This is a genomic window from Actinomadura sp. GTD37 (genome assembly GCF_041951365.1).
In the GTDB taxonomy this organism is placed as follows: domain Bacteria; phylum Actinomycetota; class Actinomycetes; order Streptosporangiales; family Streptosporangiaceae; genus Spirillospora.
Genome location: NZ_JBGNUS010000003.1, coordinates 456344 through 512053, shown reverse-complemented (window position 1 = coordinate 512053; position 55710 = coordinate 456344). Strand labels below are relative to the sequence as shown.

General features: G+C 72.6%; 56 protein-coding genes (2 of these 56 only partly in view). 27 read left to right on the top strand and 29 right to left on the bottom strand.

Annotated features, from left to right (window positions below; translation table 11 throughout):
- Positions 1-416: the 5' end (the start) of a DUF3375 domain-containing protein gene (locus tag ACA511_RS20765; protein WP_375026085.1), read on the bottom strand. The gene continues 1138 nt to the left of window position 1, outside the view; 416 of the gene's 1554 nt are visible here — the first part of the coding sequence; the start codon lies at positions 414-416; the stop codon falls past the left edge of the window.
- A gap of 90 nt (positions 417-506) precedes the next feature.
- On the opposite strand from ACA511_RS20765, the gene ACA511_RS20760 reads away from it, so the two are divergent.
- A complete protein-coding gene (locus ACA511_RS20760; RefSeq protein WP_375026084.1) occupies positions 507-1922 on the top strand; it encodes a dihydrolipoyl dehydrogenase family protein in 1416 nt (471 codons plus the stop codon).
- Positions 1923-1952: 30 nt separating this feature from the next.
- Here ACA511_RS20760 and ACA511_RS20755 read toward each other — a convergent pair whose 3' ends face one another.
- The 3 genes from ACA511_RS20755 to ACA511_RS20745 all read right to left on the bottom strand — a co-directional run bounded on the left by ACA511_RS20755 (position 1953) and on the right by ACA511_RS20745 (position 7064).
- Positions 1953-2675: a spermidine synthase gene (locus ACA511_RS20755; RefSeq protein ID WP_375026083.1), complete on the bottom strand. Its 723-nt coding sequence runs from the start codon at positions 2673-2675 to the stop codon at positions 1953-1955.
- Positions 2676-2782: 107 nt separating this feature from the next.
- A complete protein-coding gene (locus tag ACA511_RS20750) occupies positions 2783-4015 on the bottom strand; it encodes a TolB family protein (protein WP_375026082.1) in 1233 nt (410 codons plus the stop codon).
- A 382-nt stretch (positions 4016-4397) separates the two neighbouring features.
- Positions 4398-7064, bottom strand: a complete 2667-nt coding sequence (locus tag ACA511_RS20745; RefSeq protein WP_375026081.1) for an AAA family ATPase — start codon at positions 7062-7064, stop codon at positions 4398-4400.
- Between the two features lie 227 nt (positions 7065-7291).
- Between ACA511_RS20745 and ACA511_RS20740 the strand changes: the two genes are divergently transcribed.
- From ACA511_RS20740 to ACA511_RS20725, 4 genes are all read left to right on the top strand, one after another.
- A complete protein-coding gene (locus ACA511_RS20740) occupies positions 7292-7702 on the top strand; it encodes a Dabb family protein (protein WP_375026080.1) in 411 nt (136 codons plus the stop codon).
- A gap of 165 nt (positions 7703-7867) precedes the next feature.
- Complete coding sequence (locus ACA511_RS20735; protein ID WP_375026079.1) at positions 7868-8764, top strand: lytic polysaccharide monooxygenase; 897 nt, start codon at positions 7868-7870, stop codon at positions 8762-8764.
- Positions 8765-9140: 376 nt separating this feature from the next.
- Complete coding sequence (locus tag ACA511_RS20730; RefSeq protein WP_375026078.1) at positions 9141-9497, top strand: VOC family protein; 357 nt, start codon at positions 9141-9143, stop codon at positions 9495-9497.
- Between the two features lie 50 nt (positions 9498-9547).
- A complete protein-coding gene (locus ACA511_RS20725; RefSeq protein WP_375026077.1) occupies positions 9548-10171 on the top strand; it encodes a glyoxalase in 624 nt (207 codons plus the stop codon).
- Positions 10172-10177: 6 nt separating this feature from the next.
- Here ACA511_RS20725 and ACA511_RS20720 read toward each other — a convergent pair whose 3' ends face one another.
- Complete coding sequence (locus ACA511_RS20720) at positions 10178-11137, bottom strand: alpha/beta hydrolase (protein WP_375026076.1); 960 nt, start codon at positions 11135-11137, stop codon at positions 10178-10180.
- Positions 11134-12792 (bottom strand): class I SAM-dependent methyltransferase, encoded by a 1659-nt coding sequence (locus ACA511_RS20715; protein ID WP_375026075.1) that lies wholly within the window; start codon positions 12790-12792, stop codon positions 11134-11136. Before ACA511_RS20715 ends, ACA511_RS20720 begins: the two co-directional genes overlap by 4 nt.
- A 285-nt stretch (positions 12793-13077) precedes the next feature.
- On the opposite strand from ACA511_RS20715, the gene ACA511_RS20710 reads away from it, so the two are divergent.
- From ACA511_RS20710 to ACA511_RS20700, 3 genes are all read left to right on the top strand, one after another.
- Positions 13078-13965 carry an alpha/beta hydrolase gene (locus ACA511_RS20710; RefSeq protein ID WP_375026074.1) on the top strand — a complete coding sequence of 296 codons (888 nt, stop codon included), beginning with the start codon at positions 13078-13080 and terminating at the stop codon, positions 13963-13965.
- 271 nt (positions 13966-14236) lie between these two features.
- A complete protein-coding gene (locus tag ACA511_RS20705) occupies positions 14237-14971 on the top strand; it encodes a GntR family transcriptional regulator (RefSeq protein ID WP_375026293.1) in 735 nt (244 codons plus the stop codon).
- Between the two features lie 213 nt (positions 14972-15184).
- Positions 15185-16381, top strand: coding sequence for a hypothetical protein (locus ACA511_RS20700; protein ID WP_375026072.1), 1197 nt, complete (start codon positions 15185-15187; stop codon positions 16379-16381).
- 114 nt (positions 16382-16495) lie between these two features.
- Here the strand turns inward: ACA511_RS20700 and ACA511_RS20695 are convergent, their stop codons facing one another.
- Positions 16496-16780: a hypothetical protein gene (locus ACA511_RS20695; protein WP_375026070.1), complete on the bottom strand. Its 285-nt coding sequence runs from the start codon at positions 16778-16780 to the stop codon at positions 16496-16498.
- Between the two features lie 263 nt (positions 16781-17043).
- Here ACA511_RS20695 and ACA511_RS20690 point away from each other — a divergent pair, with 263 nt between their 5' ends.
- Complete coding sequence (locus ACA511_RS20690; protein WP_375026068.1) at positions 17044-17481, top strand: STAS domain-containing protein; 438 nt, start codon at positions 17044-17046, stop codon at positions 17479-17481.
- A 62-nt stretch (positions 17482-17543) separates the two neighbouring features.
- Entirely contained in the window at positions 17544-18152 is a 609-nt protein-coding gene (locus tag ACA511_RS20685; RefSeq protein WP_375026067.1) for a hypothetical protein, read from the top strand.
- 87 nt (positions 18153-18239) lie between these two features.
- Here ACA511_RS20685 and ACA511_RS20680 read toward each other — a convergent pair whose 3' ends face one another.
- The 4 genes from ACA511_RS20680 to ACA511_RS20665 all read right to left on the bottom strand — a co-directional run bounded on the left by ACA511_RS20680 (position 18240) and on the right by ACA511_RS20665 (position 22575).
- Positions 18240-18917 carry a TetR/AcrR family transcriptional regulator gene (locus ACA511_RS20680; RefSeq protein WP_375026066.1) on the bottom strand — a complete coding sequence of 226 codons (678 nt, stop codon included), beginning with the start codon at positions 18915-18917 and terminating at the stop codon, positions 18240-18242.
- Positions 18918-18921: 4 nt separating this feature from the next.
- Complete coding sequence (locus tag ACA511_RS20675; RefSeq protein WP_375026065.1) at positions 18922-20055, bottom strand: hypothetical protein; 1134 nt, start codon at positions 20053-20055, stop codon at positions 18922-18924.
- Between the two features lie 15 nt (positions 20056-20070).
- Positions 20071-21594, bottom strand: a complete 1524-nt coding sequence (locus tag ACA511_RS20670) for an FAD-dependent oxidoreductase (RefSeq protein ID WP_375026064.1) — start codon at positions 21592-21594, stop codon at positions 20071-20073.
- 87 nt (positions 21595-21681) lie between these two features.
- A complete protein-coding gene (locus tag ACA511_RS20665) occupies positions 21682-22575 on the bottom strand; it encodes a LysR substrate-binding domain-containing protein (RefSeq protein ID WP_375026063.1) in 894 nt (297 codons plus the stop codon).
- Positions 22576-22647: 72 nt separating this feature from the next.
- Here ACA511_RS20665 and ACA511_RS20660 point away from each other — a divergent pair, with 72 nt between their 5' ends.
- The 6 genes from ACA511_RS20660 to ACA511_RS20635 all read left to right on the top strand — a co-directional run bounded on the left by ACA511_RS20660 (position 22648) and on the right by ACA511_RS20635 (position 28161).
- Positions 22648-23829 carry a thiolase family protein gene (locus ACA511_RS20660; RefSeq protein ID WP_375026061.1) on the top strand — a complete coding sequence of 394 codons (1182 nt, stop codon included), beginning with the start codon at positions 22648-22650 and terminating at the stop codon, positions 23827-23829.
- Positions 23826-24521: a 3-oxoacid CoA-transferase subunit A gene (locus ACA511_RS20655; RefSeq protein WP_375026060.1), complete on the top strand. Its 696-nt coding sequence runs from the start codon at positions 23826-23828 to the stop codon at positions 24519-24521. Before ACA511_RS20660 ends, ACA511_RS20655 begins: the two co-directional genes overlap by 4 nt.
- Positions 24522-24523: 2 nt before the next feature.
- The gene (locus ACA511_RS20650) at positions 24524-25156 is read left to right on the top strand and encodes a 3-oxoacid CoA-transferase subunit B (protein ID WP_375026059.1); all 633 of its coding nucleotides are present in this window, start codon (positions 24524-24526) and stop codon (positions 25154-25156) included.
- A gap of 243 nt (positions 25157-25399) precedes the next feature.
- A complete protein-coding gene (locus ACA511_RS20645) occupies positions 25400-26248 on the top strand; it encodes a peptidoglycan-binding protein (RefSeq protein WP_375026058.1) in 849 nt (282 codons plus the stop codon).
- Positions 26249-26292: 44 nt separating this feature from the next.
- Positions 26293-27180 carry a peptidase inhibitor family I36 protein gene (locus tag ACA511_RS20640; protein WP_375026056.1) on the top strand — a complete coding sequence of 296 codons (888 nt, stop codon included), beginning with the start codon at positions 26293-26295 and terminating at the stop codon, positions 27178-27180.
- 36 nt (positions 27181-27216) lie between these two features.
- Complete coding sequence (locus tag ACA511_RS20635; RefSeq protein ID WP_375026055.1) at positions 27217-28161, top strand: SpoIID/LytB domain-containing protein; 945 nt, start codon at positions 27217-27219, stop codon at positions 28159-28161.
- Between the two features lie 45 nt (positions 28162-28206).
- On the opposite strand, the gene ACA511_RS20630 is transcribed toward ACA511_RS20635, so the two are convergent.
- Positions 28207-29175, bottom strand: coding sequence for an NBR1-Ig-like domain-containing protein (locus tag ACA511_RS20630; protein ID WP_375026292.1), 969 nt, complete (start codon positions 29173-29175; stop codon positions 28207-28209).
- 376 nt (positions 29176-29551) lie between these two features.
- Here ACA511_RS20630 and ACA511_RS20625 point away from each other — a divergent pair, with 376 nt between their 5' ends.
- Positions 29552-29734, top strand: coding sequence for a GMC oxidoreductase (locus ACA511_RS20625; RefSeq protein ID WP_375026054.1), 183 nt, complete (start codon positions 29552-29554; stop codon positions 29732-29734).
- 420 nt (positions 29735-30154) lie between these two features.
- Here the strand turns inward: ACA511_RS20625 and ACA511_RS20620 are convergent, their stop codons facing one another.
- Both ACA511_RS20620 and ACA511_RS20615 read right to left on the bottom strand, forming a co-directional pair.
- The gene (locus ACA511_RS20620) at positions 30155-31246 is read right to left on the bottom strand and encodes a winged helix DNA-binding domain-containing protein (RefSeq protein ID WP_375026053.1); all 1092 of its coding nucleotides are present in this window, start codon (positions 31244-31246) and stop codon (positions 30155-30157) included.
- A gap of 199 nt (positions 31247-31445) precedes the next feature.
- Complete coding sequence (locus ACA511_RS20615; protein WP_375026052.1) at positions 31446-32129, bottom strand: TetR/AcrR family transcriptional regulator; 684 nt, start codon at positions 32127-32129, stop codon at positions 31446-31448.
- 171 nt (positions 32130-32300) lie between these two features.
- Between ACA511_RS20615 and ACA511_RS20610 the strand changes: the two genes are divergently transcribed.
- Entirely contained in the window at positions 32301-33542 is a 1242-nt protein-coding gene (locus ACA511_RS20610) for an oxygenase MpaB family protein (protein ID WP_375026050.1), read from the top strand.
- A gap of 137 nt (positions 33543-33679) precedes the next feature.
- The gene (locus ACA511_RS20605) at positions 33680-35770 is read left to right on the top strand and encodes an N-acetylmuramoyl-L-alanine amidase (RefSeq protein WP_375026048.1); all 2091 of its coding nucleotides are present in this window, start codon (positions 33680-33682) and stop codon (positions 35768-35770) included.
- Positions 35771-35849: 79 nt separating this feature from the next.
- Here ACA511_RS20605 and ACA511_RS20600 read toward each other — a convergent pair whose 3' ends face one another.
- From ACA511_RS20600 to ACA511_RS20570, 7 genes are read right to left on the bottom strand one after another with little or no spacing between them, the layout of a single operon-like run.
- Complete coding sequence (locus ACA511_RS20600; protein ID WP_375026047.1) at positions 35850-37172, bottom strand: FAD-dependent oxidoreductase; 1323 nt, start codon at positions 37170-37172, stop codon at positions 35850-35852.
- On the bottom strand, positions 37169-37972 hold the full coding sequence (locus ACA511_RS20595; RefSeq protein ID WP_375026046.1) for an aspartate/glutamate racemase family protein: 804 nt from the start codon (positions 37970-37972) through the stop codon (positions 37169-37171). Before ACA511_RS20595 ends, ACA511_RS20600 begins: the two co-directional genes overlap by 4 nt.
- 2 nt (positions 37973-37974) lie before the next feature.
- The gene (locus ACA511_RS20590) at positions 37975-39423 is read right to left on the bottom strand and encodes an FAD-dependent oxidoreductase (protein WP_375026045.1); all 1449 of its coding nucleotides are present in this window, start codon (positions 39421-39423) and stop codon (positions 37975-37977) included.
- The gene (locus ACA511_RS20585) at positions 39420-40022 is read right to left on the bottom strand and encodes a cysteine hydrolase family protein (RefSeq protein ID WP_375026044.1); all 603 of its coding nucleotides are present in this window, start codon (positions 40020-40022) and stop codon (positions 39420-39422) included. Before ACA511_RS20585 ends, ACA511_RS20590 begins: the two co-directional genes overlap by 4 nt.
- A gap of 26 nt (positions 40023-40048) precedes the next feature.
- The gene (locus ACA511_RS20580; protein ID WP_375026043.1) at positions 40049-40819 is read right to left on the bottom strand and encodes an SDR family NAD(P)-dependent oxidoreductase; all 771 of its coding nucleotides are present in this window, start codon (positions 40817-40819) and stop codon (positions 40049-40051) included.
- Positions 40813-42219: an FAD-dependent oxidoreductase gene (locus tag ACA511_RS20575; RefSeq protein WP_375026042.1), complete on the bottom strand. Its 1407-nt coding sequence runs from the start codon at positions 42217-42219 to the stop codon at positions 40813-40815. The genes ACA511_RS20580 and ACA511_RS20575 overlap by 7 nt, the downstream gene beginning before the upstream one ends.
- Positions 42216-43199: an oxaloacetate decarboxylase gene (locus tag ACA511_RS20570; protein WP_375026041.1), complete on the bottom strand. Its 984-nt coding sequence runs from the start codon at positions 43197-43199 to the stop codon at positions 42216-42218. Before ACA511_RS20570 ends, ACA511_RS20575 begins: the two co-directional genes overlap by 4 nt.
- 202 nt (positions 43200-43401) lie before the next feature.
- Here ACA511_RS20570 and ACA511_RS20565 point away from each other — a divergent pair, with 202 nt between their 5' ends.
- Genes ACA511_RS20565 through ACA511_RS20540 form a run of 6 tightly spaced genes read left to right on the top strand, consistent with a single transcriptional unit; the run spans position 43402 to position 49220 of the window.
- Complete coding sequence (locus tag ACA511_RS20565) at positions 43402-44577, top strand: hypothetical protein (RefSeq protein ID WP_375026040.1); 1176 nt, start codon at positions 43402-43404, stop codon at positions 44575-44577.
- Positions 44574-45497 carry a VOC family protein gene (locus ACA511_RS20560; RefSeq protein WP_375026039.1) on the top strand — a complete coding sequence of 308 codons (924 nt, stop codon included), beginning with the start codon at positions 44574-44576 and terminating at the stop codon, positions 45495-45497. The genes ACA511_RS20565 and ACA511_RS20560 overlap by 4 nt, the downstream gene beginning before the upstream one ends.
- A complete protein-coding gene (locus tag ACA511_RS20555) occupies positions 45494-46342 on the top strand; it encodes an alpha/beta fold hydrolase (RefSeq protein WP_375026038.1) in 849 nt (282 codons plus the stop codon). The genes ACA511_RS20560 and ACA511_RS20555 overlap by 4 nt, the downstream gene beginning before the upstream one ends.
- Positions 46343-46345: 3 nt before the next feature.
- Positions 46346-47521, top strand: a complete 1176-nt coding sequence (locus tag ACA511_RS20550; protein WP_375026037.1) for an acyl-CoA dehydrogenase family protein — start codon at positions 46346-46348, stop codon at positions 47519-47521.
- The gene (locus ACA511_RS20545) at positions 47518-48369 is read left to right on the top strand and encodes an alpha/beta fold hydrolase (RefSeq protein ID WP_375026036.1); all 852 of its coding nucleotides are present in this window, start codon (positions 47518-47520) and stop codon (positions 48367-48369) included. The genes ACA511_RS20550 and ACA511_RS20545 overlap by 4 nt, the downstream gene beginning before the upstream one ends.
- A gap of 8 nt (positions 48370-48377) precedes the next feature.
- The gene (locus ACA511_RS20540) at positions 48378-49220 is read left to right on the top strand and encodes a fumarylacetoacetate hydrolase family protein (RefSeq protein ID WP_375026035.1); all 843 of its coding nucleotides are present in this window, start codon (positions 48378-48380) and stop codon (positions 49218-49220) included.
- 39 nt (positions 49221-49259) lie between these two features.
- On the opposite strand, the gene ACA511_RS20535 is transcribed toward ACA511_RS20540, so the two are convergent.
- A complete protein-coding gene (locus ACA511_RS20535) occupies positions 49260-49523 on the bottom strand; it encodes a hypothetical protein (RefSeq protein ID WP_375026033.1) in 264 nt (87 codons plus the stop codon).
- Positions 49524-49832: 309 nt separating this feature from the next.
- Between ACA511_RS20535 and ACA511_RS20530 the strand changes: the two genes are divergently transcribed.
- Positions 49833-50483: a DUF5753 domain-containing protein gene (locus ACA511_RS20530; RefSeq protein ID WP_375026032.1), complete on the top strand. Its 651-nt coding sequence runs from the start codon at positions 49833-49835 to the stop codon at positions 50481-50483.
- A complete protein-coding gene (locus tag ACA511_RS20525) occupies positions 50480-50740 on the top strand; it encodes a DUF397 domain-containing protein (protein WP_375026031.1) in 261 nt (86 codons plus the stop codon). The genes ACA511_RS20530 and ACA511_RS20525 overlap by 4 nt, the downstream gene beginning before the upstream one ends.
- 70 nt (positions 50741-50810) lie before the next feature.
- Here ACA511_RS20525 and ACA511_RS20520 read toward each other — a convergent pair whose 3' ends face one another.
- The 7 genes from ACA511_RS20520 to ACA511_RS20490 all read right to left on the bottom strand — a co-directional run.
- Positions 50811-50978 carry a hypothetical protein gene (locus tag ACA511_RS20520; RefSeq protein WP_375026030.1) on the bottom strand — a complete coding sequence of 56 codons (168 nt, stop codon included), beginning with the start codon at positions 50976-50978 and terminating at the stop codon, positions 50811-50813.
- An 88-nt stretch (positions 50979-51066) separates the two neighbouring features.
- Positions 51067-51660 (bottom strand): DUF6879 family protein, encoded by a 594-nt coding sequence (locus ACA511_RS20515; protein ID WP_375026029.1) that lies wholly within the window; start codon positions 51658-51660, stop codon positions 51067-51069.
- Positions 51660-51971, bottom strand: coding sequence for a hypothetical protein (locus tag ACA511_RS20510; RefSeq protein WP_375026028.1), 312 nt, complete (start codon positions 51969-51971; stop codon positions 51660-51662). Before ACA511_RS20510 ends, ACA511_RS20515 begins: the two co-directional genes overlap by 1 nt.
- Positions 51972-52078: 107 nt before the next feature.
- Positions 52079-52807, bottom strand: coding sequence for an ABC transporter ATP-binding protein (locus tag ACA511_RS20505; protein WP_375026027.1), 729 nt, complete (start codon positions 52805-52807; stop codon positions 52079-52081).
- 11 nt (positions 52808-52818) lie between these two features.
- Positions 52819-54510: an ATP-binding cassette domain-containing protein gene (locus tag ACA511_RS20500; protein ID WP_375026026.1), complete on the bottom strand. Its 1692-nt coding sequence runs from the start codon at positions 54508-54510 to the stop codon at positions 52819-52821.
- A gap of 4 nt (positions 54511-54514) precedes the next feature.
- A complete protein-coding gene (locus ACA511_RS20495; RefSeq protein ID WP_375026025.1) occupies positions 54515-55429 on the bottom strand; it encodes a branched-chain amino acid ABC transporter permease in 915 nt (304 codons plus the stop codon).
- Between the two features lie 62 nt (positions 55430-55491).
- Positions 55492-55710, bottom strand: the 3' end of a protein-coding gene (locus ACA511_RS20490; protein WP_375026024.1) for an ABC transporter substrate-binding protein. Its footprint extends 1101 nt past the window's final position; the window shows 219 of its 1320 coding nt (coding positions 1102-1320); its start codon lies off the right edge, out of view — the gene reads right to left on this strand; it ends in the stop codon at positions 55492-55494.

Sequence of the window (55710 nt, the reverse complement as noted above, 5' to 3'; positions counted from 1 at the left end):
TCCAGCAGCGTCCGGACCCGCGACTCCGACACCCTGGTCCGCGCCCCGCCGACCCGTCCGGCCACTTCGAGCGCGCCGACGCCGTGCGCGGACAGCCGGTACACCTCGACGTCGTCGGAGACCTGCCGCACCAGCCAGCCCGCGTGCACCCACTGCCTGCACAGGTCACGGGCGTTCCCGGCGGGCAGGGGCTGGCCGTCCTCGTCCCCGTAGCCCGCGGCCCGCAACTGGTCGAGGGCGTCGGCGATCTCCGCGTGGGCGTCCGCCACCGCCACCGTCGGCCGCTCCGGCGTGAACATCACCGCCAGCACCGTCACCACGAACGGCGCGTAGGTCCGGTGGAGCAGATCGAGCATCGGGTTCTGGAACGCCCGGAGCGCACCCTGATATGCGCCTTCCACACCTCGTGTACCCATCGCCGACAAGAGTACGACCTGTGGCTCGGCGCCATGCGGCCTCCGGGAGGATGGGAGGGACAGGACTGCGCGGTCGGAGGGGCGGACGTGATGGACGAGTTCGATGTCGTGGTGCTCGGTGCGGGGCCGGCCGGGGAGAACCTGGCGGAGCGGGCGCACGCCGGCGGGCTCAGCGTGGCCGTCGTGGAGAGCGAGCTGGTCGGCGGCGAATGCTCGTACTGGGCGTGCATGCCCAGCAAGGCGCTGCTGCGCCCGGCCGCCGCGCTCGCGGACGCGCGGCGCCTGCCCGGCGCCCGCGAGGCGGCCGGCGGGCGGCTGGACGCGGCGGCGGTCCTCGCCCGCCGGGACGAGTTCACCTCGCACTGGAAGGACGACGGCCAGGTCGACTGGCTGAACGCGGCGGGGCTCGTCCTGGTGCGCGGCCACGGGCGGCTGGACGGCGTCAGGCGCGTCGCGGTGCGGACCCCGGACGGCGGACGGCGGGTGCTGACCGCCCGGCACGCCGTGGCGGTGTGCACCGGCACCCGCGCGGCGCTGCCCGAGGTGCCGGGGCTGGCCGGGGCCCGCCCCTGGACCAGCCGGGAGGCGACGGCGTCGGCGCAGGTGCCGCCGCGTCTCGCCGTCGTCGGCGGCGGCGTGGTGGCGTGCGAGATGGCCACGGCCTGGCGGGCGCTCGGCAGCGAGGTGGTGCAGCTGGTGCGCGGATCGCGCCTGCTCCCGCGCATGGAGCCGTTCGCGGGAGAGTCGGTGGCCGAGGGGCTGCGCGCGGCCGGGGTCGACCTGCGGTTCGGCTCGTCCGTCACCGGTGTCCGCCGCGACGGACCGGTGACGCTCACCTTGGACGGCGGCGGAACGGTGACCGCCGACGAGGTCCTGTACGCCACCGGACGGACGCCCGCCACGACCGACCTCGGCCTGGAGACGGTCGGGCTGGCCGCGGGCCGTCCGATCGAGACCGACTCCACCGGGCTGGCGACCGGGGTGCCCGGCGAGTGGCTCTACGCGGCCGGGGACGTCAACGGACGCGCGCTGCTGACCCACCAGGGCAAGTACCAGGCACGGATCTTCGGCGCGGTGATCGCGGACCGCGCCGCCGGACGGCCGCTCGACACCGCCGACTGGGGACGCAGCGTGGCGACCGCGGACGAACGGGCCGTGCCGCAGGTCGTCTTCACCGACCCCGAGGCGGCGGCCGTCGGCCTCACCCTGGAGCAGGCGACCGAGCGGGGGCACCGGGTCCGGGCGGTCGACTACGACCTGGGCAGAGTGGCCGGAGCCGCCTTGTACGCCGACGGCTACCAGGGCCGCGCCCGCGCGGTCGTCGACCTGGACCGCGAGACGCTCCTCGGCGTCACCTTCGTCGGGGCGGGCGTGGCCGAGCTGCTCCACTCGGCCACGATCGCGGTCGCCGCCGAGGTCCCCCTCTCCCGCCTGTGGCACGCCGTCCCCGCCTACCCCACCATCAGCGAGGTCTGGCTCCGCCTCCTGGAGACCTACCGCGGATGACGTCCGGGACCGTCCCGGTCGCGCGCCGCCTCAGCGGACGGAGGTGCGTGCGACGTAGACGGTGTTGGCCGAGACGCCCCCCTGGATCGGGTTGGGGAACTCCACGACGTGCGTCGCCACCTCGGCGAAGGTCTCGCCGAGAACAGCGGTGAAGGCGTCGTCGGGCGCCTCGTTCGACCAGAGCGCGAAGACCCCGCCCAGGTGGATCCGCGCGGCCAGCCGGCGCAGCGGCTCGGGCCGGTAGAAGGACGCGTGCCCGGGGTCGAGGACGTGGCTGGGCGAATGGTCGATGTCGAGGAGGACCGCGTGGAACCGGCGGCCCGGCGTCTCCGGGTCGAGACCGTCCGGCGACGAGGCCGAGGCGAAGAAGTCGCCGTGCACCAGCCGGCACCGGTCGTCGGTCGTCAGCCGCTCGCCCAGCGGCACCAGGTGCGCCCGGTGCCATTCGATGACCTCGCCGAGCGTCTCCACCACGACGAGCGAACGGACCCGGGGGTCGTCCAGGGCGGCGTGCGCGGTGTAGCCGAGCCCGAGCCCTCCGACGGCGACGTCCAGTGCGTCCCCCTGCGCCGCGGCCAGGCCGAGCCGGGTGAGTTCGGTCTCGCCCGCGGTCCACAGGCTCGACATCAGGAAGTCGTCGTCGAGTTTGATCTCGTAGACCTGGATGCCGAGGGCGGGGTCGCGGCGCCGTCTCAGGCTGAGAACGCCTATGGGCGTCGAACGCCAGTCAAGCTCTTCGAACAATGCGCCCATGGGGTTCAGTTCCTCGCGATCCGGCGGGTCGTGGACGGCCGGTGGCCTTCGTCACCGCCTGGATTCATCGCGTCCATCCGGAGTGCGGACCACGCGGACTAGGCCGGTCAGCCCCGGCGCTCGGAGATATCCTCCCGCAGGGGAAGGGTAGCGTCTCCACCGGGCGCCTGACCGTTCACCGCGCCACGGCCCGACCGCTCGGACGCCTCCCCCGGAGTTCTCACCGGCATCGACGCCGGCCTCCGACCTTCCCTCCAGGGCCTCGCCGTGGACGCGGCCGATCCGAACAGGACGGTGCGCCCGTCGCCGCTGATCCCCAGCGCCTCGCTGCGGCCGTCGCCCTGCTCGCCCGTCGCGGAGACGGACACCCGCGTCGTCGCCCGCGTCCGCAGGTCCGTGAGGAAGACGTCGATCGTGTCGTTCGTGTCCTCGCCCGAGGCCAGGTTCGTCGCGCGCGACTCGTAGGCGACGAGCCGCCCGTCCGCGCTGATCGAGGGCCACGCGCTGTCGCCGTTGCCCGGGGCGCCCTGGGCGTCGGCGCTGACCTGCCTGGTCGTGCCGCGCCGCAGGTCCCGGCGGTACACATGGGACGTCCACTCGTCGGACGCGGCGCCGAAGGCGACGTAGCGGCCGTTCGCGCTGATCGAAGGCGCGCCGCTGCCCAGCGCGAACTGGCCGCCGGAGACGGGGACGCTCACCCGCGTGGTCGTCTTGGCCCTCCGGTCCCGGACGAACACGTCGGAGGCTTCGTTGGTGTCGTCCGGGACGACGTTCGACGCCTCCGAGGTGAACGCGACGTAGCGGCCGTCCGCGCTGACCGACGGCTCACCGCTCTGGCCCCAGAGCGGCTCACCGGCGGTGCTCAGGCTGGCCGCCTCGGTGGTTCCCGCAGCCACATCGCGCAGGAAGACGTTGAAGAAGCCGTTGTCGATCCCCGGCGCGAGGTTCACCGAGGCGGACCTGAACGCCACGTACCGGCCGTCCGCGCTCACCGATGGCGAGAAGGCCGCGGAGTTTCCCTGGTCCTCGTCGCTGTCGACGTGCAGGTTGGTGGTGACGCCGGTCCACCGGTCCTTCAGGAAGACGTCGAGCGTTCCGTTGCCGTCGCCGTCCACCAGGTTGGACGCCTCCGAGGTGAACGCGACGTAGCGGCCGTTCGCGCTGATCGAGGGTTCGTAGCTCTTCCCGTTGCCCTCCGCGCCCGCGCCGGAGACGCTGACCCTCTCGGTCTTCCGCGTCCTGCGGTCGTGCAGGAAGACGTCCGGCACGCCGTTGGTGTCGCCGGGGACGAGGTCGGTGGCCGCGGAAGTGAACACGACGTAGCGGCCATTGCCGCTCACCGCGCCGCCCCACTTGGTCCAATCGGCATTCAGCCCGCTTTCACCGTTCCCCTCGGTGCCGGTGCTGCTGACGCTTACCCGGCCGGGCGAGGCTCCGAGGTGCGCCGATGCCCCTGCCTCGGCATCGGCGGCCTGCGCCGACGCGACTTGCATCGTCATGCCTACGGCCACCATGGGCAGAATAATGCGGACGCTGAATCCACGTCGCGGCATGTATCCGTCTCCTCACAGCGGGGGGGTGAACAATGCTCTCCAACTTATTGACGCACGTGGATGCCGAATGGATTACAGCCCAGTCGAAACCGTCATTCGCCCCGGCACCCCGCCGTTGCGCCGTTGCGCCGGCTATTCGCGCGAAAGGCGTTCAGTTCGAGGGCTCGTCCTACCGGTGGCTTCTCAGGGCGGGGACGTCGCGGAGCTGGCGGCGGGACGTGATGCCGAGCTTGCGGAAGATGTTGCGGAGGTGGGCGTCGACGGTGCGGGGGCTGATGAACAGGCGTGTGGCGACCTCCTTGGAGGTGGCGCCGTCCGCGACCAGCTGGGCGATGTGGGTCTCCTGCCTGGTCAGTTCGTCGGCGGCGCCGCGGGCATGGGGGCGGACCTGCTCGCCGGTGGCGCGGAGCTCCTTCGCCGCGCGGCCGGCGAACGACTCCATGCCCATCCCGGAGAAGCGCTCGTGGGCGGCGCGCAGATGCTCGCGGGCGGCGCGGCGCCGGCCCTCGCGGCGCAGCCACTCGCCGTACAGCAGGTGCGCCCTGGCCAGGGACGGGGCGACGGCCCCGGACGCGAGGTGCTCGACGGCCGAAAGGTAGTCGTCCTCCGAGCCGGTGACGAGGGCCCGCGCGTAGGCGGCGACGCCCAGGGCCCAGGGGGTGCCGCTGCTGTGGGCGCGTTCGGTGAGGGAGGCGAGCGCCGCCTTCGCGGCGTCGTCCAGGCCGCAGCGGACCGCGGCCTCGACCAGTTCGGGCAGGGCGAACGCGGCGACCACCAGGTCGCCGTGGCGGGTCGCCTCCGCGGCGGCGGCCAGTGCCACGGGGTAGTCGGCGAGCGCGTTGCCGAGCACGGCCGTCGCCCAGTCGGCGTTGGCGATCGTCTGGCCGGTGCCGCTCTCGGCCGCCTTCGCGGTGAACGACGCGATCACCGCGCGCGCCTCGGCCGGGTGGCCGCGCAGGGCGGCGAGGTGCAGCTGGGGGTAGGCCAGCGGCGGCACGCCGACGGCGTCGGCGACCGCCTCCTCCTCGGCGATGGCGGCGGTGGCGGCGCGGAAGTCGCCGCGGTGCACCGCGTTCGCCGCCGCCATGCCGAGACCGAGGCGCTGCGCGATGAGCGAGCCCGACTCGCGCGCGGAGGCGAGCACCCAGCCGGTGATCTCGTCGTGCGCGGCGACGTCCCAGAACTCGACGGCCAGCATCCCGGCGAGCGCCGGCCGCGCGCTCCACACCGGGTGCGCGGCGAGCACCTCGCGGACGGGGCCCGCGGCGGCGCGGTGGCCCTCGGTCGTCAGCAGCACCAGGGCGTCCAGCAGGTCCGGCGGCCCCGGGACGCGCGGCGCGGTGCGCGCCGCCTCGACCACCAGGTCCATCACGCCGCTCGCCCGCCCGACGACCAGGGCCATCTCGACCGCGTCGAGGACGCAGTCGCGCGCGCGGCGCGGGTCGGACGCGGCGAGCCGCCCGGCCGCGCGGAGCATGAACGCCGGGCCGTCTCCGTCGCAGTGCCGCACGAAGGCGATCTGCCCGCGCAGCAGCTCCACGCGCGCCCTCGTGGTGTGGTCGTCGGCGACGACCCTGGTGAGCAGGTCGGACGCCGTGTCGACGGCGCCGGCGTCGAGGTGGGCCCGCGCCGCGGCGAGGGTCCGCTCGGTGCGCCGCGCGGGGTCGAGCGACAGCGCCGCGGCGCGTTCGAGGAACGCGCCGGCCGCCGCCGCGCCGCCGCGGGCCTTCGCCCGGCCGGCGGAGCGGTCCAGCTCGTCGGCGACCTCCTCGTCCGGGCCGGTGCCCGCCTGGGCGCGGTGCCAGACCCGCCGGTCGGGGTCGGCCACCGGGTCGGTGGCCGCGGCGAGCGCCCGGTGCGCGGCGTGGCGGTCCGCAGCGCGGGCCGCCTGGTAGACCGCCGAGCGGGCCAGCGGGTGGCAGAACCGCACGCGGGGGCCCAGCTCCGCCAGCCCGGACGCCTCGGCGAGCCCGCCGACCTCCGCGGCGATGCCGAACCGCCGGGCGGCGGCCCACAGGAGCGCGGGATCGCCGGTCGGGTCGGCGCTCGCCACGGTCAGCAGCAGCCGCGCCTCGGCCGGCAGGGCGGCGAGCCGGTCCTGGAAGCTGCGCTCGACGCGGCCCGGCGCCGAGGACGTGTCGGGGAGCGCGAAGCCGCCCGCGCCCGGGAGTTCCAGCAGGGCCAGCGGGTTTCCCCTGGCCTCGGCCAGCACCCGCCCGCGCACGGTCTCGTCCAGGGCGGCGCGCGTGTCGGCCAGCAGCCGGCGCGCGTCGTCGTCGGCCAGCCCCGCCACGTCGAGGGAGGGCAGCGTGTCGAGCCCGTGCCGCGCGGCCAGCACGAGCGCGATCGGCTCGGCCGCGATCCGGCGGGCGAGGAAGGCCAGCACCCGCGCGGAGGCGTCGTCGAGCCGGTGCGCGTCGTCGACGAGGCAGAGCAGGGGGCGCTCGCCCGCCGACGCGGCCAGCAGCTCCAGGGTCGCCAGGCCGACGCGGAACACCTCCGGGGTGCCGCCGGCGAGCCCGAACGCCGTGTCCAGCGCCGCGCGGTGCGGCTCCGGCAGGCCGCCGCGTCCGCCCAGCGCGGGAACGCACAGCTGGTGCAGGGCCGCGAACGGCAGCTCGGACTCGAACTCGGACCCGGACGCCTCGATGACCTGGAAGCCGTCCGCCGCGCGCCGCACCCGGTCGAGCAGGGCGCTCTTGCCGATGCCCGCCTCGCCGCGCAGGACGAGCGCCTCGCCCCTGCCCGCCCGCGCCGCCGCGAGCACCCCGTCCAGCCTGCGGATCTCGGCCGTCCTGCCGACCAGCGCCCGCGCCATCGGAACCGGTGCCTCCACGCGGCCAACGCTACGGGATCGCCTAGTCCGCCATCCCGCGATCTAGGCGACCGTCACCGACGCGAGCGGCGCCCCGCCGGTGCGAGCGTGGACGCGGTCCCGGACGAGGTCCTGACCGGCCATGACGACGAAGAGCGGGACACCTGGACCGGGTCCGCGGGAGCGGCGGGCGCCATCGCCGCCGCGCTCCTGGTCCGGCCGTCACATCGAGCAAGGGAAGAGAACCGATGATCTACCACACCGTCCGCATGACCCTCCGGCCCGGCATGCCGTCCGACAAGGTCGAGGAGGCCCTGGAGAGCCTGCGCAACCAGGGCCGGGTCATCCCCTCGGTCGTCTCGTACGTGGTCGGGCCCGACATCGGGGGCGAGTACGAGTGGGGCGCCACCTACGTCATCGAGGACCTCGACGGCTACTGGACGTACCTCAAGCACCCCGCCCACCGCCACACCGACGAGATCGGCCTCCCGCTGGTCGACAAGTTCGTCTCCTTCGACGTCACCGACGACGCGGACCCGCGGATCGCCGAGAAGATCGCCGCGCTGCACCAGCGCCGCTACCAGGAGGACCCGGACCTCGCCAAGCTCGTGTCCGACCTGAACTCCTACGCCGGCAGCAGCGCCCCCGAACCGGCGTGAGCTGACCGGCCTGGCCCACCGCCCGCCGGGGCGGCGAACCCCCTGACGACCCGGTCGCGGGCCGTCAGGGGGTTCGCACGGCCGCCTGGACGTGAACCGTTCGCGGACGCGGGTCCGTACTCCTGCGCGTCGCCGATTCTCGGGGCCGATCTGAGGGGGCTTTGGGTGGTTGCTCGCCTGCCGGCCGTCGCGGCCGTGCTCGCAATCCTGCTCGGGACGGCCGTGCCGGCCGCCCCGGCCAGAGCGCACGGCGCGCTGGAGGACCCGGCGAGCCGTGCGACCGGCTGCGAACCGGGCCGCGGCGCCGCCCGGACGAGCGCCGCGTGCCGGGCCGCGGCGCGGCTGAGCGGCGCGGCGCTCGCCGAGTGGGACGAGCTGCGCGTGCCGGACGTGCGCGGCCGCGACCGCCGGATGATCCCGGACGGCGAGCTGTGCAGCGCGGGCATCGAGCGGTTCCGCGGGCTGGACCTGCCGCGTGCGGACTGGCCCGCGACCCGGCTGACCGCCGCGGCCCGGCACACCTTCCGCTACCGGGTGTCGATCCCGCACCGGGGCGGTTTCCGGCTGTACGTCACGCGCGACGGCTACCGTCCCACCCGCGCGCTGACCTGGTCGGCGCTGCAATCGGAACCGTTCCTCACGGTGCAGGACCCGCCGCGGCGGAACGGGGCGTACGTCTTCGCCGGCCGGCTCCCGCGCGGCAAGACGGGACGGCACGTGATCTACGCGATCTGGCAGACGTCCGACACGCCCGACACCTACTACTCCTGCTCCGACGTCACGTTCACCGGCGGCCGGGGCCGTCCGGCGGACCGCGCCCCCGCGTCCGCGCCCCCCGGAGACCGGGCCGCGCCCGGCCGGACGGCGCCGCCCGCCGCGAGCGGCACGGCCCCGACGCCGGGTATCTCGGCGAGCCCGGTGGCGGGTACGTCCGCGTCGAAGCCCGCCCGGAACACCGAACTGCTCGTCGCGGCGGGCTGCATCGCAGGGCTGGTGCTGATCCTCGCGGCCGGCGGTACGGTCGCGGCGATCCGCCGGATGCGCGTTCGCCGGGGGCTCTGACCGCACTGAACCGTCAGGAGGCCGGGCCGTACCCGGGCGGTGGCCCGCCGGGCCCGCCCGGCGGCGCGCCGCCACCCCGTCCGCCTGGCGGTCGGAGTACAGGGAGTACTTCCCGTCCCGGGTGCAGTGCCAGACGGCCCGCCGACGCGGAGGACGAACCGGACGGCGCCGCCTCTCCGCCGCCACCGTTACCGCCACCGCCGCAGCTTCCGGCGAGCGCGCCGGCCTCCGCGCACAGCGCCACGTACCCGCGTCCAGGAACCGGACGAACGGTCCGTAGGCGGTTCCGTAGTCGCCACGGATGTGACCGGGGTTGCCCCGGAGGGAGGCTGTGAGCAGTTGGACGACAGGCCGATACGCGATCCCAGGAGCGACCATGAGCGACTCTCCCGTCCAGGGAATCAAGACCGTGCTGCATCCCGTGAGCGACCTCGCGAAGGCCAAGGCGGTGTACGCCGCCCTGCTCGGCGTGCCGCCGACGGCCGACTCGTCCTACTACGTCGGGTTCGAGGTCGGCGGGCAGCACATCGGGCTCGTTCCGGACGGCGGACAGCAGGGCATGACCTCGCCGGTGGCGTACTGGCACGTCCTCGACATCGAGGCGAAGATCGCCGAACTCACCGCCGCCGGCGCGGCCGTCAAGGAGGCCCCGCACGACGTGGGCGGCGGACGGCTCGTCGCCTCCGTCACCGACCCGGACGGCAACGTCCTCGGGCTGCTCCAGGACAGCTGACCGCGACCGGCCCCACGATGCGGCGAACCTCCTCACCGGAAAGAAGCACCATGACCTCCTTCGAATCCGTCACCCTCGAAGTCTCCGACCCCGTGGCGGCGGCGGCCTTCTACGCGGCCCTCGGCCTCGCCTCCCACGTGCGCGTCCGCGCCTCGGACGAGGCGGCCACCGGTTTCCGCGGCTTCGCGCTGTCGCTGGTCGCGTCCCAGCCGGGCAACGTCGACGCGCTCGTCGGCGCCGCCCTCGACGCCGGGGCCACGGCGCTGAAGCCCGCCGCGAAGTCGTTCTGGGGCTACGGCGGCGTCGTCCAGGCCCCGGACGGGACGATCTGCAAGGTCGCGTCCTCGAAGAAGAAGGACTCCGCGCCCGCCGCGCGGGAGTTCGACCAGCTCGCGCTGCTGCTGGGAGTCGCTGACGTCAAGGCGAGCAAGCGGTTCTACGTCGACCGCGGCCTGGCCGTCGGCAAGAGCTTCGGCGGCAAGTACGCCGAGTTCGACACGCCGTCGTCGCCCGTCACGCTGGCGCTCTACCCGCGCCGCGCCCTCGCCAAGGACACCGGCGTCGCCGAGGAGGGCGCCGGCTCGCACCGGCTCGTGCTCGGCGGCGGCGGCGAGCCGTTCACCGACCCCGACGGCTTCGCCTGGGAGCCCGCGCCCGCCCGGCACCCGGGCTGAGCGGCGCTACGCCGCGGCCCCCTTGGCGCCGATCGCGCGCATCATCAGCGGCCAGGCCGCGCGCATCTCCGGGATCCACTCGGGCCAGGCGTGCCAGCCGTTGCCGTAGATGTGGGACGTGACCGGGATGTTCAGCTCGTGCAGCCGGTTCACGAACGAGTGGTTCATCTGCCCGATGAGGATCTCGCTGAGCTGGGTGAGCCGCCATTCGGCGCCCTCGGGGGTGTACGGGCCGTTCATGCCGGTGGTGCCGCTGGAGACGTACAGGCCGACGCCGCGCAGCCTCCCGGCCAGCACGTACGGGTCGTGGGCCCGCCAGTTCGCGTCGTCGCGGCCGGGCAGGCCGAAGATGCGGAGGGCGTCCATGCCGGAGCCGAGCAGGTTCACCGCGAGCAGGAACACCTGCATCCCGTCCATGGTCAGGTGGGTGGAGCCGCTGAAGGAGGCCGCGTAGCGGAACATGCCGGGGTGCCTGGCGGCGTAGGCCAGCGCGCCCTGGCCGCCCGACGAGGCGCCCATCACGGCCCGGCTGGTCCCCGCGCGGTAGCGGGCCATCAGCTTCATGACCTCGCCGGTGTGGAAGGTCTCCCAGCGCGGAAGGCCGCCCGCGCCGTCGTTCCACCAGTCGGTGTAGCTGCCGTTGTCCCCGCCGGACGGCATCACGACCATGACGTCCCACCGCGCGGCGATCTCCTCGATCCCGGTCTCGCGGGTCCAGGACGTGTAGTCGTCGCGTCCGCCCTGGAAGGCGTAGACGACGGGCCAGGTCCGTTTCGCGGTCCGGCTCCATCCCTTGGGCAGCAGGACGCGGGCGCTCACCTCCTCGCCGACGTTCGGCGACGTCCAGGTCAGGTCGAGGGTGCGCGCGTCGAGCCACTTCTCGGCGACCCCCGCCGCCGCCGACGCGGGGGCGGGCACGGAGATCAGCGAGAACAGCAGCGTCAGTGTCAGCAGGAGGTGTCTCATCCGAGGTTCTTTCTGGCCAGGACCCGGTAGGCGTTGCTGTTCCTCCGGGCGATCGGGATGGTCAGCAGATCGAGGAGCAGGGCCGTCCCCATCAGGGGGCCGGCCAGCACGATCGCGGCGAGCGCGGCGGCGTGCTCGCGGACGCCGGGGGCGCGCGGCCACCACGGCCGGTCGACGTCGAGGCCGAGCCAGTTGACGACGGCGGCGGCGGACGCGACGAAGTCCGGTCCCTGGTCGGCCTCCCGGCGCTCCTCGGCGAGGATCTCCAGGCCGCGCTGCTCCAGCGCCTCGCGCAGGTTGCCGATGGGGATCATGTGCAGGTGCTGGGGCGCGAGCCAGGGCACCCAGAAGCCGCGCAGCACGCGGCCGAACCAGGACTCGGGGTCGGGCAGCTCGATCAGCAGGTGGCCCCCGGACGGCAGCACCTTCACCGCCGTGTCGAGTTCGGTGAGCGGGTCGGCGGTGTGCTCCAGGTAGTGGTGCATGCTGATCACGTCGTACCGTCCGGCCAGGTCGCCGGCCAGGTCCGTGAACTCGCCGCGGTAGCCGCGGTCGATCCAGCCGCGCTGCGCGCCCTCCTCGACGGCGGCGCCGAAGTCGAGGCCGTCGAAGCGCGTCCCGGGCAGGACGGTCCGGGCGGCGCGGCAGAAGTGCCCCTTGCCCGTGCCGACGTCGAGCCAGTCGCGGGGGGCGGTCTCGCGGGCCGCCATGGCGGCGCGGGCCAGGTACCACGAGGTGTTGGACGAGAGGATCCGCTCGGCCAGCACGTCGCCGAGGCCGTCGTAGACGTCCTTGTAGTAGAAGGCCAGGCCCTCGGGTGTGAGGCGCGGGTTCTGGAAGACGTGCCCGCAGCCGTCGCAGCCGTCCAGGGTGAAGCGCCCCGGCTTGCCCTGGAGGATGTCGCGCGCCACGATCCGCCTGCTCAGCGCGCGGCCGCCGCACCACGGGCATTCCTCGGCGCGCGGACCGGCGAACCGGTCGACGCCGCGGTCGATCTCGGCCCGGTACCAGCCGCGGGCCTCCTCGCGGCGGGCGATCAGGGCCCGCTCCCAGCGCGTCCGGGGGGCGGTGAGGGCGCGGACGACCGACCGGGGCGTGTGGACGAGCCGGAACGCGCACACGCGGCCCAGGTCGCGGGGCCGCACGGCGACGCCGGCGAAGACCAGCGCGGGGAGCGCGCAGTACAGCGCCGCGAGCGCGAGGCCGGCGACCGGCGCGAGGGCGATGGCCCCGGCCACGAGGAGGTATCCGCCGGCCGCCGCGAACAGGGTCTGCGGCAGGGCGAGCGTCTGCGGGATCACCAGGGCGAGCGCGCGCATCCGCGAACGCCGGAAGGCCGACTGGTCGTGGGCGCGGAACGGGGCGACGACGATGTCGGCCGAGCCGGTGTAGAGCCGCAGCCGTGCGGTGGCCGCGCCGAGTTCGTCGGGGTCCAGGCCGGTGAACGCGGTGATCCCGGCGCCGGCGGCGGCGGCCCGCGAGGCGAGCACCGCGTGGCAGGCCCCGCGGCCCATGCCGAAGACGTCGTCGCGGTAGGCGTCGAAGTCCAGATGGCGGGCCAGGTCGAGGGCCGCGTCGACGTGCAGGTCCCGGGGCATGAGGTCGACCAGGCCGAGGCCGTTGTCGCTGGCGTGGCGCTCGGCGGCGCGCCGCACGCCGGCCGGGACGCTCGCCCTCGGGTGCGGGCGGCAGCGCCCGGAGGCCGCGCAAGCGCGCCCGCAGCCGCCACGCGTTGGCCGTCATGCAGAGCGCTATGACGGCGATCAGGCCGACGACCACGGTCCGGCCTCCTTTCGCTCGGCTCGCCAGAATGGCTTCCCGGCGTTTTCGGGCACGCCTTAAGAAGCGTCTTAAAAGGTGAAGAGAAGTAAGTGATCAGCTAGGTCGATTGTTCGTCCGCTCAGCAGCGCGGCCATTCAGCGGCACCATAACCTCACCCCATGGCGATCAAGGTCCTCGACGAGGAGAAGCTGGGCGACCGGCTCACGAAATTGACGGTGCGGTCCGATTCCCTCGGACCGGAGGAATGGTCGGTGCGGGTGCTCGTCCCGCACGGCCTGTCCGGGCGCGGCGCGTCCGGACGCGGCGGCGGCGCGCGGCCGCTGCTGACGCTGCACCACGGCGGTCTCGACGACTCGGCGTCGTGGACGCGCCACACCGACGTGGAACGCCTCAGCCGCGACGACGACGTCCTCATCGTCATGCCGGACGGCGGCCGGGCGGGCGGATACGCCGACTGGCGCAGCGGCCCGCGATGGCAGACCTTCCACGTCCACGAGCTGTACGAGCTGATGCGGGAGCGGTACCGCGCCTCGGCGGTGCGCGCGGTCGCCGGGGTGTCCGGCGGCGGGTACGGGGCGCTGCTGAGCGCGGCGGCCCACCCCGGGACGTTCCGGTTCGCGGCCGCGCTGAGCGGGCCGTGCACGATCCGCTCCCCGCTCGCCGCGGCCACCCTGCTCGCCGCCACCGGCATCGCCGGACGGGTGAACCCGTTCGACATGTGGGGCGTGCCCGTGCTCGACGACCGGCGCTGGCGTGCCGCCGACCCGCTGCACCTGGCGGCCGGGCTGCGCGGCACGGGCGTGCACCTGTCGTGTGGGCTGACCGGACGCCCCGGCCCGCTGGACCCGCCGGGGCCGTGGAGCGCGGCCAACCTCGCCGAGCCCGTCGTGCGGTCGACCGTCCGCCCGTTCCTGCGGCGGCTGCGCGCCCTGCGGATCCCCGCGACGGCCCACCTGTACCGGGACGGCACGCACGGCTGGCCCTACTGGAACCGGGAGCTTCAGCGGATCTGGCCTCGGCTCATGGCGTCGGTCGGCGTCCGCTGACGCGCGCGGATCCGCTGACCTGCGCGAATCCGCTGACGCGCGCGAAGAGGACGGCGGCACGGGTTCCTCCGGTGTCGTGGCTCGTGCACCAGAGTCTGTGTCACACAGTGATCCGCACATAGTGTCCTCAAGGCGGAAGTCGGGGACCGGTTTCCGCAGCCGGTTGAGTGCTCCCGCCGGAGCGGCGCGGCGCGGACGCGGGCCGTACGCTGACCCGCATGCGGAGCTCACAGGCGGGCGCTGGGCGGTCCGGGACCGGAGCGTGGGCGCGATGACCGGCGGGACGGTGGTCGAGGACGTCGCCGAGCGGATCGCGTTCGCGATCGCGTCGGGACGGCTGCGGACCGGGGAGCGGCTGCCGTCGATCCGGCGCCTCGCCGAGGAGTACGCGATCAACCCGTCCACGGTCCAGCTCGTCCTCGGCCAGTTGCGGGCGGCCGGGTTCGTGGAGACCCATCACGGGGTCGGCGCCGTGGTCCGCGACGTCGAGGCGTACGGCGGCGTCGAGACGTGGCGCTACCTGTTCCGGTTCTCCCGGCGGCTGCCCGACCTGGCGGAGCGGATCCTCCGCGACGTCCTGGAGACCCTGCGCATGTTCTACGGGTCGGTGCTGGACAAGATCGAGGGCCGTCCGGGCGCCTACGATCCGGCGCCGGCGCGGCGGGCGTGGCGGCGCCTCGACATGCTGGCCAAGGACGAGAAGGCGACCCCGGCGGACGTCCACCAGTGCGTGCTGGAGGTGCTGCGGGCGGGGTGCATGGCGGTCGGCGGCGGCGTCTTCCTCGGGGTGCTGAACTCGCTGGGGCCGATGCTGGCCGAGGTGCCGGAGGTGCTCGACGCCGTGTTCGACGCCCCCGGCGTGCACGTGTGGTGGTGGGACCAGCTCATCGGCGCCTGGGAGGCGGGCGACCTGGGGCCCGCCCGGCAGGCGATCGAGCTTTTGGACGACTGGCACGCGGACGTCCTCGGCCGGCTCCGCACCGCATTCGACGGGCCGCGCGACTAGGCGCTTCGGCGCATTGTTGTGAATTCACGCAGAAATCCGCGACCCGGAAACCGCACTGCGCCGACTACTCGCCGGATAACTGTGTGACACACACTGTGGGACGCATCCCCGATCCCCGGAGGAATGAGGGACGACATGCGACTCACCCCCACACCACGACCCGCTCATGGACGTCCGGTACGCCGCAGACGGATCCGCACCGCGCTCCTTTCGGTGGGCGGCGCGCTGGCCATGCTGGCGGCCGCGCTCGCGGCGCCGCCGGCCAACGCGATCCCCGCGAAGGACCTGCCCGCGATCGGCGTCGACACCGGCCGGTTCAAGCTGCCGATCGCCTGCACGATCAATCTCGGCGGGGCGCTGCCGGTCCTGTGGCTGCCGCTGGACGTCGACATCCAGGGCGTCGCGCCGGTGCAGCTCGGCCCGGGCCAGGAGTTCTGGCTGACGCAGGGCTCGGGCAGCATCACCTTCCCGGACTGGCTGACCGCGCTGGCGCCGATCCTCGGCATCGACAAGGCCGACGCGACGATCACCGACATGTCCATCGGCGCGACCAACTCGACGCCGGACGCGGTGAACATCGCCAAGGACCCGATCACGCTCACCGACATCCCGGTCGAGCCGGGCAAGCCGCTCAAGGTCGGGCTGCCCGCACCGGGCCAGCGGCCGTTCGACGTGGGGCCGTACACCGCTCCGCAGAGCGGCAAGGTCACGCTGGGCTTCAACAGCGCGTTCGCGAAGGTCGACCTCAAGTCGTCAGCGGGCTTCTCGCTGCCGATCACCGCGGACTGCAAGCCGCGCGGCGGCAACGCGCTGCTGACCATCGCGGTCGGCGGGGACTCCGGGCGGCCGCCCGCCAAGATCCAGGACGCGCCGCTGAACTTCCCCGAGCCCAAGTCGGGCGAGCTGGCCGGCATCATCAACGCGCCGTACCAGTGCACCTGGAACGGGCAGCCGCACAACGTGGGGATCGCGGTCGGCGCCGACGGCATCCCGCTCACGGTCGGCAAGTCGGGGGCGTTCTCCTTCACGAACGCGTCCGGCGCGCTGACGGTGCCGAAGGAGACGGTGAACGGCCTGCTCGACCAGGGTGTGAAGACGGTCTCGGGCACGGTGTCCGAGCTGAACCTGGAGGTCGAGGGCGGCACGCCGCAGACCCTCAACGTCATCCCGGGCCAGGGCGTCCCGATCCCCTCGACGGCCCTGGTCCGCGATCAGCAGCTCGTCGTGCCGCTGCCCGCGGACGGCACGCTGACGGCGGGGCCGTTCAAGCCGGCCTCCGGGTCGCAGAACGTCCGGGTGATGCTGGGCGGCGCCAAGGCGCAGCTCACCTTCGACGGCGGCGCGCCCACCCAGGCGACCTGCGGCAAGCCGTCGCCGGCCGTCTACCTGGTCGACACCCCGGTGACCTGACGGTTCCGGCCGGGCCCGCGTGCGGGCCGTCCCCGGTTCGGCCGGGGGCGGCCCGCCCCCGGCCGTCCCGGATCCGCTCCGCGTTCGCGGACCATTCGCGCAGCGGAGGCCCCGCTAGACCTTTTCGCTGACCCAGCTCCAGGCGCCGCCCTCCTGCCGGACGCGGATCAGTTGCGCACCGCTGGAATCAGCCAGCTCGGCGATCGTCCGGATCAGCCGCCGGTGGAAGTCCGCGGGCGGGCGGGCGTCGGACGAGCCCTCCAGAAGCGTCACGTCCACCTTCGCCTCGTCGCGCAGCTGCGCGGTCAGCCGTCCCGTCGCGTCCAGGCGGAGTATCACGATCGCGTCCGCCCTGATCAGGTCGCTGCCGTCGGCGGCCGAGATCCACACTTCACTCATGAGCTCCATCTCCAACGATCGGAAGCCCGCCGTCTCCTCTTCAACATAAGGGGTCCCGCGCCACGGGCGCGGCCGATCCGTCCGGCCCCGGCAGTGCCCGGCCCCGCTGCGGGCCCCGGATTCCGTGCGGAATCCGCTCCGCGCCGTAATCGGAGGCCGAGAGCGTAGACTCATGGTGACGAGGGTTCTTGACGCGGGCGCCCAAGCCCGCGCCCCCTGGTTTCTCGATACTCGGTCTTTCGGGACCAGACAGGTACGGCGCCATGACGCCGCAACACCAGCCCGCCCGAACCACTGGGACCGATCCCCTCGCCGAGATCGCCATCGTCGCCCCCTCGCCCGCCGCGGGGCTGACCCTCCAGCGGCTCGCCGGCCGCACCGTCGTCGCCGTCAGCGGCGAACTCGACAGCGCCTCCACCCCGTCCCTGCGGGAGCAGCTGCACATCGCGCTGCGCGACACCGGTGCCCACGTGACCATCGACCTGTCGGGCGTCACGTTCTGCGACAGTTCCGGGCTCGCGATGCTCGTCGGCGCGTGCCGCCGGACGGAGGCGAGGGGCGCCATCGTGGTCCTCGCCGCTCCGCGCGCCCAGCTCGCGAAGCTGCTCGAGATCACCGGGCTGCTGCGCGCCGTCACCGTCCGCTCCTCCGTCACCGAGGCGCAGGCAAGCGGCCCCGACATCCGATCGGCCGCGGCCTGAACGCGCGGGACACGGGCTCGGACCGGCCCGGCGCCGGACCGGAAGGAGCGGGTGATGACGGCATGACCGGCCACGATATGCCGGTGAGCGGCTGGGGGTCGCCGGAGGAGATCCGGGGCGCGGAGAACGACCGGCGCCTGGCCGCGTCGTTCGAGCTGATGACGGCGGTCCTGGACGGAGCCGCGCTGCCCCGGCTGCTGATCATCGTTGCCGAGCGGGCACGCGCGATGGCGAGCGTCCCGCTGGCGTTCATCGCCCTCCCCTCCGAGGACTCCCTCACCTTGCGGATCGACGTCGCGGTCGGCGCCGGCAGCGACCGGATCCGCGGGCTGACGGTGCGGCGCGGCCGGTCGATGCTCGGCCGGTCGTTCGGCTCCCGCCGGGCCCTGTCCGCGCGGATCGCCGCCGACCAGACGCTGACCGCCCTGCCGGCCGGCCCGATCCTGATCCTGCCGCTGGACACGGGCGAGGCGGCGCGCGGAGTGCTCGCCGTCGTCGGGCAGCCGGGCGCGCAGCCGTTCAGCCCGTCCGCCGCGCGCCAGCTGCTGCTGTTCGCCGACGCGTCCGCCCGACTGATCCAGCTCGCCGAGGACCGGCGCGCCACCGCCCGGCCCGACCGCTCGGCCGGGCGGATCATCGCCGTCCCCCCGCAGCGGCCCACGCAGATCTGAGGGGCCCGGGGCGGCGTCACTCGACCAGGACGCCGCCGGGACGGGGGTCAGCGGCGGCTGGCCGGGGTCGGGCCGAAGATCATCGGATCAACCCGTTCCCCGCTCCACAGGGTCGAAATGCGATGAAGGTCCATTTTCGGACGGACGGCGGATCCGCACGACCGCCGACGGCCGGCGCAGCGCGGGGGCCAGCCAGCGGACGAGGAGGGCCCGGAGTTCGGCCTCCTGCTGGGGCGGCTCGCTCGGGTGCTCCAGCAGCGAGGTCAGCAGCCGCATGATGATCTCGGCGAGCCCGCCGAGGTCGTCCTCGCCGACCCCGGCGGACGCCCAGTCGACCGGGAACCGCTTCAGCATCTGGGCGCCGTAGGCGATCGCGTCGGTGGTGGTGGCCCCGCGTCCGAAGGCGCCGGAGTCCCTGAGCTGCAGCAGCAGGCTCAGCCGCGGCTCGGTCGGGATGGTCCGCAGGCAGAACATCATGCCCTCGACCACCGCCTCGGCCGGATCGCCGATGCCCTGGAGGTGGGCGACCATCCGGTCGACGAACGACTCCGCGCCCTGGGCGGCCACCTCGCCCACGATGTCGCTGATCCGGGCGAAGTGGCGGTAGACGGTCTGGCGGGTGACGCCCAGCTCGTTCGCCACGTCCGACAGGGTCGTCTTCACGACGCCGTGCCGGTCGATGCACCGGGCGGTCGCGTCGACGATGCGCTGCCGGGCCTCGGCGTCTGATGCGGGGGGCCTGCCTCCCCAGCCGTGGTGCGCCATGGCCCTAGGATCCCACAGGCTCCACGGCCGGCCGGGGCGCGCGCACGCGCAGGACGGCCAGGACGAAGGCCGCCGCGGCGGCGGTGCACAGCGCGGCGTACCAGAGGCTGCCGACGGGGGTGCCCTGCTCGGTGACGCCGCCGGCCGACGCGAAGTAGGCGGGCAGCGCGGTCAGCCACAGGACGACGAGGACGCCCAGGTACACCGCCGGGTAGGTCCGCACGAACAGCGGCGACGCGTCCGGGGCCGGGGCCGGGCCGGTGCGCGACGCGCGCCAGGCGTCCGCGAGCAGCCAGAGCCCGGCGATCCAGACCACGGCGAGTTCGGCGGACAGGATGGCCCGCTGGACGCCGAGCTGGTCCTCGCCGCGGAAGGCCCCGCTGGGCGCGCTCACGACGATCATCGCGAGCGGGGTCGCGGCCCCGGCGAGGACGGTGCGCCACGCGACGTCCCGGCCGGTGCGCGGGCCGCCGCCGTCCCGCGGCCCGGCCAGGCGGACGACGAGGTAGGTCATCGCGCCGAAGGAGACCGAGGCGAACAGGAGCATGCTGTTCATCGGGACGGAGGCGAGCGCCGGCTGGTTGATCATCTCGTTGCCGGGGTTCCACGCCCACCACCGCAGCTGCGGCCCGAGCTGGTCGAAGATCTCGTAGAAGACCTGGCAGGCGAACGCGACCGCGACCGAGCCGAGCAGCGGGCCGCGCCGGGCGAAGACGCCGAGGGCCCGGACCAGCTCGTAGGCGAGCTGCGAGATCGCGGGATAGAAGGCCACGATGTAGAGCGGCAGCCGGTCGTACATGAACTGCACGGTGAACACGTTGTGGGAGAAGATGAACCCGACGTGCTCCTCCAGGCCGAACCAGCCGGGGAAGTAGAGCGGCGGCTCGATCACGGCCAGGTAGACGACCGAGGCGAACCACAGCGAGATGTTGACCGGGTCGCCGTCGCGCCGCCACCGCCGCCACGCGTGGACGAGGGCGAACACCGCGCCGCCGACGATGAGCAGTTCGAGGACGGGCATGGTGGCGTTCGCGAGGTCGAACGGGTTGCGGAAGGTCACCACGGCGTCGGCGCCGCGGCAGGAGAAGCCGAGCCCTTCGGCGATGCGCTCGGCCACCGGGTCGCAGGTGTAGCCCATGTCCAGCTCCTCGGGTCAGGTTCCGACGAGGTCGTCGCCGCGGCGGGCTCCGCCGGACGGCGCGCCCGCGGGGCCGGTGTAGCCGGTGTAGTCGGTGCCGGGCGGGTCCCGGCGCTCGTCGAACCCGCCGGGCACGACCGTCCGTCCGAGCCGCTGGCGCAGTTTGTAGCGCGCGATGCCGAACCAGAACCGCGGGTCGGCGGCCATCTGCCGGAGCGACTTGTCGAGGTTGAACACCTGGGCGAACGTCTGCTCGACGTAGGCGTCCTCGCGGCTCGTCGCGTTGATGGCGTTGAAGATCGGCCAGCTGAACCGCGCGGCCAGCCGGCGCCGCCACGCGGGGGCGACCTCGGTCCCGGTCGCGAAGTCGTAGGCCTGGTCGCGCGCCATCGCGAGCATCCAGGGCACGTCGAGGGACTTCTTCTGCCGGGCGAGGAACTCGCGGAAGAAGGCGAGGTCGAGGGCGTCGCGGGCGCCGAGCATCTCACCGAGGATGAGCGCGGAGCGGGCGGCCGAGCTCATGCCCTGCGCGTAGAAGGGGTTGAAGGCGCAGATCGAGTCGCCGACGCAGACGAGCCCGAGCGGCGGCACGTCGAGCAGGTCGAAGCGGCGCCACTTGTTGCCGGTGGACCGGGTCAGGTGCACCTCGGACGTCGGGGTGCAGGCGCGGGTCGCCCGTCCGAAGGCCGCGGCGCGCACGCGGTCCACCGACGCCTCGAACGCCTCGGTCTTGCGCGGCATGTCGAGGCCCCACGACCCCATGCACACGATGGCGCGGTCGCCCTCGATCGGGAAGAAGTTGCTGAGGAACTCGTGCTCGTCGGGATGGTCGCCGGTGTCCTGGCTCGGGGTGATCACCAGGTGCCGCCACCACCACGACTCCGGGCGGCGGTCGGCGGGCGGCAGGTCGTACCACCGCGAGATGTAGGTGACCTTGGCGTCGAGGGTGTTCTCCGGCGGCGCGGACCAGCCGGCCGCGCCGAGCCAGTCGACGACCGAGGAGCCGCGGCCGAGCGCGTCCACCACCAGGTCGGCGGCCAGGTAGCCGTCGCCGCCGTCCGCCGTGTCGTATTCGACGCCTTCCACGCGCCCGCCCGCGGTGCCGCCCCCGGTGGAGCGGAGCCCGGTCACCGCCACGCCCTCGCGGATCTCGATGGACGGCAGTTCGCGGACCTTCTCCCGCAGGACCCGCTCGATGAGCACCCGCGAGCTGTAGACCATCGTCATCGACCCGGACTTGCGCGGGGCCCAGCCGTCGTTCTCGCAGTAGGCGGCGTCCATCGACGGCATCAGGCGCATCCCGCCCGCGGCGATCAGCGCCTCCTCGAAGCCGGGGAAGATCTCGCCGATCGCGCGGCGGCCCGAGTTGAGCAGGAAGTGCGGGTGCTTGCTCTGCGGCACGCCCCGGCGGTGCTCCGCGCCGGGCGGGAGCCGGTCCCGCTCCAGGACGATCACCTTCTCGAAGCGCCGCGCGAGCACTCCGGCGGCGCACAGCCCCGCCACGCTGCCGCCGAGCACCACGGCCGTCCCTCGTCGCATCCCGCCGCCCTTCATTCATACACTTTCTGAGTGAATGTATGATTCAGGCGGAGGCCGGTCAACCCCCGCCGGCCGGACGTCCCGGCGTCACGAGGAGGAGCGGACGATCCGGCGGACGGCCGAGACGGCACGGGCCAGGTGCGGTTCCGAGCGGTCGGTCCGATGGGCGATCGCGAGGTCGACGTGCACGGCGGGCCGCACCAGGGGCCGGAAGACGACGCCGTCCAGGGCCAGGACCGCCACCGGCTCAGGGACGACGGCCACGCCGAGGCCGCCCGCGACCAGGGTGATCAGCGTGGAGGTCTCGCCGACCCCGTGCCGGATCCGGGGCTCGACTCCGGCGTCGCGGAAGAGCCCGAGCACGACGTCGTACATCACCGAGCGGCGGTCCGCGGAATGCACGATGAGGTCGGCGTCCGCCATGTCGGTGACCGCGACCCGCGGCAGGGCGGCCAGGGGATGGTCGGCGGGGACGGCGACGACGAGCCGGTCCCGGCGCAGCGGCAGGACGGTGAGCGACAGGTCCGCGATCGGCGGACGCAGCAGCGCCAGGTCGATCTCGCCCGCCCGCAGCGCCGCGGTCTGGTCGGGCACCAGCATCTCGCCGCGGAACGAGAAGTCGACGCCGGGCAGTTCCAGGCGCAGGCCGCGCGACAGCGCGGGCAGCAGGCTGTAGGTCGCCGAGCCGACGCAGCCGAGGGCGAGGTGGCCGACCGCTCCGGCCGCGACCCGGCGGGCCTCGTGCGCCGCCTCGTCCACCTCGCCGAGGATCTTCCGGGCGCGGGCGAGGTAGCCGCGGCCCGCGTCGGTGAGGCCGACCCGGCGCGTGCTCCGGTGGAGCAGTTCCACGCCGAGTTCGGTCTCCAGCCGGCGGATCGCCTGCGACAGCGGCGGCTGGGCCATGTTGAGCCGTTCGGCGGCGCGGCCGAAGTGGAGTTCCTCGGCGACGGCGACGAAGTACCGCAGGTGGCGCAGATCCATATGCCGATCGTCTTAATCCGAGCGAATATTGATACTTCACTATATCAAGGCAGGCCACTTAGCCTCGATGTCATGAGCTCGTACCTGTACTCCGCCGTCCGGACCCCGTTCGGCCGGTTCAACGGCGCCCTGTCCGGCGTACGTCCGGACGACCTCGCGGCCGGCGTGATCACCGCGCTGCTGGACCGGGCGCCCCGGCTGGACCCGGCCGCGATCGGCGAGGTCGTCTGGGGCAACGCGAACGGCGCCGGCGAGGAGAACCGCAACGTCGGCCGGATGGCCGCGCTGCTCGCCGGGCTCCCGACCGGCGTGCCGGGCACGACCGTCAACCGGCTGTGCGGGTCCAGCCTCGACGCGGCGATGATCGGCTCCCGGACGATCGAGTCCGGCGACGCCGAGGTCGTCCTCGCCGGCGGGGTCGAGTCGATGACCCGGGCGCCCTGGGTGCTGCCGAAGCCCGCCGGGGGCTTCCCGGCCGGCGACCTCGCCGCGGTCTCCACCACGCTCGGCTGGCGGCTGGTGAACCCGCGCATGCCGAAGGAGTGGACGGTCTCGCTCGGCGAGGCGAACGAACTGCTCCAGCGGAAGTACGGCGTCGGCCGCGAGCGCCAGGACGCGTTCGCGCTGCGCTCCCACCGGCTCGCGGCGGCCGCCTGGGACGAGGGGTTCTACGCCGACCTGGTCGTCCCCGCCGGGGACCTCGAACGGGACGAGGGCATCCGCGCCGACTCCTCGATGGAGAAGCTGGCCGCGCTCAGGCCGAGCTTCCGCGCGGACGGCACGATCACCGCCGGCAACGCCTCGCCGCTGAGCGACGGCGCGTCCGCCCTGCTGCTCGGCTCGGCCGCCGCCGCCGACCGGATCGGCCTCGACCCGCTCGCGCGCGTCGCCGGACGGGGCGCGTCCGCGCTCGACCCGCAGGACTTCGGGTACGCCCCCGTCGAGGCGGCGGACCGCGCCCTCGCCCGGGCCGGGATCGGCTGGGACGACGTCGGCGCGGTCGAGCTCAACGAGGCCTTCGCCGTCCAGTCGCTGGTGTGCGTCGACGCCTGGGGAGTCGACCCGGAGATCGTCAACACCAGGGGCGGCGCGATCGCGATCGGCCACCCGCTGGGCGCCAGCGGCGCCCGCGTCCTCGGCACGCTCGCGAAGGTGCTCCGCGAGCGCGGCGAGCGCTGGGGCGTCGCCGCGATCTGCATCGGCGTCGGGCAGGGCCTCGCCGTCGTCCTGGAGAACACGGAGGGAGGGGCATGAGCCGCACGGAGATCGCGGACGGCGTCGACGCGGCCGTCCGCGGGATCGCGGACGGCAGCACCGTGCTGGTCGGCGGCTTCGGCTTCGCCGGGATGCCGTTCGACCTCATCGACGGGCTGATCCGGCAGGGCGCGAAGGACCTCACCATCGTGTCCAACAACGCCGGCAACGGGGACGTCGGGCTGGCCGCGCTGCTCAAGGCGGGCCGCGTGCGGAAGGTGATCTGCTCGTTCCCGCGGCAGAGCGACTCCCACGTCTTCGACGGGCTCTACCGGGCCGGGAAGATCGACCTGGAGATCGTGCCGCAGGGCAACCTCGCCGAGCGGATGCGCGCGGCCGGCGCGGGCATCGGCGCGTTCTACTGCCCGACCGCCGTGGGCACCCCCCTGGCCGAGGGCAAGGAGACCCGGACCATCGACGGGCGCGTCCACATCCTGGAGTACCCCATCAAGGGCGACGTGGCGCTGATCAGCGCCCACCGCGCCGACACGATGGGCAACCTCGTCTACCGCAAGACCGCCCGCAACTTCGGCCCCGTCATGGCGACGGCCGCGACCACCACGATCGTGCAGGTGGGCGGCGTCGTCCCCGTCGGCGACCTCGACCCGGAGGCGGTCGTCACGCCCGGCATCTACGTCGACCGCGTCGTGCGGGTCGAGGACCGGCGGTACACCGTCCAAGGAGCGCGCTGACCATGTCCCTGACCCCCGACGAGCTGGCGGCGGCCGTCGCCCGCGACATCCCGGCGGGCTCGTTCGTCAACCTCGGCATCGGCCGTCCCACCAAGGTCGCCGATCACCTCCCGGACGACTCGGGCATCGTGCTGCACACCGAGAACGGCATGCTCAACATGGGCCCCGCCGCGGCCGGCGACCAGATCGACCCCGATCTCACCAACGCCGGCAAGGTGCCCGTCACCGAGCTTCCCGGAGCGTCGTACTTCCACCACGCCGACTCCTTCGCCATGATGCGCGGCGGCCACCTCGACGTGTGCGTGCTGGGCGCGTTCCAGGTCTCGGCGGCCGGGGACCTCGCCAACTGGAGCACCGGCGCCCCCGGCGCCATCCCCGCCGTGGGCGGCGCGATGGACCTCGCCATCGGCGCCAAGCAGGTCTTCGTGATGATGACGCTCTTCGACAAGGAGGGCCGGTCGAAGCTGGTGCCCGAATGCACCTATCCGCTGACCGGCGTCGGCTGCGTCAGCCGGGTCTACACCGACGTCGCCGTCATCGACGTCGGCCCGGACGGGGCGGCGGTCCGCGAGACCTTCGGCATCACGGTCGACGAGCTCCGCGACCGGCTGCCCGTCCCCCTGAAGACGGCCTGACGGCCGCAGGGCCCGCCAGCGCGGCCCGCCACCACGCCCTCACGCGGGCCGCGGTGGCGGGCCGCGCTTCGTGTACGGGCCCGGCCGGACGGCCCTGACGCTGTCAGATCCCACGTCCGGGTGTACGGATGTGCGCGGCGGACAAGCTGACAACAACGATCTTCTTGAGGACACGCGGCCGCCCGGGTGACGGTGGACTCCGCCGTGGGCTTCACCGCCCAGCTCCCGTCACCAGGAGAACCGATGAAGCTGCCCTCAATCGCCGCCGCGCTCGCGGCGGCGGCCCTGCTCCCGACCCTGACCGGCGCGTCCCAGACGCCGGCGGCGCTGGCGGCGGACGCCAAGGCCCTGCCCAGCCTGAACATGGAGGCCACCGTCAAGGCGGCCCAGATCGACCCGCGGCGAGCCGACGACACGCTGACGCCGGGCGCCAAGGCCAGCGTGCTCCTCGTCGAGCGGGCCCTACGCGACCGGAACCTGCTCGACGCCCAGTGGGTGGACGGCTACTTCGGCACCACCACGATCGCCGCCTACGCGAAGTACCAGAAGTCGCTCGGCTACACCGGCCTCGACGCCAGCGGCCTGCCCGGCAGGACGTCGCTCGCCAAGCTCGGCGCCGGGCGCTTCACCGTCACCCGCGTCGTCCAGCCGGGCGCCCGGGTGTCCACCGGCGGCGTCGTCGTCAACACCCGCACGCGGGACATGCTGGCCGAGGCCGAGCGGCTGCTCGGCCGCGACCTCGCGCTGGACCAGGGGTCGTACAACCCCGGCGGCGACCCCACGTCCGCGGGCACCCACGACGGCGGCGGCGTCGTCGACGTCTCCGTCGACGGGATGAGCGCCGCCACCCGCACCGCCGCCGCCCGCGCGCTGCGCCGCGTCGGGTTCGCGGCGTGGGTGCGCAGCCCGAGCCAGGGCGACTGGCCGTGGCACATCCACGCCGCCGCCATCAGCGACACCGACCTCTCCGGCCAGGCCCAGCACCAGACCGGCGACTACTACCTCGGCCTGAACGGGCTCGCCGACCGGGGACCGGACGACGGCCCGAAGGTCACCATCCGTACCTGGGAGGAGTACCGGCTCCACTCCTGACCCGTCCGAAATTCCACGCTCCCGCGAAAAAGAAGGAGAACACCATGAGCAAGCTCAACAAAGCGCTTACCGTGACGACCGCCGCACTGGCGCTCGGCGGGGCGGCCACCGCCCTCTTCTCGCCCGCGTCGGCGGCCGCCCGCAACGGCGTCTGCGACAGCGGAGAGTTCTGCTACTACTACAACAGCGGCAACGCGGGGTCGATCTCCGACTTCACGGGCTCGATCGCCGACTACGGCACCACGCAGCCGTCCTGCTACGACTTCAAGGGCACGGGCAACGGCAAGGGCGTGTGCGTCAAGAACAACGCCGCCTCGGTCTGGAACCGCAGCACCAAGACCGTCCGCGTCTACTTCAACAGCAACTACGGCGGCACGTACCAGGACTTCAAGGCCGGAGCCAAGGGCAACCTGAACTCCAGCCTGAAGAACCAGAACGCCTCGCACCAGTTCTCGCCGTCGTCGCGCACGAAGATGACGACGGGCCTCTACAAGGCGAGCGGCGGCCGGATCACCTGCGGCTTCGACGGCTACACCACCACCCCCGGACGGCACGAGGGCATCGACATCGCCCGCGGCATCGGCTCGGACGTCCACGCCCTCGTGAGCGGCAAGGTCATCTACATCGCGCGCGGCGCCAACGGCAGCGGGGGCCTCTCCACGATCTCCGTCTACAACTCCTCGCTGAACAAGACCGTCATCTACCTGCACTCCGCGCCGCGGTCCTCGCTGAGCGTGGGCCAGTCGATCAGCAAGGGCGCGGTCATCGCCGACGAGGCGTGGCGCGGCGTGTCGTCCAGCTCGGGCGCGCACACCCACGTCGAGATGCGGCTCGGTAAGCAGACCCACGCGGCCAAGAGCGTCGGCGACTCGCACCTCGACAACCCGAACCCGACCTCGTTCTGGCACTCCCAGGGCTACAACATCGCCTGACTCCGCGGTCCCCACCAGAACAGGAAGGCAACTGTTGTGTCGACACGAACCGCGCGGCTGATCCCGCGGCTCACCGCGGCGGCCGCGGCGATGGCGCTCGGCGGGACGGTCTTCATCCCGGCGTCGTCCGCCTCGGCGGCGAGCCGCGACGGCGTCTGCGATAGCGGCGAGTTCTGCTACTACTTCAACAGCGGCAACGCGGGGTCGGTCTCCGACTTCACCGGCTCGGTCGCCGACTACGGCACCGCGCAGCCCTCGTGCTACGACTTCAAGGGCACGGGCAACGGCAAGGGCAAATGCGTCAAGAACGCCGCCGCCTCGGTCTGGAACCGCAGCGGCAAGACCGTCCGCGTCTACTTCAACAGCAACTACGGCGGCACGTACCAGGACTTCAAGGCCGGAGCGAAGGGCAACCTGAACTCCAGCCTGAAGAACCAGAACGCCTCGCACAAGTTCCTGAGCTCCGCACCGCCGACCGGGTGCAAGACCGACGGGACGAACAGCAAGCTGCCCACGACGATCCTCGTGTACCGGGCGTCGCTCGACCGCGTGGACCGGGTCGCGTTCAAGACCTACGTCAAGAACGTCCTGCCCAACGAGTGGGTGTCGAGCTGGCCGACGGAGTCACTGCGGTCCGGGGCCATGGCCGTCAAGAGCTACGGCTGGTACTGGGCGCTGCACTCGACGCGCAAGACGTCCGACGGCCGGTGCTTCGACGTCTACGACACCACGTCGAGCCAGGTGTACAAGCCCGGCTCCGCGAAGGCGTCGACGAGCGCCGCGGTGGACGCGACGTGGGGCACCCGGATGACCCGCGGAGGGAGCATCCTCCAGGCCCACTACTGCTCCACGACGACGGCGTGCGGCGGCTGGGTCACCGGTGACTGGATGTCGCAGTACGGCTCCCGCGACAAGGCCAACGCGGGCTGGAGCTACTCCAGGATCCTGAAGGCCTACTACAGCGGGATCACGCTCTCCTGATCCCGTCCGACCCTGGTTCCCCGCCGTGCCCGCCACGGCGGGGAACTAGCCTTCTCCGACGATGACCTGGAAGTTGACCGGACGGCTGCCGGGATAGGCGACCCGCCCCGAGGCGTCCACCATCTTGAACCGCACGTAGCACAGGCCCGGCTTCCGCGGCGTGGTGATCTCGGCGCGGATGTCGACCATCTCGCCGGGCCGCGTGTCCGCGATCGGCACGTCGGAGATGGTCTGGCACTGGTCGGCCTGCTGCGGGACGTCGAGGCGGCGCAGCGAATACCCCTGCCACGGCACCTTCCCGGTGTTCTTGAGCCGCCACACCTTGGTCACGGTCCTGCCCGCGCCGACGCGCGTGCAGTCGGGCAGCGTGATGTCGGCGATGAACGCGGCCGCGTCCCCCTTGTGCACCGGCGCGGCCGGCGCCGGATTGGTCGCGTGCACCGGGCAGTCGGCCGGCGACAGCGCGGCCTTCGACGGCGCGCCGGAGGGCTTTCCGCCGGAATCGCGGTCGACGGCGACCACGACGACGACCACCGTCCCGACCCCGATGGCCGCCGTCACCAGCGCGACCGCCACCGGCCTGGTCAGCCGCCCGCGGCCGGAACCGTGCCGGACGTCCTCGTCCGGCGGCGCGGGCGCGGACGCCACGGCCCCGCCGTCCGCCCGCGCCTCCTGCGACGGGATGGTGATGTGCGCGGCGGGCCGCTCCGCGGCGCTCGTGAGGGAGGCGCGCACCACGGTCGCGGGCTCCCCGGCGCCCGCCGACCTGACCGCCTGGTTGGCCCTCTCCCACCGCTCGCGGTACGCGGCCGGGTCCGCACCGCACGCCTTGACGAACTCGCTGGTCGTCCCCCAGCTCGGCAGCCTGTTGCCCTTCGTGGCTTCGTGCAACGTCGTGTGCGAGATCGCCCCTGACCGACCGGACATCTCCCGGAACGGTGGGTTACCGACCGATTCCCGCAGTTCCCGCAGGATCGCCGCGAAGTCCTCGATCGCCTCCGCCTGTGCACGCATGTCGTCCACCGGGTGAAGCTAACAGCGCCACGCCCTCCGCTCAAGCACGAACCAGCACCGCCCCCAAAACCATCCGTCCTCGCACTGCCGCCCGCCGAGCGTGATCATCTACGCGTATCCGCATTTGACGCCGCGCCCGAGAACGTCCGGCGACGCGCGAGAGCGTTGCGGCCCACCGGCGGCTTTCCATTTTTCCCGGCGACTTGACGCTCCATCCCCAAACGGATTTCACCTCGGTTGTGCGCGGGCACAGTCTTATTCGAACGCCGGGTCCCCATGCTCCCGCCCGACGGTTCCAGGCTGATGACCATGGTCGGATACGGCGTCATCGACCCCACCGGCACCTGGTCCTACGACGCGGGCGCCGACGACCGGTGTGCCCATGGGCGGCGCCGTCGACCGCTTCGGGCGCGTGCTCGGCCACCGCGGCCTCTACGTACTGGACGGCGCGCGCATCCCCGGCTCCACCGGCGACTGCAACCCTTCCATGACCATCGCCGCCCTCGCCGAGCACAGCATGGCCGGCATCCTCCGCCAGGACCTCAGCCGCGTCTTCTAGCGACCGCCCGGGGGCCGGGCCGCCAGCCGGTCCCCGGGCCCGTCCAGTCCATTCCGGATTTCCCATCGTTCCGTCCAATGGCGCGTAGGTTCATTTCTGACCGAGCGTGTGCATGGAGGGGAGGATGAACATCTTGCGACGATGCATGGCGGTCGCAGTGGCGCTATTGGTGGCGGCGGGGTGGCTGATCGCGTCGTTCAAGCAGTCCCCCGGCGGGGTGTGGCAATTGCCGGGTCGCGGCGCCGGAGAAGGGGTATGGCGCGGTTCTCGAAGCGCCCATCGCCGGCGGTGGGAGCGAACAGCGCGTCGGCGTGAACATCTCCTCTCCGTGTTTCCGGCATCCGGACGCGCTGCCGAAGGGCCGGTCGTCGTAGATCTGCTCGGCGAGAGTCGTCTTCCTTCGCGCGGTGGTGGGTGGGGTCAGGGGGCGGTGATCCGCGCTCGGGCGCTCTCGCCGTCGGACAGGAACGAGGCCAGCCGTTCGCCCTCCTCCGTGACGGCGGTCTGGTCGCTCTTGGCGAGGCCGTGCAGCGGGGTGACGGTGACCGTGTCCGCTTCGACGCGCCAGGTGGCGGCGACCCGGCCGTCCACGAGGACGACGCGCTCACCTGCGACGGAGAGCCCGCGGTGGGCGTCGTCGATGATGCGGCCGCGGTCGTGGTAGCCGAGGATCGCGTTGTCGAACGCCGGCAGGAAGCGCACCGGGGCGGGCACGTCCGGGTCGGGGCGCGGCGCGCCGGGGAGGTCGAGCAGTTCGCGGCCGCGCTCGTCCCGGAAGGCGACCAGCTCCTCGCGCAGCGCGGCGACCGCGGCGGGCAGCCCGGCGAGGCCGCACCAGGCGCGCAGGTCGGCCGACGCGGCCGGGCCGAACGCGGCGAGGTAGCGGCGCGTCAGCGCCCGGCCGACCGGGTCCGTGCCGTCCGCGGGCAGCGGGTCGATCTCGCGGCCGAGCCAGGCCGGCAGCAGGACGTTGCGGACGCCGCCCTTCGTCCGCCACAGCCCGCGTGGCGGCGCCTGCGCCAGCGGGAGCGCGGAGACCAGCATCTCGCCCAGTGCCCGCCGTCCGGGGGCGGGCCACCGCTCGGCGACCTCCCCCACCAGCTCCGTCATCGTGCGGGGCCGGCCGTCGGCCATCACCGCGTGGCCCGCGGCCGCGAGTTCGCCGAGGTCCACCCCGTCGAGCTCGCGGCGGTAGGCCCCGAGGACGCGCTGGCGCAGCATCGCCTGGTGGCGCGCCCGCCAGGCGAGGACGTCGGCGGCGGTGACGAGGTGGACGGTCCGCCGCATGAGGTGCGTGCGCACCACGCGCCGCCCGGTCAGGGCGTCCGAGAGCTCCGCCGGGTCGAACGCGCGCAGCCGCGACCAGAGCCCGGTGAACGGCTCCTGCGGTTCCTGCGCCTGCATGCCGCAGAGGTGGGCGACGGCGTCGACGGCCGGCAGGGCGGCGCGTTCGAGCAGCAGCTGGCGGGCGAGGGCGGCGCGGTTGAGCGCCCGGTCGTCCAGAACGGTCATGGGGTGGTCGGCTCCTCGTCCCCCGCGTCGGGGCAGCCGCTCCGCCCTGCGACCACCCACAATGGCAGCAATTGCGGTCAGATCCCGTCCGCTTTCCAGGGGTGGACCACCGGCCCTGACCGGCGACGAGCTGGGCACGTTCCACTTCCTGGCCGTCCGCCTCCTCCGCGCCCACACCGAACACGACGAACGGAGCTGATCAGGGATCGGAGGGGGGCGGCTCCAGCATGGGGACGAGGAAGCGCCGCGCCAGGGCGGCCAGCTGGGCGTCGTCGTCGAGGTCGACGAGGTGGCTGGGGATCGCCAGGAAGGACGCGGATATCCGGACCATCATCTCGGCCACGAGGTCGGTGTCGAGGCCGCCCGACACGGTGCCCGCGCCCTGCTCGCGGCGGAGCTGGCCCGCGACGAACTGCCGGACGGTCGCCACGGTCCGCCCGCCGTCACTGACCATGGACGGCACGATCAGGTCCGGTTCGGTGGCGATCAGGCCGCCGATCAGCGGGTTGCGGCGGATGGCGCGCAGCGCGCTCACGAAGCCCAGCACCACGCGGTCGGCGGCGGTCTCGGCCGCCCCGATGTCGAGGAGGAACTGGTCGAAGTAGCGGCGGAACTCCCGGCGCACGACGTGTTCGACCAGCGCGTCCTTCGTGGCGAACCGCCGGTAGACGGTGATGCGGGAGACGCCGGCCAGGCGGGCCACGTCCTCCATGGTGGACCGCTGGACGCCCATCCGCGAGAACTGCTCGTAGGCGGCGTCGAGGACGCGGGTCCGGGCCTCGTCCATCTCGTCGACCTGCTCGACGGCGTCGGTGTAGGCGCGTTGGAGCAGCGACTCCTCGCCGCCCGACGGCGCCATGAGGAAGGACAGCACTGAATCCACGGTCTCCTCCCTAGGTGACCGATTCTGCCGCAATGAGGGTGACCGTCACAGAGGGTCTTGTGGTGGCCGTCACCTTGTGTTCTCATTAGCGCTGTCGCTGATGATACACGGAGACGGCTTGCGTTTCAGCGTATCTCCCGCGGCGCTCTCACCCCGAGGAGGAGCGTAGGCATGGACAAACCCACCAGACGCCACGTGTTGATGGCGGGCGGGACGCTGGGCGCGGTCGGCGCGCTGAGTGTCGCGGCGCCCGCACAGGCGGCACCACTGTGGACGTGGTCGCCCAAGGGATCGGTCGCGGGCGCCGGCAAGGGCGCCGACCCGCGGTGGGTGTGGGACCCCGAGTGCGACGCGCTGGTCGCCTCACTGCTCGACAAGGGCGTCGTTCCCGAGGTCAACAAGCTGCTGAAGACCTGGACCAAGAACGGCCAGCCGCTGCCCGCCGGGCTGCCGGCGGAGCTGCGGGACTTCATGGAGCGCGCCCGGCAGCTCCCGTCCTGGGCCGACCAGGGCAAGCTCGCCAAGGCGTTCGAGTTCAACGAGAAGCGCGGGCTCTACCTGGGCGTCACCTACGGTTTCGCCAGCGGGATGATGAGCACGGCCATTCCGCATGAAGCGCGCGCGGTCTACTACTCCAAGGGCGGCGCGGACATGCGCGACCGCATCACCAAGACCGCCAAGCTCGGCTACGACGTCGGCACCGAGAATGCCTTCGCGCCAGACGGCGAGATGATCGTGACCTGCGTCAAGACGCGGCTCGCCCACTCCGGCGTGCGGAACCTGCTGCCCAAGTCCCCGTACTGGAAGAAGGCCGCCGACGAGGAGATCCCGATCAGCCAGGCGGACATGATGGTCACCTGGCACAGCCTACCCACGACGGTCATGAAGCAGCTGACCAAGTGGAAGGTGCCGATCCCCGCCGACGAGTCCGCGGCCTTCCTGCACTCCTGGCAGCTGACCGCGCACATGCTCGGCATCCTGGACGAGTACATCCCGCAGTCGTGGGACGAGGCCAACTCCCAGGCCGCGCAGGTCCTCGACCCGATCCTCGCTCCCACGACCGAGGGCATCAAGCTCGCCGACATGCTCCTCAACCTGGCGTCCTTCATCGACCTGGGGATCCTGTCCAAGCCCGTCCTCGGCGCGCTCACCCGCTTCGTGCTCGGCGACGAGATCGCCGGCTGGCTGAAGATCCCGCGGGAACCGCTGTGGGACCCGATCTTCGAGAACCTCTGGGAGCCCTTCGTCGCCGTCCGCGAGGGCATCCTGGAGATGACCGACGCGCCGAAGCAACTGCGGCAGGTCTACTGGGTGTTCGACGAGATCATCCGCCAGGTGGTCCTGCTCGTGCTGTCCGGGGCCGACTACCCGATCAGCATCTCGATCCCCACGATGAACAACCCGAACTACTGACCTGCGCCGCCGCGCAGCGCCGTGGGGCCCGGAATCTGCGGATTCCGGGCCCCACGGCGTGAAACTTCCAGACATGTGTGACACTTCTCCCCATCGCCGCGCTCTGTGATCATGGGCTCGGTCATGATCGGAGAACCATGCTGAAGCGCACATTGATCGGGGCGTCGGCGGCCGCCGTCGCCGTCGCGGGCACCGTGACCTGGACGGTCACCTCGTCCGGGACGACGGCGACGACCGCGTCGGCCACCGGGCCGGGGGCCGGGCGGGTGCACGCGCGCACCCTCCAGGAGATGCCCAGTGCGGCCTCCGGCGGGAAGACCGCGGGCCTGCCCGCCGCCAAGACGGACCCGTTCAGCCTCGTCGGCGTCACCTGGGACCGCCCCCGGGACGAGCTCCGCGGGAAGGTCCGGCTCCGCACGCGGAACGCCGGGACCGGCGCGTGGTCGGGCTGGCGCGTCCTGGAGCCCGACCTCGCCGACGCCCCCGACCGCGGCGGGCGCGGCGGCACGAACGGGCTGTGGGTCGGCCCGTCCGACGGCGTCGAGGTGCGCGTGGCCGGGCAGGGCCGCACCCTCCCGGCGGGGCTGCGCGTCGACCTGGTCGACCCGGGCGCCCGCGCGGCGACGCCCACGCCGCGGGCCGCCGGGCCGGACGCCGCCACCGGCATGAAGCTCGTCGCGGCCACCAGCCCCCTCACGGCGCCGGTGACCGCGCCGAAGCCGGCGATCACGGCGCGCGCCGGGTGGGGCGCCGACGAGTCCATCGTCCGGAACCCGCCGGCCTACGACGCCTCGCTCAAGGCGGCGTTCGTCCACCACACCGACACGGGCAACGGCTACACCTGCGCCGAGTCGGCCTCCGTCATCCGGTCGGTGTTCCTGTACCACGTGCAGAGCCAGGGCTGGGACGACATCGGCTACAACTTCCTGGTCGACAAGTGCGGCACGATCTTCGAGGGACGGGCCGGGGGCGCCGACCGCCCCGTGCACGGCGCCCACACCTACGGGTTCAACACCGACAGCACCGGGATCGCCGTCCTCGGCACCTACACGGCGGCGAACGACGCCGAGGTGCCCGGCGTGGCGCCCAGCAAGGCCGCCCTCGACGGCGTCGCGAAGATCGCCGCCTGGAAGCTGGGGCTGAGCGGCGTCGACCCCACCGCGAAGACGACCCTGACCTCGAACGCGCCGGACGGGACGGGCGGCAAGTACCCCTTCGGGCAGGACGTCGTGTTCAACACGATCTCCGGGCACCGCGACGGCTTCGCGACCGCCTGCCCGGGAGTGCAGCTCTACAGCGCGCTGCCCGCCGTCCGGACGGCGGCGAAGCAGCTCACGGTCCCGGCGCTGACCGCCACCGTGACCGGTGCCAAGGCCGCCGGCGGGCTGTACTACACCAAGAGCACGGCCACCGTGAACTGGACGCCGGCCGACGGCGCGACCTACACCGTCAGCGTGGACGGGACGACGGCCGCGACGCCCGCGGCCGGGGCGTCGTCCGCGGCGGTGACCCTCGCGCCGGGCACGCACAGCGTCCGGCTGCACGCCGCCCTCGCGGACGGCACCGCCTCCGCCTCGCCCGTCTTCACGGTCGTCGCGGACACGACTCCTCCGGTCATCTCGTCCCAGGCGCTGTCCCTGCGCAGGGCGACGGTCAACAGCACGGCGGTCCCCGTCTCGCTGACGTGGAAGGCGACCGACAACGCGCTGCTCGGCTCGCTGAAGGCCACCTCGCCGATCGCGAAGACCTTCTACACGACCACGACGAGCTGGTCGGCGGACGCGAAGCCGCTGGCGACGCAGTCGTGGTCGCAGACCGCCACGGACGCCGCGGGCAACGCCACGACCAGCGCGATCAGCCGCTACGCCGGCGGCATCAGCGAGGGCTCCGCGCGCCGCACCGGCACCTGGAAGCTCACCACGACCAAGTACTACCTGGGCGGGCGCGGGCTCTACACCACGTCCAAGGGCGCGAGCGCGAGCTGGACGTTCACCGGCCGCACCGCCGGCCTGATCTTCAAGCGCGCGTCCAACCTCGGCGCCGTGCTCGTCTACGTGGACGGCGCCAAGGTCGGCACGCTGGACACCCGCTCCTCGTCCACGGCCTACCGGCAGCTCATGTGGACGCGCGCCTGGAGCACCAGCGGCAAGCACACCATCAAGATCGTCGTGGCAGGCACCTCCGGCCGCCCCTTGGTAGGCATAGACGGCCTGGTCTACCTCCGCTGACGAGCCACGTCGACCTGCGGCGTGTTGTTGTTATGAGCCCCTAGATAACAACAACACGCCGCAGGTCAACGCACCGGCGCTAGGCGGCGGCCAGGGCGTTGCCGATGATCCAGCCCATGCCGAAGGCGGAGAGCAGGCCGTTTCCGGACAGGTAGCCGTCGGAGTGCGGCCCGGCCAGGCCGCAGGCGGTGCCGCCGCCCGCGTAGAGGCCGGGGACCGGTGCACCCGACCCGTCCAGGACGCGGCCGGACGGATCGATCACCAGGCCGCCCTGCGTCGCGAGCAGGCCGTGCGTGACCCAGGCGAAGTGGTAGGGCGCGGTGAGGCGGCGGCGGCCGGGCAGCGGGGCGAGGGCGCGTTCGGTCTCCCCGGCCGTCCGGCCCAGCGACGCGGCCAGGTCCTCGATGCCGGGACGGTCCTGGACGGCGCCCGCCGCGAGGCATTCGCGCATCATCTCCGACTCGCGGGTGGCGGCCATCGCGGTGGCGTCCCAGATCATCGCGGCGCGCTCCGCCGGCCGCCCTTGCAGCACCCCGGCCAGGGACGAATAGCCCTTGGACTCCTCGTCCACGAACCGCTCCCCGTGAAGGTCGACCAGCACCGCGCCGTTGAACGGCAGCGCCGGGGACACCCGGGTTCCGTGGCCGACGACGACGAGCCCGGACCGCAGCCCGGCGCCCATGTTCCGGAGCCGCCCGCCCAGCCGCAGCGCCCAGGCCAGCGCGTCGCCGGTCGAGGTGGAGACACCGCCGTAGAACGGGTTTCCGAGGTGGGGCAGGTGCTCCTCGACCAGTGACCGGTCGCCCGCGAAGCCGTCGGCGGCGAGCACGACGGCGCCGGCCCGGACGCGCTGCGAGGCCCCGTTCTGGGAGACGACCACGCCGGTGACCTCGCCTTGTTCCGACACGAGGCCGACGACCGGAGCCTCGTCGACGAAGGCGATGTTGTCGTGGCCTTCGAGGAGGGCCCGCAGGTGGCGCATGAGCCGTCCGCCGCCGAGCCGCCCGATGTCGGTGTGCAGGCGGGGAGCCGTCATGCCGGCCCGGGGCATGTCGGTGCCGACCTCGACGGGATGGCCGGTGTCGGCGATCCATTCCACGAATTCCGGCGCGGCCGCGCAGAGCGCCTCGACCACCGGACGCCATTCCTCGTCGCCGCTGGCGCGCAGGATGTCGTCGGCGTGCCGCTCCGGCGAGTCGTCGATGCCGGCGGCGGCCTGGAACCGGGTGCCCCCGGCGGCGAGGGAGCCCGAGGAGATGGCGGCGTTGCAGCCCTCCCGGGCGGACTTCTCGAAGACGGCGACGACCAGGCCGGGATCGCGCGCGGCCCGAAGCGCGGTCATCACCCCGCACGCGCCGCCGCCGACCACGGCGACGTCGACCTCGTCGTCCCAGCCGGTCATGCCAGGGTCCCGTTCGTCCCGTAGAAGTCGCGGGCGGCGTCGATCAGCGGGCGGGGCGGCCGCGCGCCGTAGAACCCGGTCCGGGCCGGGGCGAGGCCGGTGGCGCGGAACTGCGCCGCGCGCAGTTCGGCGACGCGGACGCAGGTGCCGAGGGAGTCGAGCACCGGCACGCCGTCGACCCGGGACAGGCCCTGGTCGGCGAGGAACACGTTGAGCGGCCCCTCGCCTGGGACGATGACGTTCGCGCCGTCCGAGATCGCCTTGCGCGCGGCGCGGGTGAACGCGTCCAGCAGCGGCGCGGGGTCGGCGTACGCCGCCATGACTCCGGCGAACTCCGCCTCCACCTGGACGATCGGCCCGACGAGCGCGTCCAGCCGGTAGTTGCGGAGGTTGCGGCGGAGCTGCGGTTCGAGGGCCCCGATGAAGTTGACGATCCCGACCCGGTCGCCGAGCGCGCCGGCCATCAGCACCGAGGTCTGGCCGAACGCGACGACCGGGATGTCGACGACCGTGCGGACCTCCTCGTACGCGGTGTCGGGGATGGTCGCGATCAGGAAGGCGTCGTACCCCTCGTCGTCCGCGCGCAGTGCCGCGTGGACGAACTGCTCCCTGTGCAGCCCGGCGAGGTAGGCGTAGCCGATGTGCGTGCCCGGATAGTCGGACGGGTAGGTGCCCGGCTTCATCCCGTGGAAGTCGATCTCTGTGCCGGGCGCCGCCTGCGACCGCAGGTGGCGGGCGAGCGCGTCGCGGTAGTGCGGGACGTCGTCGAGGACCGTGAACGACTGGTGCCAGATCCGCATGGTCACGCCTCCGCCGCGCGGGCGGCCGCGTTCGCGCCGGCGATCCGGCCGAACGTCGCGCCGCGCAGCACCGAGGTGGAGCCGGTGTAGTTCGAGTAGTACAGCCCGGTCAGCTCCCCCGCCGCGTACAGGCCGGTCATGGGACGGCCGTCGCGGTCGACGACCTCGGCGGCGGAGGTGGTCTTCAGTCCGCCGAAGCTGAACACGTTCGCCGCCATGATCGGGTAGGCGGCGAACGGCCCCTCCGCGACGGGCCGACTCCAGTTGGACTTCGGCGGGACGAGCCCGCCGGTCGCGAGACCGTCCGGCGTGGCGTGGTCGAAGCCGTCCTGGGGCGGGCAGGCCGCGTTGTACTCCTCGACGGTCGACTCGACGGCCGCGGCGGGCAGGCCGAGCCGCCGCGCGAGGTCGCCGACGGTGTCCGCGGTGACCGGCGGGACGTCGGTGCGGACGCCCGCCATCAGGTTCGGCACGGCCAGCCCCCGCTGGTCGAGGATCACCCAGGCGATCCCGTCGGTCTGGTCCTGGATGGACCGGGTGGTCCGCTCGTACCAGGCGTCGACGGTGCCGCGCGCCTCGTCGACGAACCGCCGTCCCTCCTTGTTGACCAGCACCCCGTACGGGAAGCAGAAGATCGCGGCCTCCGGCTCCCCGCTGCGCGGGTCGACGGGCTCGGCGTGGAAGAGGGCGAAGTTCCCGGCGGTGGCGGCGCCGAGCGCCAGCGCCATCTCCAGCCCCTCGCCCTTGTTGTAGTTGCCGCCCTTGGCGACGGGACGGCAGGTCAGCGCCCGGTCGCCGTGGTAGCGGGCCATGAGCTCGAAGTTGCCCTGGTAGCCGCCGCTGGCGAGGACGACCGTCCCCGCGAACGCCGCCGGCCCGCCGGGCGTGTGCGCGAACACGCCGTCGACGCCCCGCTCGGAGAACGTGAGGCGGCGGGCCGTGGTCTCGAAGTGGAACTCGACGCCGAGCCCGCGCGCGGCCTTGCCCATCGTCTCGACGATGGCCAGGCCGCCGCCGACCGGCGCCATCCGGGTCGTCGACCGGGTGAGGAAGGGGGTCGGCATGAAGTCGAACCGGACGCCGTGGCCGGACATCCAGCGCAGCGTCGGCGGCGCGTGCTCGGCCAGCGCGGCGACGTAGTCGGGGTCGACGGTGTGGGTGGCGCGGTAGAGCGCGCCCTGCCGGTGCGGCGGGAGCGCCGCGTCGTTGACGATGGACGGGTCGGGGTGGCCCATGAAGTCGTCCACGAGGGCGTCCTCGAAGCCGTCGGCGACCTCGTCCAGCGACTTCATGCGCAGGAACGCCTCGGTGTGGCGGGTGTTGCCGCCGGTCTCGGCCTCCGGGGAGCGTTCCAGGACCGCGACGCGCGCGCCGCGCTCGGCCGCCGAGACGGCCGCCGACAGGCCGGCGACCCCGCCGCCGACCACGACGACGTCGTAAGTGCGGGTCATGAACGGTCTCCGCGGAACTCGAGCTCGGCGGAGCCGATCACCGAGCCGAACAGCGGCAGCATGTTCGTCACGGAGAACTCGTGGAAGTCGGGGCGGAACGAGGCGCACATGTCCTCGACCACGGTCACCTGGAGGCCGGAGTCGGAGGCGTGCCGGGCCGCCGACTCGACGACCAGGTTCGTGGCGACGCCGCCGAGGACGACCTCGGTGACCCCTTCGGCGGCCAGGACGTCGCGCAGCGCGGTCCCGACGAACGGGTCGACGCAGCCCTTGTCGATGACGGGTTCGCCCGCGACCGGCGCCAGCGCCTTGACGATCTGCGCCTCGGGCGAGCCGGCGAGCATCGCGCGCTGCTCCTCGTAGGGGTCGAAGCGCGGCAGCCGGTTGGTGCGCAGCCTGTAGGACGGGTCGAAGGCCAGCCGCACGTGGACGACGAGCGTCCCGGCGGCGCGGGCGGCGGTCAGCACCCGCTCGGCCGTCGCCAGCACGCCGCGCTCGGCGATCTGCGCGGCGAGCGGAGGCATCCGCAGGTGCGGCCCCTCCTCGCAGAGCGCGACCTGGTAGTCGAGCATGAGCAGGGCCTTCTTGGCGGTGGTCATCGTTGTCTCCTCGGAAGGGGTCGGGGTCACCAGGCGGACCAGCCGCCGTCCACGTACACGACCTGGCCGGTCATGTACGAGGCGGCGGGGCTCGCGAGCAGGAGCAGGGGGCCGGCGAAGTCGGTGTCGGGGTCGCCGAGCCGGCCGAGCATGGTGCGGTCGCCGAACCACTTCAGGCGGTCCGGGTCGGCGCCGAGCGCGGCCGTCATCTGGGTCGGGTAGAAGACGCCGGGGGCGAGGCAGTTCACGGTGACGCCGTGCGGGCCGAGTTCGGCGGCCAGCGAACGGGTCACGTTCACGACTCCGGCCTTGGACGCGTAGTAGGCCGACTCGGGGACGGGCCCGACGCGTTCGGCGTAGACGGTGGTGAGGTTGACGATGCGGCCGCCGCGTCCCTGCCGGGTGAGCGCCTGACCGGCCGCGCGTCCGACCAGCCAGGTGCCGGTGAGGTTGACCCGGACGACCCGCTCGAACTCCTCGACCGACGTCTCGTCGTAGGGCTTGCGCAGCATGACGCCCGCGGCGTTGACGACGACGTCGAGCCGTCCGTGCCCGGCGATGACGCCGTCGACGAGCGCGGCGACGGACGCCTCGTCGGTGACGTCGACCTCGTGGGTGCTCGCCCCGCAGGCCCCTGCGGTGGTCGCGAGGTCGGCGGCGCGCTGCGGCAGGTCGGCGACGGCGACCTGCGCGCCGGCCTCGGCCAGCGCCCGCGCCGCGCGTTCGCCGAGGCCGCCCGCTGCCGCGCCGACCACCAGGGCCACCTGGCCGGTGAGATCGAATGCCGCCGTCACCACTGAAGCTCACTCTCCTCGTTCGCGGCGTTCCGGCCCGCGAGCCGTCCGAAAACGCCCGCCTTGCCGATGGACGTGCCGGTCATATAGCCGGCGCCGTGGAAGCCGCCGGTGATCTCCCCGGCGGCGTAGAGCCGTTCGATCGGTTCGCCCCACCAGTCGAGGACGCGCATGCGGGTGTCGACGGTGAGCCCGCAGTACGTGGCGAGCACGACCGTCCCGGACGGGTGGGCGTAGAAGGGCGGCCGGTCGATCGGCGTGGGCGCGCCGACCCCGCCGGACAGGCGGGCCCGCCCGAACGGGTCGGCCCCGCCCCGCTCGATCGCGGCGTTGTACTCGGCGACCGTGCGCCGCAGCGACCCCTCGGGCAGGCCGATCTCGGCCTCCAGCCCGGCGATCGTGCCGGCCTTGAGCAGCATCCCGGCGCGCTCGCGCCCGGCGAACTCGTAGATGGGGACCTCGTCGTTGGCCAGCGCCATCGTCCGGGCGTCGAAGACCTGCCAGGTGGTCACGCCGGGCTGGGCCAGCGCGGCGTCGCCGATCTCCTTGTAGTTCTTCGACTCGTCCACGAACCGGCGGCCGTCGCGGTTGACCGCGATCGCGCCCTTGTAGACCGCGAGGATCCCGGTGCCGTCCTCGTCCGGGTGCTCGACGTGGTAGTGCCCGTAGGTGCCTTTGATGTAGGGGGTGTCGCGTACTCCGGCTCCGAGCGCCATGGCCATCTTGAGGCCGTCGCCCTGGTTGCCGGCGCCGCCCTGGCGCAGCGCGTGCTCCATCTGCGGCGCGAAGGTCGCGAGCAGGTCCGGGTTCATGGAGAAGCCGCCGGTGGCGAGCACCACCGCGTCCGCCAGGATCTCGCGGCCGTCGGCGAGCCGGACCCCGGTCACCCGGGAGCCGTCGTGCAGCAGCCGGCCGGCCGGTGCGCCGGGCATGATCCGGGCGCCGAGCTCGCCGGCCGCCGTGAGCAGCAGTTCCAGCATGCGGGTGGTGTCGGCGGGATGGCTGCGCGGCGCCGACTGGCCCGAGGCGGCGTGGATCTCGCCGTACCGGACGCCGTGCCCCTTCAGCCAGCGGTACGTCCCGAGCTGGTGCTCGCAGTACAGGTCGACGAGCGCCGGGTCGTTGCGCCGCCGCCCGACGTCGAGGAGGTCCTCGCGGAGCAGGTCGACGGAGTCGGCGATGCCCTGCTCGGCCTGCTCGTCGGTCCCGGCGAACGCCGACAGCCCGGCGGACTTCACCGTGGAGCCGCCGATCTCACCGGCCTTCTCCAGCAGCAGGGCGTACTGCCCCGCTTCGGCGGCGGCCAGGAGCGCGGCACATCCGGCGAGGCCCGCGCCCAGGACCAGGACACCCACCCGCTCGGGCAGCTCGGTCTCGACCGGCAGGCCGGGGACGAGGCTCACTTGGCGCTTCCCAGCTCCCGGTCGAGCGCGGTCTCGGCGGCGCTGAACCCGGGCAGGTTGAACAGGTCCTGCCGCTGCGCCCAGGTGGCCATCCGGCCGGCCCGGGACGCGGTCTCGCCGCGCTCCCGCAGATGGTCCAGGGCCTCCCGGCCGGCCAGGTGCATCGAGCGCATCAGGTAGTTGGCGAACAGCACGACGCCGAAGCCCAGCCCGGCGTACTCCGCCACGTCCAGCTGCGGGGTCTTGCCGCCCTCGACGACGTTGACGATCAGCGGGACGCCGGCCAGCTCGCGTCCGACGAGGGCGAGTTCGTCAACCGTCCGGGGCGCCTCGACGAACAGCGCGTCGGCGCCGGCCTCGGCGTAGGCGCGGCCGCGCGCGATCGCCTCGTCGATCCCGTACGCCGACCGGGCGTCGGTGCGGGCGATGATCACGAGCCGGTCGTCGGTGCGCGCCTCGCACGCCGCCGCGATCTTGGTCTGCATGTGCCCGGACGGGATGAGCGTGTGCGAGTCGAAATGACCGCACCGCTTCGGCATCTCCTGGTCCTCCAGCTGGAGGCCGGCCACCCCGGCCCGCTCCAGCAGCCGGACGGTGCGCATCGCGGACAGCGGCCCGCCGTAACCGGTGTCGGCGTCGCAGATCAGCGGGATGCGGGTCGCCTCGGCGAGCCGTCCGGCATGGTCGGCGACCTCCGCCTGCGAGATCAGCCCGATGTCGGGCAGCCCGAACCCGGCGTTGGCGAGCCCGGCGCCGGTGGCGTAGACGGCGGCGAAACCGGCCTCCTCGACCAGCCGGGCGCCGAGAGCGTCGGTCGCGCCGGGCAGCGCCAGCGGCTCGATCGCCGCGCCCGGCCGGGACGCCGTGGCGGCGGCCAGCGCGGCGCGCAGCGCGACCCGCTTGTCGCGGGCGGTCGGGCCGGGGCCGACACCGGTCAGCGACGAGAGCAGGCCCGGCTCCCAGGGCGGGGTGTGCGGCACGGCGACTCCTCCATGTAGCGATTACTACAGACGTTAACCGTGACACCAGTCACCGCCGGAGCGCAACCCGGCCGACTTTACGAAGGAACTCGCGCAAGCCCTTGCCTTCTCCGGAGTGACCGTTCTACGGTTCCATGTAGTGACTGCTACAGAGATGCCGGTCACGCTCCCCCGTCGTCCCCAACCGAAGGAACTGACGCCGATGACCGTCCTGGACGAGATCCGCCGGCTGGAGCCGGAGTTCCGCGCCGAGGAGGACCTTTCGGCCGACCAGCGCGCGCTGACCGGCCGGGCCTTCACGTTCATGCAGGAGTCCGGCCTCATGCGCGGCCTCCAGCCCAAACGCTGGGGCGGCGCCGAGCTGTCGCTGCGCGAGCACCTCACCGCCGTCTACGAACTCGGCCGGATCGCGCCGTCGGCGGGCTGGGTGGCCGGGGTCATGGGGTCGCACCCGTGGCAGCTCGCGCTCTTCCCCGAGGAGACGCAGGCCGAGGTCTGGGAGTCCGACCCGGACTGGAACGCCTCCTCGTCCTACGCCCCGACCGGCAAGATCGAGCCGGTGGACGGCGGCTACCGCGTCCACGGCCGCTGGTCGTTCTCGTCGGGCTCCGACCACGCCCAAGGCGTGATCCTCGGCGGATTCGCCGGGAAGGTCGAGGTCGCGCCGGGCGTCGAGGTGCCGAACTACGGGTCCGCGCTGCTGCACCGCGACCAGTACGTCATCGAGGACACCTGGCACGTCCGCGGCTCGCGCGGCACCGGCAGCAAGGACATCGTCGTCGCGGACGCCTTCATCCCGGCGCGCCGCTTCCTGTCCAGCCCGCTGTACGAGTACAACCCCGACCGGCCCGCGCCCGGCATGGAGACCAACCCCTCGACGCTCTACAAGGTGCCGTGGGCGGTCATGTTCAACCTCGTCCTCGTCGCGCCGATGCTGGGGCTCGCCCGCCGCGTCCTGGACGACTGGACGGCCGACACCCGCGTCCGCAAGGCGAACTGGGGCGGCACCTACGCCGACGACCCGCTGATGCAGATGCACCTGGCCGAGGCCGAATGGGTGCACGACGCGGCCGTCATGAAGATGTACGACGCGATCGACACGATCACCGACGCCGCCGAGGCCGGCGTGTTCCTGGACAAGCGGCGGCGCGCCCGGCTGCGCTGGAACATCACCAAGGGCTGCCAGGAGACCGGCTTCGCGATCAACAAGCTGATGCGGGTCGCCTCCGGCCGGACGGTCTTCGTCGACCACCCGCTGCACCGCCTCTACCAGGACGTCATCGCCGAACTCGGCCACGCGTTCCTCGTCTCCGACGGCGTCGGCCAGTACTACGGCGCCGCGCTGCTCGACTCGTCCGCTCCGGAGGTCATGCTTTGATTTCGCAACTCGCTTACCTGGGGATCGCGTCCCCGAAGGCGGAGGAGTGGCGCGACTACGCCACCCGGCTGCTCGGCGCGGTCGTCGCCGGGGACGGCTCGGACGGGGCCGTCCGGGTCAAGGTGGACGACAAGGGCTACCGGATCGCCGTCCACCCGGCGGAGCGGGACGAGCTCCGGTACGTCGGCTGGGACTGCGGCAACGAGACCGCGCTGCGCGCCTACGTCGCCGAGCTGCGCGGCAAGGGCGTCGAGCTGCACGCCGGCGACGCCGCGGAGCTGAAGGAACGCCAGGTCGCCGAGCTGTACTGGTTCGCCGACCCGTTCGGCAACCGGCACGAGCTGGTCTGGGGCCAGTACTCCCAGCCGAACTCGTTCTTCCCCGGACGCCCCATGCGCGGCCGTTTCGTCACCGGCGACCTCGGCCTCGGCCACGTCGTCCTCATCGTCCCCGACCTGGAGAAGGCCAACGCGTTCTACGCTGACACGCTCGGCTTCCGGCTGTCGGACCGGGTGAAGAGCGACATCTTCAACCTGCGGTTCTACCACTGCAACGGCCGCCACCACTCCCTCGCCGTCGCCGAGATCCCCGGCATGACCGGCATCAACCACCTGATGCTGGAGGTCGAGTCGTTCGACGACCTCGGCTCCGCGATCGACCTGTTCACGGCCGACCCGGAGCGGGAGATCCTGCTGTCGCTCGGACGGCACACCAACGACCTGATGACGTCCATCTACGTGCAGACGCCGTCGTCGATGCAGATCGAGTACGGCTACGGCGGGATCACCGTCGACGACCTCACCTGGGTCGCCGGGAACCACGACCTGCCGTCCATCTGGGGCCACCACCGCTCCCAGGCGTACCTGGACGGGCCTCCCGGAATCTTCCGCATGGTCGCGGGCGGGGAGGCCGGCGAATGACCGCCGCGATCCGGGTCGAGGACGTCGCCATCGGCGGCGGCCGGCACCTGCGCGTCAACCAGACCGGCGCCCCGGGCGCCCCCGCCCTGCTCTTCCTGCACGGCTCCGGGCCGGGCGTGACGGCCGCGTCCAACTGGCGGGAGGTCATCGAGGGGCTCGGCGACGCCTACCACTGCATCGCCCCCGACATCCTCGGCTTCGGCGACTCCAGCCATCCGGACCCGCAGCCGCAGGGCTTCGCGGCGCAGGCCGAGGTCCGCATCGGCGCGCTGCTCGACCTCGTGGACGTGCTGGGCCTGGAGAAGGTCGTCCTCGTCGGCAACTCGATGGGCGGGATGTACTCGCTGCGCATCGCCCAGCTCCGCCCCGGCCTCGTGGGCAAGATCGTGCTGATGGGCTCGGGCGGCATGCCGGGCCTGGAGCCGACCCCGGAACTGATCAAGCTCATCACCTACTTCGACGACCCGACCGTCGAGGCGATGGCCGACCTGCTGATCCAGTTCGTGCACGACAAGAGCGCCTTCGGCGACACGGTGGAGGCGGTCGCGGCCGAGCGGATGCCGATCGTCCGGCGGCCGTGGATCGAGGCCGGGCACCGGGCCATGTTCGGCCCCGAGATGCTCACCTTCACGCCGGACGACCTCGCGAAGATCGACATGCCCACGTTGGTCGTGCACGGCCGCCAGGACGTGATCGTGCCGCTCGAGTGCGGCTACTACCTGGCCGAGCACCTGCCGCAGGCGGATCTCTACGTCATCGACAAGTGCGGGCACTGGACGCAGATCGAGCAGGCCGGACGGTTCCAGGCGATCGTCCGGTCCTTCGTCGGAAACGGAGCGGAGTAGCAGATGAGCATGATCGAAAAGGCGCGGGCCGCCGCGCCCGCGCTGGCCGCCGCCGACGCGGCGGGCGCTGAGCAGGGCCGGCTCACCGCGGAGGCCGTCGCGGCGCTCGACTCGATCGGCGTGCTGCGGGCGCTGCAGCCGGCGCGGTGGGGCGGCGGCGAGGTCCACCTCGCCGAGTACGCCGACACGGTGATCGAGATCGGCCGGGCCTCGGCGTCCGCCGGATGGGTGGCGTCCGTCGTCGGCGTCCACCCGTGGCAGATCGCCCTCTTCCCCGAGGAGGCGCAGGAGGAGATCTGGGGCGCGGACCCGGCGCGGAAGATCGCCTCGTCCTACACCCCCACCGGCAAGATCGAGAAGGTGCCCGGCGGGTACCGGGTGTCGGGGCGGTGGAGCTTCTCGTCCGGCAGCGGGATCTGCTCCGGCGTCATCCTCGGCGGCATCGCCGGGACCCGCGAGGTGAACGGGACCGAGTACCCCGACTTCACGTCCGTGATCCTCGATGACACCGACTACCGCATCGACCAGACGTGGAACGTCGCGGGCCTGCGCGGCACCGGCTCCGACGACATCGTCGTGGACGGCGTCTTCGTGCCCGAGCACCGCGGCCAGTCGCACGTCTACTACACGCACGGCCTCGGCATCCCGCTGCCCGGCCAGGAGCGCAACGACGGGCCGCTGTACCGGACGCCGTGGGCGGTCGCCTTCAACCTGATCATCGCGGCGGGCGCGCTCGGCGCCTGCCTCGGCTTCTATGACCAGTGGGTCACCGAGACGCGCGGCCGCCGCACCAACTACGGCCAGCTGCTCCGCGAGGAGCCCGTCGTGCAGAACCACCTCGCCGAGGCGGCCTGGCAGCTCGACGCCGCCGTCCTCAAGGTGAAGCGGACGGCCTCCGAGCTGATGGAGCACGCCGAGCGCGGCGAGATCCCGTCGCTGGAGCAGCGCGCCTTCTGGCGCTGGGACGTCGCCCGGTCGGCGAACGCGGCGGTCGACACCGTCCAGGCACTGATGCGGGTGTCGTCGGGCCGGTCGGCCTTCATCGACCACCCGCTCCAGACGAAGTTCCAGGACGCCATCGCCGCCGGCAGCCACGCCTTCCTCTTCGACGACCCGCTCGCCAAGGCCTGGGGCGGCCGCCACCTCGGCGCCGAGAACCTCGCGGCGGTGCACTTGTGATCGCCTCGTCCGACGTCGCCGTCAAGGTCCGGGGCGGGGAGCTGACGTTCCGGCTGCACGAGACCGGCGGGCGCGGGACGGAGGCCGTGCTGTTCCTGCACGGGTCCGGGCCCGGCGCGACCGGGCTGTCGAACTGGGAGCGGATCATCGCCGGCCTCGGCGACCGGTTCTGGTGCCTGGCACCGGACCAGATCGGGTTCGGCGACTCCTCGCATCCCGCCGACGCGCCGCGCGGCATGGGCCCGTTCAACGAGCTGCGCGCCGAGGCGCTGCTGGCGCTGGTGGACGCCCTGGGCGCGACGAAGGTCCACCTGGTCGGCAACTCGATGGGCGGGCAGCTCGCCCTCCTGATGGCGCTGGCCCGCCCGGCGCTGGTCGGCAAGATCCTGCTGATGGGCAGCGGCGGCGCGCCGGACATGCCGGTCAGCCCCGGCCTCACGCACCTCCGCGAGTTCTACGCGAGCCCGAGCGCGGAGTCGCTGAAGGGCCTGCTCAGCGAGTTCGTGTACGACCTCGAACCCATGCGCGGCACGATCGACCGGGTCGTGACCGAGCGGATGGCGTACGTGAACCGGGAGGACGTCCGCCGCTCGCACGAGGCGTCGTTCGACCCGGCCGGGACCCGGCGCTTCTTCACCCCCGAGGAACTGGCGACCGTCACCCACGACGTGCTGTGCGTCCACGGACGCGACGACCGGATCATCCCCGTCGACGCGAGCCGGTACTTCGCCGACAACCTCCCGAACGCCGGCCTGTACGTCATCGGGCAGTGCGGCCACTGGACCCAGATCGAACACCCCGAGACCTTCGAGCGGCTCCTGACGGGCCTGATCGACGGCCGCATCTAAGGAAGCACATGCGCATCGCCAACCACGCGGGCCGAGCCGTGCTCGTCGTCTCCGACGGCAAGGCCGCCGACATCGCGACCGCCTCGGACGGCCGCTTCGGCCCCGGCCCGCAGAGCGTCTACGACGACTGGGACGCCTTCACGTCCTGGGCGGCGACCGCGACCCCGGCACCGGACGTCGAGATCGACGCGCTCCTCCTCGGATCGCCGTCCCCCGCCCCGTCCCAGGTCGTCGCGATCGGGCTGAACTACGCCGACCACGCGGCGGAGACCGGCTTCGAGCCGCCGACGGACCTGCCGCCGGTCTTCACGAAGTTCGCCTCGTCCATCACCGGCCCCTACGGCGAGATCGCCCTGCCGGACGGCGGCCACACCGACTGGGAGGTCGAGGTCGTCGCCGTCATCGGCAGGACGGCCCACAAGGTCTCCCCCGCCGACGCATGGGATCACGTCGCCGGCCTCACGGTCGGCCAGGACCTCTCGGAGCGGATCCTCCAGTTCGTCGGCGAGGCCCCGCAGTTCGGGTTCGCCAAGTCGTACCCGGGCTTCGCGCCGATCGGCCCCTGGCTGGTGACCCTCGACGAGATCCCCGACCGCGACGATCTCGCGCTGGGCTGCGCGATCGACGGCGAGACCGTCCAGGACGGCCGCACGTCCAAGCTGATCTTCTCGATCCCGCAGACGATCGCGAAGCTGTCGGAGGTCCTCACCCTGCGCCCCGGCGACGTCATCTTCACCGGCACCCCCGACGGCGTCGGCCTCGGCCGCACCCCGCAGCGCTTCCTGCGACCCGGCGAGACACTGCGCACCTGGGTAGAAGGCATCGGCGAAATGGAACACACCTTCCACTAACGGCGCTGCACCCCGGCCGCCCGTCGTCGTAGACCCAGGTCAGCGGTTCGCCCTCCATGGCCGTCCTTCCGCTCTCTCCGCGATCCGCGCGATGAGGGCGTCCGGGGTGGCGGCCTCCAGCAGGCAGCCGCCTCGCGGGGTCGGCACATACGCCCACCAGCGGCACGTGTGGAGGCCCCACCAGCAGTGGACGCCGGGGAAGTGCTCTTCGACGTTCGGGATGGTGGACGGCTGCACGGCTCTGGCCGGCTGGTGGGGCGGCCGGTGGAGCGGCGCGGCCGGTGCGCCCGGGGGGACGCTCACCGGAAGCGCCGCTCCCATCTCCCCCCCACGGGACCGCGCTGGGGGGCGCGGTCCCGTCCGGTGGCCGGCCAGCGTTGTGTTGCGGCTGTTGCATCACTGGAGTCTCCTTCGCGCGGCGGCGCGTTCGCCCTCCACGCACAGGGCGGCACGAAGCGCGGCGGCGTCCGAGCAGATCACCGTCGGGTAGATCCCAGCGGCATCGCGGTTCAGCTGCGCAGACACCGCGAAGAGCGGCGCATGTCTGGTAGCGCACTGGGGGTCATACTTGATCTTGATCGATCGAGTGTTTCGCGACTTGAATCCGGCCAGGTGAAGCTCCTGGAGAAGCACGCGCGCGTCCTCGACCGGGAGTGGGGCACACATGACCTCTTCCAGGTCTTGGTTCTCTTCGCCAAGGCCGGCCACGACCCGGAGTGGTTCAAGGCGCACTTCGAGATGGAGCTATCCGCCAGTGAGCTGCGCATATGGGAACTCGCGTGGATTCCTGGACTGTTCCAGACCGAGGCGTACGCGCGGGCGGTCGCGATCGGGGCTGGGCTACGCGACATTGATGCACGCGTTGCCATCCGGATGAAGCGCCAGGAAAGGCTGCTTCAGGATCCGCCGCCGAATCTGTGGGTGATGCTCGACGAGGGGGTCATCACGCAACCCGTCGGAGGGGCGGAGGTGATGCGCGAACAGCTCGCCAGGCTGCTGGAGCTGAACGAGCAGCCCAACATCTCCGTACGGATCGTTCCGCAACGTGCCGGTGCCCACGTCGGACGGGACGGCTCATTCAAGATCATGACGGTTGACGGCAACGAGGCCGTGTATGTTGAGGCGAACATCGGCGGGCGACTCGCCGTAGATGTCGCGGATGTACGCTCGTACAGAGCGAGCTTCGATCGCATCAGCGACCGTGCACTCCCAGTGGACGCGTCCGCAGAGTTGATCCAGCAAACGATGGAGCGGTTCAAGTGACTCCCGTCTGGCGTAAGGCCAGCTACAGCGGAAGCGACCCCGCAAAGCAGGATTGCGTGGAGGTCGCGCAGCTCTGGCGCAAGTCCAGCAGGAGCGGCACGTCCGGTCATAGTGACTGTGTGGAGGTCGCGCAGCTCACTGCCAAGGTCGGTGTGCGTGACTCCAAGGCCCCCGAGGCTCCCCATCTGGTGTTCGACGTCGCCGACTGGCGCAGGTTCGCCGACCGGGTGAAGCGCGGGGAGCACGACCTGGCCTGACCATCCTCCGATGTTGTGCGCGAGCCCTCGTCCCGAAGCGGGTCGAGGGCTCGTCTCTGTGCGTCCGCCATTACGGGGCGATGGTGTCGGTGTACGCTGCGTCGACCTCGGCCGAGAAGGTGTCCTCGGGGCCGTCGCCCTCGGTGATGGTGACGCGGGGCTGGCGGCTTCGGGACCGGAAGGCGCGCATGTCGGGGCTCGTCATGAGGAACCGCAGGGCGTTTCGGAGTTCGGGCAACTCACAGGACCACGATGAGGAGCCCCGCGGTGATCGCGAGGCTCATGGGCAGGGCCCGTCTGAATCTGCCGGTCATGACACCACCGTGTCAGGCGCGAGATGTGTCTGAGATGCCTTCCAGCGGCCGCACCTGCTCGCCGCGAGCACGCAGGTCGGTGGCGATGTCCGCAAGAGCTTGGAGCGCCTTCGCGTCATGGGTGAGCCAGCCACCGACCTGATAGCCGACCGGGCCGGCCCCGTAGTCGTGGATGAGGGCGGTGTGGGAGTCGAATAGCAGGAAGTCGAAGTAGCTCTCCACGGGAGACGGCGGTATGAAGAACTCGATGTGCTCGCCGAGCCGGCTCCGCACCTCGTAATTCATCATTTCGTAGTGCAGGTAGCCGGTGAGCGGATAGGCCAGCAGCCGCACCCGGGTGAACTCCAGATTGCGCGCCTCCACCTCGTCGCGCAGAGGCTGGTCACCCATCGCCTCCTCTTCCAGGAGGCGGCGGGCGAGTGCGGCGTCGCCCGCCTGGAACGCCTCCTGCGAGCGGACGCCATCGGCCTCCCGGTACGACTGCCAGCACTCCAGCTTGAGGAAGCGACGCTCGGTCCGGGCCCAGGCTTCACCGAACGACTCCAGGAAGCCCTCCAGGGTGAGCCGTTCGCTGCCGTCGAGTACCCACGGAGGCGGTTGATGCATCATTCGTCCGGGATGTCTTTCTTCGCGGAGATGAGAGTGGCGCGCGTGATCCGGACGATGCGTTCGTTCGAAGCGCACCGCGCGTCTTCGAGCGGATTCGGCCCCAGTTCTTCGGTAATGTCGACGCCGATCACGGCGAATGCGCCATCATTGAGGGCGAGGATATCAGGGGAACCCGTGGTCGAGGTCGTGTCACCGCGCTCGGTCGGTGCTTTGCCGAGCCGACTGATCGCCTTCATCGGCACCTCCGGATAGCAGACGCCGCTGACCCTACCAAGACCATATTTCTGACAAACGCCGATGACGCCCACGTGGCCGCATTGATCAACTGATTCCCGTGATGCGAAAAGCTTGATCTCTGAATATCGGGCGAACCATAGGCCTAAAGTGGGCCGTCCTCCTGACCGCGTTCGTTTCGTTAGAAGAGGTCCCAGAAGTCGGTGCGTTGGCGCATCTGGTCGGCGGTCTCCTCCAGGATGACCTTTCCGGAGCGCATGACGTAGGCGCGGTCGGTGATGTGCAGGGCCTGCTTGACGTTCTGTTCCAGCAGCAGGATGCCGAGGCCGTCTTCGTCGGCTAGTGCGCGCAGCCGTCCGAAGATGGACTCCACCACGGATGGGGCCAGGCCGAGGGACGGTTCGTCCAGCAGGAGGAGCTTGGGGCGCGCCATCAGTGCCATGCCCAGGCTGACCATGCGCTGCTGCCCGCCCGACATCGAGCCCGCCGGTTGCTTCTCGCGCTCGTCCAGGATCGGGAACAGGTCCTTGACCGTCGCGAGGCGCTCCGCGGTGTCGGTGCCGGACGGGGCGTTGGCCGCGCCCAGCAGCAGGTTGTCGTGCACCGACAGGTCGGGGAAGACGAAGCGTTCTGACGGGATCATGGCGACGCCCGCCGCCACGGCCCGGCGCACAGGGCGGCGGGTGGTGTCGCGGCCGGCGATCCGGACCGTCCCCGAGCGCGGGCGGACCGCGCCGAGCACCGACCGGATCGCGGTCGTCTTCCCCGCGCCGTTGTGCCCCATCAGGGTCACGATCTCGCCCGCGTCGACGCGGAGGGCGATCCCGTGGAGCACCTCTTTGCGGCCGTAGCCGGCGACCAGGTCGCTCACGTCGAGCAGCGGCGCGTCCCGCACCGTCTCCTGAGTCATGCGCGTCCTCTCTACTGGGCGCCGAAGTAGGCCTCGGCGAGCCGGGCCGAGCCGGTCAGCTCGGCGAGCGTGCCGGACGCGGTGATCTCGCCGAGTTCCATGAAGTAGGTGTGGTCGGACAGTTCGCGGACGACGTCGAGGTTGTGCTCGACCAGGCAGACGGTGCGGCCCTCGTCCCGGACGGCGGCGACCATGGAGAGCATGGTCTCCACCCAGGTCGCGTCGACGCCGGAGGCCGGTTCGTCCAGCAGGAGGACGTCGGCCTTCGTGGCCAGCGCACGCGCCAGCGAGACCAGTTTCGACTGGCCGTAGGAGAGCGCGTCGGCCGGTGTCGCGGCCTGGTCGGCCATGCCGACGAAGTCGAGCCACCGCATCGCCTGCGCGGCGACGTCCCGGTCCGCGCGGGAGACGCCGCGGCCGGGGACGAAGAGGCGGTCCAGCCGCTCGCCCGGCTGTCCGGGGACGGCGAGCATGACGTTCTCCAGGCAGGTCAGGCGGCTCAGCAGCCGGACGTCCTGGAAGGTCCTGACCAGCCCGGCGCGGACGATCAGGTCCGGGCGCGTCCCGACCAGCTCGGCGCCGTTCAGCGTGACCGATCCGGTGTCCGCGACGACGGTGCCGGTGAGCAGGTTGAACGCGGTCGTCTTGCCGGCGCCGTTCGGGCCGACGAGCGCCGTGATCGTGCCGCGCCGCAGTTCGAGGTCAATGCTCTTCGCGGCGACGATGCCGCCGAAGCGCTTGGACAGGCCCTCCGCCCGGAGGACCACCTCGGCCTCGTCGTAAAGCGGGCGCTCGGATCGGGGCGAGACGTGCGCTCGTGGCTTGGAACCGGGCGCGACGACCTTCCGGGCGCGTTCGGGGAACAACCCCTGCGGCCGGACGATCATGACGAGCACCAGCAGCGCCCCGTACAGCACCACCTGGAGCAGTGCCGCCTGCGTGCTCTGCACGCCGAGCACCTCGCGCAGCAGCGGCTCGATCATCGTGAGCGCGACGCCGGCCACGATCGAGCCGGTGAGGTTGGCGTTGCCGCCGACGATGACCATCGCGAACACCGCCATCGCGAGCGGGAAGCCGAACGCCGACGGGGTGGCCTGGCCGAGCCAGCCCGCGTAGACGCCGCCGATGAGCCCGGTCAGCCCGCTGGTGATCGCGAAGATGCCGATCTTGTAGCCGAAGGTGTTCTTGCCGAGCGCCCGGGTCGCCACCGCGTCCTCGCGGATGCCCTTGAGCACCCGGCCGTACGGGGATTCGCCGAGGCGCCGGCAGACGGCGTAGACCAGCGCGAGCACCGCGCCCGACGGGATCAGCCAGTCGGACGGGGTCGACGGCTCCGTCCCGAACAGCCGCAGCCCGTCCACACCGGTGATGCCCATGACGCCGCCGAGCGAGTCGAAGGTGGCGAAGACGCCGATGATCCCCAGCGAGAACGCCAGCGTCATCAGGATGAGGAACTCCTCGGCGAGGCCGAGCGCGATCAGCCCGATCACGACGCCGATCGCGGTGGCGACCAGCACGGCGACGCCGAGCGAGGCGAGGTACGGCCAGCCGTGCACGCCCGCGAGGAAGCAGACGGCGTACCCGCCGACGCCCGCGAACGCGGCGTGCGCGACGGAGACCTGCCCGGCGTAGCCGACGAGCAGGTTGACGCTGACGGCGAGCGCCGCGAGCAGCAGCGCCTGGTCCAGATAGTTGATCCACATGGCGTCAGGCCCCCTTCAGCGAGGCGGGGCGGAGGCGCGGGAGGCGGTCCCGGCCCGCGAGGAACGCGAGGTAGCCGGTGAGGACGATGAACACGGCCGTCTGCGTCCATTGCAGCGACAGCCAGTTCGACGCCCACTGCTCGAGGAGCCCGAGCCCGATGCCGACCGGCAGGGCGCGGAGCGGGGACGAGCGGGTGCCCGCGAGGAAGGCCACCACGAATCCGTAGATGACCGTCGTGTCGCCCATGGTCGGCTGCACCGTGTAGAGCAGGCCGTACCAGAGCGCGCACGCACCGGAGATGAGCCCGGCGACGGCGAAGCAGACGACGTTGACCCGGCGCACGCTGATCCCCAGCACACCGGCCAGGCCGGGATTGCTGCGGACCGCCTTGATCGAGCGTCCGATCGGGGTGAAGGCCAGGAACGCGGCGAGCCCGGCGACGAGGACCGCGCAGGTGGCCGCCTGCTCGATGTCGAAGTTGGAGACCTGGACCGGGCCGAGGTCGTGCCTGACCTGCTCGGGTCCGTAGAACGGCAGGCTGCTGGTCCCGACCTTCAGCTGGAGCAGCGCGATGCCCGCGGTGCTGACGCCGATGGAGGTCACCAGCACGGCGAGCATGGCGCGGTCGGCGGCGCGGCGCGCGACGGGCTCGTAGACGCCGAGTTCCAGCAGCACGCTCACCGCGACCGCCGCGGCCAGCCCGATGAGCGCGGATGGCCAGAACGGCACGCCGAGACCGTCCATGACCCAAAAGGCGGCGTAGGGCGCGACGGTGTAGGTGAGCGCGTAGGCGAAGTGGAAGCGGGCCGTGACGCCGATGACGAGGGCGAGCCCGGCGCCGAGCGCGGCGTAGAAGGCGCCTCGGACGAGGCCGTTGACGGTCAGCTGCCAGAGTTCGGTGTCCAGCAGGTCATGCATGGAGCCTCCGGGATCGAGGGCGGGGGACGGCCCGCTGCGGACCGTCCCCCGGCAGGCAGAGGTCAGGGGGCGAGTCGGAATTCCTGGCCGCCCACGTTGTAGGTGGCGAGCGCCTTGACCTTGCCGTCCTTGTACTCGAACACGCCCATCGGGCGGCTCGCGACGCCGTGCGTCTTCAGGTCGATCTCCAGGGCGCCGACCGTGCCGGCGTCACCGCCGTAGACCGAGGCGAACTTCGGGTCCTTCTCCAGCGCGGCCTTGAGCTGGGCGCTGTCGCCCGG

Coding starts and splice junctions, on each gene's coding strand:
- ACA511_RS20495 (WP_375026025.1), bottom strand. CDS start 55,429: ATGCATGACCTGCTGGACACCGAACTCTGGCAGCTGACCGTCAACGGC.
- ACA511_RS20610 (WP_375026050.1), top strand. CDS start 32,301: ATGGACAAACCCACCAGACGCCACGTGTTGATGGCGGGCGGGACGCTG.
- ACA511_RS20515 (WP_375026029.1), bottom strand. CDS start 51,660: ATGCATCAACCGCCTCCGTGGGTACTCGACGGCAGCGAACGGCTCACC.
- ACA511_RS20630 (WP_375026292.1), bottom strand. CDS start 29,175: ATGCGTGCACAGGCGGAGGCGATCGAGGACTTCGCGGCGATCCTGCGG.
- ACA511_RS20645 (WP_375026058.1), top strand. CDS start 25,400: ATGAAGCTGCCCTCAATCGCCGCCGCGCTCGCGGCGGCGGCCCTGCTC.
- ACA511_RS20600 (WP_375026047.1), bottom strand. CDS start 37,172: ATGACCGGCTGGGACGACGAGGTCGACGTCGCCGTGGTCGGCGGCGGC.
- ACA511_RS20540 (WP_375026035.1), top strand. CDS start 48,378: ATGCGCATCGCCAACCACGCGGGCCGAGCCGTGCTCGTCGTCTCCGAC.
- ACA511_RS20650 (WP_375026059.1), top strand. CDS start 24,524: ATGTCCCTGACCCCCGACGAGCTGGCGGCGGCCGTCGCCCGCGACATC.
- ACA511_RS20665 (WP_375026063.1), bottom strand. CDS start 22,575: ATGGATCTGCGCCACCTGCGGTACTTCGTCGCCGTCGCCGAGGAACTC.
- ACA511_RS20640 (WP_375026056.1), top strand. CDS start 26,293: ATGAGCAAGCTCAACAAAGCGCTTACCGTGACGACCGCCGCACTGGCG.
- ACA511_RS20620 (WP_375026053.1), bottom strand. CDS start 31,246: ATGACCGTTCTGGACGACCGGGCGCTCAACCGCGCCGCCCTCGCCCGC.
- ACA511_RS20505 (WP_375026027.1), bottom strand. CDS start 52,807: ATGACTCAGGAGACGGTGCGGGACGCGCCGCTGCTCGACGTGAGCGAC.
- ACA511_RS20550 (WP_375026037.1), top strand. CDS start 46,346: ATGAGCATGATCGAAAAGGCGCGGGCCGCCGCGCCCGCGCTGGCCGCC.
- ACA511_RS20695 (WP_375026070.1), bottom strand. CDS start 16,780: ATGAGTGAAGTGTGGATCTCGGCCGCCGACGGCAGCGACCTGATCAGG.
- ACA511_RS20680 (WP_375026066.1), bottom strand. CDS start 18,917: ATGGCGCACCACGGCTGGGGAGGCAGGCCCCCCGCATCAGACGCCGAG.
- ACA511_RS20685 (WP_375026067.1), top strand. CDS start 17,544: ATGACCGGCCACGATATGCCGGTGAGCGGCTGGGGGTCGCCGGAGGAG.
- ACA511_RS20555 (WP_375026038.1), top strand. CDS start 45,494: ATGACCGCCGCGATCCGGGTCGAGGACGTCGCCATCGGCGGCGGCCGG.
- ACA511_RS20595 (WP_375026046.1), bottom strand. CDS start 37,972: ATGCGGATCTGGCACCAGTCGTTCACGGTCCTCGACGACGTCCCGCAC.
- ACA511_RS20500 (WP_375026026.1), bottom strand. CDS start 54,510: ATGTGGATCAACTATCTGGACCAGGCGCTGCTGCTCGCGGCGCTCGCC.
- ACA511_RS20655 (WP_375026060.1), top strand. CDS start 23,826: ATGAGCCGCACGGAGATCGCGGACGGCGTCGACGCGGCCGTCCGCGGG.
- ACA511_RS20730 (WP_375026078.1), top strand. CDS start 9,141: ATGAGCGACTCTCCCGTCCAGGGAATCAAGACCGTGCTGCATCCCGTG.
- ACA511_RS20675 (WP_375026065.1), bottom strand. CDS start 20,055: ATGGGCTACACCTGCGACCCGGTGGCCGAGCGCATCGCCGAAGGGCTC.
- ACA511_RS20725 (WP_375026077.1), top strand. CDS start 9,548: ATGACCTCCTTCGAATCCGTCACCCTCGAAGTCTCCGACCCCGTGGCG.
- ACA511_RS20690 (WP_375026068.1), top strand. CDS start 17,044: ATGACGCCGCAACACCAGCCCGCCCGAACCACTGGGACCGATCCCCTC.
- ACA511_RS20720 (WP_375026076.1), bottom strand. CDS start 11,137: ATGAGACACCTCCTGCTGACACTGACGCTGCTGTTCTCGCTGATCTCC.
- ACA511_RS20740 (WP_375026080.1), top strand. CDS start 7,292: ATGATCTACCACACCGTCCGCATGACCCTCCGGCCCGGCATGCCGTCC.
- ACA511_RS20565 (WP_375026040.1), top strand. CDS start 43,402: ATGACCGTCCTGGACGAGATCCGCCGGCTGGAGCCGGAGTTCCGCGCC.
- ACA511_RS20670 (WP_375026064.1), bottom strand. CDS start 21,594: ATGCGACGAGGGACGGCCGTGGTGCTCGGCGGCAGCGTGGCGGGGCTG.
- ACA511_RS20590 (WP_375026045.1), bottom strand. CDS start 39,423: ATGACCCGCACTTACGACGTCGTCGTGGTCGGCGGCGGGGTCGCCGGC.
- ACA511_RS20585 (WP_375026044.1), bottom strand. CDS start 40,022: ATGACCACCGCCAAGAAGGCCCTGCTCATGCTCGACTACCAGGTCGCG.
- ACA511_RS20755 (WP_375026083.1), bottom strand. CDS start 2,675: ATGGGCGCATTGTTCGAAGAGCTTGACTGGCGTTCGACGCCCATAGGC.
- ACA511_RS20710 (WP_375026074.1), top strand. CDS start 13,078: ATGGCGATCAAGGTCCTCGACGAGGAGAAGCTGGGCGACCGGCTCACG.
- ACA511_RS20660 (WP_375026061.1), top strand. CDS start 22,648: ATGAGCTCGTACCTGTACTCCGCCGTCCGGACCCCGTTCGGCCGGTTC.
- ACA511_RS20760 (WP_375026084.1), top strand. CDS start 507: ATGGACGAGTTCGATGTCGTGGTGCTCGGTGCGGGGCCGGCCGGGGAG.
- ACA511_RS20605 (WP_375026048.1), top strand. CDS start 33,680: ATGCTGAAGCGCACATTGATCGGGGCGTCGGCGGCCGCCGTCGCCGTC.
- ACA511_RS20705 (WP_375026293.1), top strand. CDS start 14,237: ATGACCGGCGGGACGGTGGTCGAGGACGTCGCCGAGCGGATCGCGTTC.